Genomic DNA, 49,679 nt, shown 5'->3' with positions numbered 1-49,679 from the left:
CTAGGCGCACCTGATCACGCATGCGCCAGTAACCGCCCCGCGCGGCCCGCCGGCGGCGGCTACGACCACGGACCCGACCGCAGTCGAGGCGGCGACAGCGCGTAACCTGACAAGGTGGACCTTATTCCCGAGAAGCCCTCGATCGAGGGGTTGGAACAGAAGTGGAGTGCCCACTGGCAGGACCAGGGCACCTTTACCTTCGATCGGGCGAAAACGCGTGAGCAGATCTTCGCCATCGATACGCCTCCGCCGACGATCAGCGGGTCTCTTCATCTGGGGACGGCATTCGGCTATATCCAGGTCGACTCGATCGCCCGCTTTCACCGCATGCGGGGGCGCGAGGTCTTCTATCCGATGGGGTGGGACGACAACGGTCTGCCAACTGAGCGTCGGGTCCAGAACCACTACGGTGTTCGGTGCGATCCCGCGGTTCCCTACGACCCCGATCTGGTGGTGACCGAGGGCTCGAAGGGCCAGCGGCCGATCTCGCGGAAGAACTTCGTCGAACTGTGCCACCGGCTGACCACCGAGTTCGAGGACGACTTCGAACAGCAATGGCGGTTGATGGGCCTCTCAGTCGACTGGAACCTGAGCTACGCCACCATCGACGCGCGATCGCGTCGGGTGGCGCAGCGTGGCTTTCTCCGCAATCTGGCGCGCGGCGAGGCATATGCAGCTGACGCGCCCACACTGTGGGACATCGACTTCCAAACCGCGGTCGCCCAGGCCGAGCTGGAAGAGCGAACACTTCCGGCCGAGTACCACCGCATCCGGTTCGCCCGGGTCGACGGCGGTCCGCCGGTGGAAATCGAGACGACCCGGCCCGAACTGCTGCCGTCTTGTGTCGCCTTGGTCGCCAACCCCAACGACGAGCGATACCAGGAACTGTTCGGCACCGAGGTCAGTACGCCGGTGTTCGGGGTGCGGGTGCCGATCATCGCGCACCGCCTGGCCCAACCCGAAAAGGGCTCAGGAATCGCGATGATCTGCACGTTCGGTGACACCACCGACGTGATGTGGTGGCGCGAGCTCGATCTGCCCACCCGCACGGTTATCCGCCGTGACGGTCGATTCCAACAGGAGCTCCCGGCCTGGCTGGACGGGCCCGCCGAGCAGGCGTGGTCACATTTGGCGGGGTTGTACCCGCAACAGGCGCGCAAGCGCATCGTCGAGCTGCTGGTCGATTCCGGCGACCTGGTCGGCGAGCCGACTCCCATCACCCACGAGGTCAAGTTCTTTGAGAAGGGCGACCGGCCGCTCGAGATCGTCGCCAGCCGGCAGTGGTACATCCGTAACGGGGCACGCAGCCAAGACCTGCGCGAGGCACTCATCGACAGCGGCCGCGAGATCACCTGGCATCCCGACTTCATGCGGATCCGGTATGAGCACTGGGTCAACGGTCTCAACACCGATTGGCTGATCAGCCGCCAGCGCTACTTCGGCGTGCCGTTCCCGGTCTGGTATCCCGTGCTCGAGGATGGTGAGATCGGCTGGGACGCGCCGATCCTCGCCGAGGAGGCCGCGCTGCCCGTCGACCCCTCGACGGACACGCCGGCCGGTTTCGACGAGTCCCAGCGCGGCAAACCGGGGGGATTCATCGCCGACCCGGACGTGATGGACACGTGGGCGACCTCGTCGTTGACGCCGCAGATCGCCGGCGGCTGGGGCGACGACGAGGACCTGTTCGCCAGAGTCTTCCCGATGGATCTCCGGCCACAGGGGCCGGAGATCATCCGGACCTGGCTCTTCTCCACCCTGTTGCGCTCCAAGCTGGAACACGGCGTGCTGCCGTGGCGGCACACGAGCATCAACGGCTGGATCCTGGATCCTGACCGCAAGAAGATGTCCAAGTCCAAGGACAACGTCCTCACCCCGATGCCACTGGTGCACCTGTACGGCGCGGACGGTCTGCGCTATTGGGCGTGTTCCAGCGCTCCTGGCACGGACACCGCGGCCGAGCAGGCACAGATGAAGGTCGGCCGACGGCTGGCCTTGAAGATTCTCAACGCCAGCAAGTTCGTGCTCGGGCTCGACCCGAAACCGGATTTGTCGCCGGCCGACGTCACCGAACCGATCGACTGCGCCATGTTGGCCCAGCTGTCGGACGTCATCGTCGAGGCGACGACACACTTCGAGGCGTACAACTACCACCGGGCGCTGTCCGTGACCGAAGGGTTCTTCTGGGGCTTCTGCGACGACTACCTGGAGCTGGTGAAGCAACGCGCCTACGGCGACGGCACCGAGGCCGGCTCTGCCAGGGCCGCGCTGGCCCTCGCGCAGTCCGTCCTGCTGCGGCTCCTCGCGCCGTTCCTGCCGTTCGTCGCCGAGGAAGTCTGGTCCTGGTGGCGGCCGGGTTCGGTGCACCGCGCGCCGTGGCCGACCCCAGAGGAACTCGGCGATGCCCCGGCGAGCGGCAATCCCGCGGCGCTCGGGGCCGTCGGGGCCGTCCTGGTCGATGTGCGCAAGACAAAGTCCGAGAATCGACGCTCGCAACGCAGCGAGGTTGCCCGGTTGGTGCTCTCCGACGCCGCGGACCAGCTGGACCTGGTACGGATCGGCGAGCAGGACCTGCGGCGGGCGGGCAGCATCGCCGACCTGGTACTGCGGGAGTCACCTACCCGCGAGGTGACCGTCGAGCTGGCCCCCGCCGAATGATCCGCCGCCCCGCTCGACGGCCGGACCGGGAAACCGGGCGCCGTCAGCGGGGCGAGTCGGCGTCGCTGACCAGCGCCGAGTGCGTGCGCCGAAGCACTGAGCCTTCCGGTCGGACTCCACGCCGACGACTTCCACCACTCCCCCGTCCACGAGGCGACGTGGTCGGCGCCGCGCCTCGGCCAGCGACCACACCGGCCGCTGCTCGTCGCTCTCGCGCGGCTTGCGCGTACCGAGGGCCCGGCCGGTCTGCTCCGCGAACGCCTTCGCCAGCAGCAGGTTCAGCGTTCGCAGGGTGGTACGGGAGTAGCCGCATCCTTCCAGCTCCCGGTAGGCCTGCTCGACCATCCGGGCGCTGAGCCGGGAGGCTCTCGCACCCCGCCCACATACGGGTAGAGCAGGCTGAGCAGCCACCGGTAGCCGTAGCCGGTGTTGGGTTCAAGTTCCAGTTCCCGGGCCGGCACCCAGCCCTCGCAGATGTTCTGCACGCTGTCACTGAGCCGCGGTTTCGGATGCTCGGCGTCGCGCTGACGGCGCAGCCGGCCGTACTCCGCCGCCTTCGCGGTGGCGAAGCCGGTCCGCCGTGCCAAGCCAACCGGGAGAGGCAACCCGCAGACGTCGATATCACTCGATCAGGGATGACCGGAACCGGGCAGGCCAAGCTGCCTCGCGCGGCGTAGACACAACGACACCGGGCCGAAAGCCGGCACACCGATGATCTCGGCGGTAGTCCGGTCAGCCGGTTGGTCCGCTCACGTACGGTTCCACGGCGCAGCCATTCGGCCGGCCCGGCCTCGGGATCAGACGGATTACGCGGCGTACGGGGCAACGGCCGGGTCGACAATCGCGGGCTGAAGGTCCTCACTACCTGCTGGTACCGTGCGCACCGTGAACGAAGAGTCGACCCAGGGTCCCGGGCCGCACCGGCAGGACGGTTCCGCGCCGGCGGACAGCGCACCAACGGAGGCATGGAACGTCAATACCGGCCAGCAAGCGCAATGGAACTCGCCCGCGTCCGGTCCGCCGGTGTCGCCGGCGAGCGCGCTGCCACCGTGGGACACGCCGGCGGCGCACCCGCAGAGCAGCCCCCCGACGCCGTGGGATCAATCCGAGCCGAACGCGGGCGGCTGGTCCACCGCGCCCGAGTCGGTGACACCGCAGTCCGGCGCGGCCTGGTCGCCGGAGCCGCAGTCGGGTTCCGGCTGGGGCGCGCCGACGGCCGGTGGCGACTCCTTCCCGCAATATGTGCCGCGCATCTCGCCGAGCCCGCCGAAACAGCGCAAACCGGTCGTCCCGGTGCTGATCGGTGTCGTGGTCGCCGCCATCGTGGCCGGCACCGGAGGTTACTTCCTCGGCGCCTCGGCCGGCGGCGGAAACTCCACACCGGGCCCGGCGGCCACGTCGGCCGCTCCCCCGCTCTTCGAGTCGGCGCAGTCAGCGGCGAACAAGAGCCTGCTCGACGGCTCCCTGGCCGGCCTTGCCGAACCTTGGCTGTCCACCGCGATGAGCGACTGCGTGGTCAGCGGCGGCCCGGGCCAGCCGGCCCTGAGTCCCAGCGAAGACCGGCATGTCGCCTGCCGGTACGGCTCGGCCTGGGTACATTTCGTGGCGTACAAGAGCGAAGCCCTGCGAAACGAAGCTCGCACCTACCGGCTACAGCTGAACCTCAACTCCGACGAGATCGCACCGGGGGTACACGACCCGGGCAGGGCGACCGGCGGCGTCACCGGGGCAGTGGGCAAAATGATCGAGTACGCGTTCCGGCGTGAGAACGGCCGTTCGCTCTGCGGCCTGGACTGGGAGCGGGACGCTGATTCCGTCGCCGCCCTGATCATCGAGGCGGATTGTGAGCGGGATCTCGGCGGGAAATGGGAGCCGCTGCGGGACCTGTGGCAGCGCCACAGCTGACCGTCGAGCCGGTCCGATAGCCTTGCCCCGGTGACACGACTGACAGCCGCCTTCGATGCCGGTCGCCGCTGGTGGACACGCCGGATGCCATCCGCCGGGTTCGCCGACGGCATGCCTTCGCCGTCCCGCCGCGCCATGCTCACCCACGGCGGGGCGCTGGTCCTCGGTGCCGGGGTCGCCGGCGTCGCAGCGGACCGGTTGAGCACGACCGTGATGTCACCGGGGCACCGGGCCGACTCGACGTTCGACGCCCGGGCGCACGGCGCGGCCGGCGACGGCCGGACCGACGACACCGCGGCCCTGCAGAGCGCCATTGACGCGGCGGGTGCCGCCGGGGGCATCGTTTTCATCCCCGCCGGTGTCTATCTGACGCGCGGCCTGGTGCTGCGCTCGAGAGTGCACCTGCGCGGCGCGGGCGGCGACGCCACGACGATCCGGCTGCAGGCCGGGGCCAACGGTGCGATCCTCGAATCGGCCGGTTTCAGCAAACTCACCGGCACCGGCGACGCCGGCGGCATCAATTCCTTCAGCGTGCGCGATCTCACCCTCGACGGCAACAAGGACCAGAACCCGGCCGGCGGCTACGGGCTGCGTCTCTACGGGTACCAGTACGAGCTGTCCGAGGTCATAATTTTCAACTGCCGGCAGGACGGGCTCTACAGCGAGTGGAGCGCGGCGGGCGGCCTGCCGTTTCCGTCGCATCAGATGGAGGCGCGGGTTACCGCGGTCCGCTCGCACAACAATGACGGTGACGGGATCAACTTCAACGGACCGCACGACTCGATGTTCGTCAACTGCCTGGCCTTCGAGAACCAGGCTATTGGATTCCGGATGGCCGGGGAGAGCCACGGCAGTTCGATGGTGAACTGTCACGGCTGGGGAGCCCGGCAGCCGGTTTCGTTCCACCTGGCCGCGCTCTCCCTGGGCTGCGTGAACTGTTACGCCGACGTGAACGGCGGCGTGGGCGTACGGATCGCCCGCCATGACTGTCGCTGGGTCGGTGGATTCGTGCTCGGCGCCAACAATCCCGGCCCCCGCCGCGAGATCGGCGTGCAGTTCGTGCCCGGTCCGACGGACGGCGAGCCGAGTGGGTGTGTGGTGGACACCAAAATCACCAACTGCGCGACGGCCGCGATCGACTTCGGCGCCGACGGGGGCCGGTCCAACATCCGCGCGTCGCTCTCCCAGCCGGGCGTGAACATCGACGGCAAGCACGTCGATGGGACGGGGGCCGGGTGGATCGGCAATCCGCATCGCACCAGTCGCATCGATATCGTCGACGGCGTCGCCGACGCCGGAAGGAATCTCGTCGTCAGCCCGGCTTTCGAGATGCGTGCGCAGGAGGTTCCCGCGCCCCCGGCCGACGCCTCGGTACGGGTCTTCGCCCGGACCGTCGGAGGTGCGACCCAACTGTGCGCCCAGTTCCCCAACGGGGCGGTCAAGGTTCTCGCGACCGAATTCTGATGAGCAACCGGGACAAAGACTCCGAGATCCTCGCGCCTCGGCATCAGATCGCGGTCCTCGAACGGCACCTGGACGGTGACAAGGTCCGCTTTACCCGGGCCGATCGGGCGCGGCTCGCCGCCCCGTTGCACCGGCTGGTGCTGCGCCTGGCCCGGGAGAACGGCACCTGGCTCGGTGGCCTGCTCCACGAATACGCTCATGCCGCGTGAGCTGCGCGGATGAGGATTTCGGCACCCGCAGCCTTCCCGCCGAACATATCGTTGAACACGATTTGTGCGCCGCCCGTCGAGGCGTCGAGTTGACAAAGGCCGACGTGAGCGGCCTTAATGATCCGGCCATTGGCGGTGCGGCAAACGGGGGAAGGCATGCGGACAGACGGGCTTTGCGCTGCGGGTGATGCGACGTGACGCTCTTCGACCAGACAGCGCGGCTGCCCCGGCTGCCCCTGCTGGCCGACCGCTCGGTGGCGATGGTGCACGAATGGTTCGGCGCCACCGGCGGCTCCGAGGCCGTGTTCCTGGCCATCGCCGACCTGCTGCCGCACGCCGAGCGCCTGGTGCTCTGGGCCGACGATGGCGTCGATACCGACCGGCTGCGACTGAGCCAGTCGTGGATGTCGCGCACCCCATTGACCAAGAGCAAGGCCCTGGCACTGCCGGCGATGCCGCTGGTCTGGCGGACACTGACGAACGAGAAGTTCGACGTGGTCATCTCGTCAAGCCACGCCTTCGCGCACACGGTCAAGCTGGGCAACCCGGACGAGACCCGGCACCTGAGCTACATCCACTCGCCCGCGCGCTACGTGTGGAGCCCCGACTTCGACGGCCGCGGCTCGCACCCGGCGCTCAAGGTGCCCCGCCGCATGCTGCAGAAGGCGGACGTCAAGCTCAGCAAGCACGTGCACGCGTACGCCGCGAACTCGCGCGAGGTGCAGGGCCGGATCAACCGGTTCTGGAACCGCGAGGCAGTGGTGATCAACCCGCCGGTCGACGTGGACTACTTCGCCGCGGCATCGCCGCAGGAGCAGTACCAGTCGCGCGACTATCTGCTCGGCGTGGGGCGCTGGATCCCGTACAAAAACTTCGATCTGATGATTGAGATCGCCGACGCGGCGGACCTGCCGCTCGTGATCGCCGGTTCCGGGCCGGAGGAGCAGCGCCTGCGTCAGCTGGCGGCCGCCGCTCGCGTGCCGGTCACCTTCGAGGTCCGGCCGCCGCGCGAGCGCCTGCGCCAGCTGTACTGGGGCGCCCGGGCGCTACTGTTCCCGGCGCACGAGGACTTCGGGATCATCCCGGTCGAGGCCCAGGCGTGCGGCACGCCGGTGCTCGGCCTGGCCCGGGGCGGCCTGCTCGAGACGGTCGTCGACGGCCAGACCGGCTTCCTGGTCGACAGCCGCGAGCCGGGGCCGTACGCGGCCGCCGTCCGCCGGCTCGGCGAGCTGTCGCCGTGGCCGATCCAGCAGCACGCGAACAACTTCTCGGCGAATCGCTTCGCCGCGAACATGACGCAATGGATCGAGTGGGCGACCGGCTGACCGCGCGTCGTACGACGAACGCCGGCGGGCTGGGCCCGCCGGCGTTCGCGGTTCCGGCAGCTACTGCTCGGCCGGCTGGGAACGCCAGTAGGCGAGCGTGTCGGCCAAGGTCTGTTCGATCGGGATCTCGGGGGTCCAGCCGGTGTCCTGCCGGATCTTGGTGGCGTCGCCGCGGAGATCGGGGACGTCGGCCGGCCGCATGCGCGCCGGGTCCTGCTCGGTGCGGATCCGTGCGCCCGAGGCCCGCAGCAGCAGGTCCAGGATCTCCTGCCCCGACCGGGACGTACCGGAGCAGACGTTGTAGACCTTGCCGACCGTGCCCTTGGCCGCCAGCAGGATGTAGGCGCGCACGACGTCCCGGACATCGGTGAAGTCCCGCTTGGAGCTCAGGTTGCCTACCCGCAGCACCTCTCCGCCGTCGCGTTCGAGCTCGGCGATCTGCTTGGTGAGGTCGGCGACGAGATAGCCCGGCTGCTGCCCCGGCCCGATGTGATTGAACGGACGGGCGATGACCGACTCGACGCCGAGCTTCGCGTACATCGAGACCAGATTCTCCTGGCCCACCTTGGCCACCGCGTACGGGCTCGGCAAGTCCAGCGGCGTGGTCTCGGCCAGCGGCAGCCGCGCGGCGTCGGTCATCCCGTAGATCTGACCGCTGCTGACGACCACGATGCGGGGCTTGATCCGCAGGGCGAGGCAGGCCTGGAACAGGTTGATCTGCATCGCCAGGGTGGACGTCACCGCCTCCACCGGCTCCTTGAACGACAGCGCCGGTGAGGCGAAGGCGGCCAGGTGGAAGATGGTGTCCGGCCGCAGCTCGTCCAGCAGCCCGACCACCGCGTCGTAATCCGTCAGGTCGGTTTGCCGTGTGCGGGCGTCGGCGCCGCCCGACAGGGAGGTCCCGTAGGCTTCGACCGCACCCTGCCGGAGCGCCTCCATCAGGTGGGCGCCGGCGAACCCGGTGGCGCCCGTCACCAGAGCCGTCATCGTCGCGCACCGACCTCGCTGATCACGGCCAGGAGCCGCCGCGCGCTCTCCTCCCAGTTCGAGGCCTTCGCGCGTACCAGCCCTCGGCGGCGCAGCTCGTCGGCCAGGGCCGGGTCACCGAGGACCTTCTCCATGTGCTGCGCCAGGGAATCGACGTCGTGGGCGTCGACCAGCAGGCCCGCGTCGCCGACGACCTCGGGCAGGGACGAGTTGTTCGCCACGATCACCGGGGTGTCACAGGCCATCGCCTCCAGGGGCGGCATCCCATACCCCTCGTACAGCGACGGGTACACGAACACCGAGGCGCCGCTGTACAGCGCAGGCAGATCCTCGTCCGGGACGTATCCGGTGGTGATGATGTCCAGGTGCTGCAGCTCGTCGAGCCGGTTCTGGATGCTCTCGTCGAGCCAGCCCTTGCCGCCGGCCAGCACCAGGGAATAGGACGCGCGCACGTGCTCCGGCAGCTTCGCGTAAGCGTCCAGGATGCTGCGGATGTTCTTTCGCGGCTCGAGCGTCCCCGTGTACAGGATGTACGGCTTGGCGATGTGGTACTTCCCGGCCACCGCTCCGATCTCGCTCGCGGGGCGGGGGTAGAAGACGCTGTGGTCGATGGCCGGGCTGACGATCGAGATCTTGGCCGGATCGGTCCCGTAGTACTCCACGATCTCTCTCTTGGAGTTCTCCGAGATCGTGACGATGTGCTGAGATTTCTCGATCGTTTGCGGGACGTACCGGGTGAGGTACCGACGATTCCGAGCGGCCACGTGTTCGGGGTGCAGAACGAACGAAAGGTCGTAGATCACCGTGATCGCGGGGCTGCCGAGCGGCAGCGGGTGGCGTACGAAGTCGGGGAAGATGAACAGGTCGGGCCGGCTGCCCACCATGATGTCGATGGGCGGAGCCGTCAGCTTCCGGACGACCGCGTTGTACGCCTTGAGGTGCATGTATCGGATGAAGCGGTAACCAACGCGCGACGTCTCGGGGATCGGCCTGGTGTCTGTTCCACGCCCCAGGAACCCGAACGCGTAGATGGTGTACTGGTTCTCCTCGTCGAGCCGGAAGAGGGCTTCGAGAAGATACTTCGTGTATTGACCCACGCCGGTGCGCTGCCGGAAGAGGGGCGTGCCCTCGACGAACACTCTCAACGGCGTCACTGAACGGCCTCCAGGTAGATCTGATGGGTCGCCTCCGCGGTCGCCCGCCACGAGAACATCGGCAGGCGCGCGTATCCCCGGGCCGCCATCTCGGTCGCGAGTTCCGGCCTTGCCAGCAGGTCGGCGATCTTCTGCGCCAGGTCTCCGGCCGAATGCGGGTCGAAATACAGGGCCGCGTCCCCGTATACCTCAGGCAGGCAGGTCGCGGTCGAGGAGAGCACCGGCAGCCCCTGCGCCATCGCCTCGAGCCCCTGCAACCCGAATCCCTCGGACAGCGACGGGTACACGTACATCGCGGAATTCTGGTACAGCCATTTGAGCTGGCCGTCGCTGATGAAGCCGGGCATGACGATCCGGTCGGCCACGTTCAGCGACGCGGCCAGCGCGAGCAGGTCGTCCTTGTACTCGGCAGCCTTGCCGGCCAGCACCAGCTTCACGTCCGGGCGGCTGCGCGCCACCAGAGCCAGCGACTCGATGAGCAGTCGGACATTCTTGTACGGGAAATAGTTGCCGACATACAGGATGAGCGAGTCCGACGCCGACAGGCCGTCGACACTCTCCTCCTTGGCCTCGGCCAGGTGGATCGAGTCGGCGGCGATCCAGACCGCCGAGACCTTGGCCGGATCGACCTGGAAGCGCTGGATCAGCTGATCCCGGACGTATCCGGTGTCTGTGACGATGTGCGTGGCGCTGGCCAGCTGCATCAGGAAGATCCGGCGGAACGGGTAACGCTTGAGCTTGCCGGCGAGGCGCTTCGGCAGCGATCCCCGGCTGGTGTCGAAATCGAGCAAGGTCAGGTCGTGGATCGTGACCACCTTGGTGCCGCGGTAGAGGGCGGCCGCGTTGGGAGTCACGAAATGCACGACGTCCGGGGCCAGGTCGCGCAGGACCCTGGGCAGCGTGGCCTGCTCGGCCGGCGAGTACGGGTCGATGTTGCACTCGACCCGCCGGAAGTTGCTCTCCTGCGGCTTCCACCTCGTCCAGTCGTCCTGGCGCATCAGAACCACGTACTCGTTGGACCGGTCGATCGCCTCCAGCCCTTCCAGCAGGGCGTGGGTGTACCGGCCGATGCCGGTCCAGGACAGCATTCGCCCGTCGATGACAATTCTCATGCGGTCTTCGAACCCACCGATCCGCGGTCGAGGACGGTGGTGTCCGCGAGGGACCGGTTGAGGATCACCGTCTCGGCCAGGTCGTCCGAGGTGTCGGCCACGGCCGGCCGCTCCCGCATCAGCCGCGCTCCGGCGATCAGCAGGCCGACGACCACCCAGGTCCGCAACAGCGACAACGACTGGAAGGCGTTGGCCTCGAAGGCCATGCCCACCAGGGCGAACGCGTAGGGACTCGACAGGTGGTCGAGCCGGGTCCGCGCGACCCCCCACATAGCCTTGAGTACCAGCCAGACCAGGGGCAGCGCCAGCAGAACGCCGACCACTCCCAGCTCGCTGAGGAAGGTCAGGTAGTCGTTGTTCACCGGCTGCAACGCGTTCGCCTCGGCCACCGAGGTGGAGGCGGAGCCGTCGTGCAGCAGCAGGCGCGCGTTGTTGAAGCCGACTCCGGTGAACGGATGGTGGATGAAGATCTTGATGGTCTGCGGCCAGAGGTCGTACCGGGTCTGGGCCGAGGGGTCGTTGACGTCCAGGGCATGGCCGGTGAACGAGCCGACCACGTCCGGCTTCGTCGGCGCGGTGGGGGCGGTGGGGGCGGGGCTGGCCGGGGTGGAGGGGGACGACGGGTTCGGCGCGGCCGTCGTCGCGGCGGATTCCGCTGTCTTGTTGTCGTGCGCGGAGCTGGCCAGCAGGAGCAGCCCGGCGACGAGCAGGACCGCGAACACACCGTTCCGGGCCACGTACAGCAGGGGGCGCCAGGACCGGCCGACGACGAAGATCGCGAAGACAGCCAGGGCCAGACCCAGCATCGCGCCCCGCGACAGCGTGAGCAGGAAGAGGCCGAGGGCAAGCACCAGCAGGATCTGCTCGAAGGCCGAGGCCTTTCGGGTGCGCCAGTAGCGGGTCAGAAGGATGCCGAGCGGCAGGAACATCCAGTGACCGAGGTACAGCGGCTCGAGCGCGAACGACTGCACCCGGGGGAACGGGTACGCGCCGGTGGTGCTGTTGTACTGCGGCAGGAGTTGCGTCCACGACTGCGAGAGACCGTAGACGTCGCCGAGGAACTGGAAGTAGCCGAGCACGATCGTCACGGCGAGCACCCAAAGCACGACGTTTTCGAACATTTTGAGCTCGCGCTCGCGGACGTACTGCGCCAGCAGCCAGCCCCGCCCGAGCGCGAAGCAGAAGACCAGCGACGCGATGACCGCGACCTTGAAGTTGAAGGCGGTCAGGGCCGCCACGCCGGTGGCGACCGCCAGCAGGCCGAAAGCCAGGGTCAGGCCGACGCTCGGCCAGGCCCCGCCGTTCCTGCGGATCCGGTCCCAGGCCATGACGAGACCGCGCTGCAGCAAGAGAAGGAACGCGAGCAGCTCTTGTGGCGCGAGCCCGCGGCTGTCCACGAGGGCGAAGTAGGGAGGATGCGCCACGATGTGCGGCACCCGATCCCAGGCCATGATCACTGCGGTCAGCACGAGGCCGGCCACGAACAGCGCGTCGGAAATGATCGCCGACCGGCTGCGCCCCGAGGTGGGAACCGCGGAGCGCAGCTCTCGCGCCATTGATTTCAACACTGCAGTCCCAATCTTGACTTGGCCGGAGCCGTGGCGATCATCGCGCCACAGCTCCGGTCCGACGCTGAGGCAGCGCAGCCCGCAGCATTTCCCGATCTCGCTCGGTGAATCCGCGCAAGGCATACAGGGCGACCACATATACAAGCGTGTAGACAGGCACGAGCCAAACGCTCCGATAGAGCAGCATGCCGGCCGCCATGACCAGGCTGGCCACTATCGGACGCCACAGAACGCGCCAGTAAGGGAGCGCGAAGATGTGGCGGTTGATCAATGTCGCACCGATCACCAGGACGGCCAACTGCGTGGCAACGCTGGTGATCGCCGCTCCGACCAAGCCGAACATCGGAATGAGGAGCAGATTGACGGCAACGTTGAAAATCACGCTGAACAACGCGATGTACGTGTTGAGCTGCGGCCGGCTGCTGGCGTGAAAGACATTGGCGGTGATGTGCGCGATGAACGCGGGAATGAGGGTGAAGCTCATCACCTGCAGGACAACGATGCTGTCCGGGTATTTGCTGCCGTAGAACATGGTGATGATCGGCCCGGCCAGCAACGACAGCCCGACCGCGAGCGGGAAGCACAGATAGCTGAAATACCTGACCGCCGTCATGGTCAGGGTCTGTACCGCCGCCGTGTCGGTGTGGAGACGGGCCGAGGTTGCCGGCAGCAGCACACCGGCGAAGATGGCCGGCACGATCAGGAAGAGCTCGAAGATCCGGTAGCCGGCATTGTATTGCCCGACCGCGTCGGTCGTTTCGAACAGTCCCAGGATAACGGTGTCCACCCGATAGCTGATGGCCACGAGAACCGTCAGCGTCACGAACGGCAGAGACAGCTTGAAGAGATCGATGATCTCCTGATTGTTGTCGGGCCGCCGGAAACGGAAGAGCTTCCGCCGACTGTTGATCCAATACATGTACAACGCATTGACAACAGTCAGAGCCGACGTCATCGCGACCATGGCCACGATGCCGTAGCCCATCGCCAGCAGCAGCGCCCCCAGCGAGGTGGTCAGAACGGCGATGCCGATCCGGCCGTAGGCGTCGTACTGCATGATCTCGTGTCCGCGGAAGATCGAGGACATGCTGGTGGTGTACGCGGTCGTGATCAGCGTCAGGGCGCTAAGGATGTACATCCAGGTGAGGTCGGCCGGCACCGGCGTCACGATCACGAACGCGATGATGGCCAGGGCCGTCACGATGCCCACCGCGACCTTGATGACCAGCATCCCGGAGCCGATGCGATTGATCTCCTGCGGATTGGCCGCGATCAATTTGACGCCGAGCAGGCTGAAGCCGAAGTCCGTGAAGTTCGCGGCGATCGCCAGGACCGACAGGACGAGAGCCTGTTTACCGTATTCCGTGGCCCCGAGTGTCCGAGCCACCAGAACCAACTGAATGAGCAACGTCGCCCGGGCAACGACCTCGGCCACGTACAACGCAGTCGCGTTCTTCAGGATTCTCCGGGTTTGGCTCATGCGGTCACGCGGTTGAGGGGGGCGTCAACGGCGGACATCGACCTCACCGAACTAGGCTCGTCGACGGCAGGAACTGCCGCGGGACGCGGGCGCCCTCGATCTGCAGGTCGTTCTCGACCATCATCTGCACGAGCTCGGGGAACGAGACCTCGGGCTCCCAGCCCAGAACCTTCTTCGCCTTGGTTGCGTCGCCATGCAGCAGGTCGACCTCGGCCGGGCGCATGAAGCGGGGGTCCTGCTTGACGTAGGGCTTCCAGTCCTCGATGCCGACCGCCGCGAAGGCTAGATCGAGGAACTCCTGGATCGAGTGGGTCTCGCCGGTAGCCAGGACGTAGTCGCCCGGCTCGTCCTGCTGCAGCATCGCCCACATGCCCCGGACGTAGTCGCCGGCGAAGCCCCAGTCCCGCTTCGAGTCGAGGTTGCCGAGCGAGATGGAGTCCTGCAGCCCCAGCTTGATCCGGGCCACTGCGCTGGTGATCTTCCGGGTCACGAACTCGTGGCCACGCCGCGGGGACTCGTGGTTGAACAGGATGCCGCACGAGGCGTGCAGGTTGTACGACTCGCGGTAGTTGACCGTCATGTGGTGCGCGTAGGCCTTGGCCACGCCGTACGGGCTGCGCGGGTGGAACGGGGTCAGCTCGGTCTGCGGGGTCTCCCGGACCTTACCGAACAGCTCGCTGGTCGACGCCTGGTAATAGCGGATCCGGCCCTTGCCCTCGTCGACGATACGGATCGCGTCGAGCAGGCGCAGCGCGCCGAGACCGGTGATGTTTCCGGTGTGTTCCGGCTGCTTGAACGAGAACGCCACGAACGAAATGGCAGCGAGGTTGTAGACCTCGTCCGGCTGGCAGTAGTTGACCGCCTCGACCAATGACGTCATGTCGCCCAGGTCGCCTTCGAGCAGCTCAACGGCCGGCAGCAAATGCTCGACCATTTCCCGCTTGGGGTTGTTCTGCCCGCGGATCAATCCGAATACCTGATATCCCTTGCCGATCAGGAGCTCCGCTAGGTAGAGCCCGTCCTGGCCCGTGACGCCGGTAATCAGGGCCCGCTTCTGTGCTGCTGCCATCCCCGTTGCTTCTCCGTCCGATCGGTCAATTCCTGTAACCCGAGCCCGCCAATCGCACGCAAGGCGCGGTCATGCTACGCGAAGACTCTTCACCCTTCCACCCCCCGTACCCGCGGGCAGTCGTGCCGGTTTGCGCAAGTGTTCGGACTGTGACGGAACGCGTCCGGAGCTGCCCCGGTCATGCCGATCGTCGGTTTTGCGCATTTGGCTGATTCAGATGACGGCTTTCCGAAATGAGGAATCCGACGCCTGCGGCCCGCCGGCGAATTGTCCGAATCTGTGCCGCCGGAGGCTCGCGACCTCGGGCGGAGACCGGCCGTCCGCCCGCCCGCCGCGGCGACCCGATACACCGTGGAGTGACAGTCCTCACAAACCCGGCCGGCCAGAAAAGGAGTCGGCTGGGTTGATCAACCCGGCCGGCTCGGCAGACTTCTCAGCCGGGAAGCTGAGTGCCCGCCTGCTCGGCGGTGAGGTACTCGGCGGCCCACGTCAGCCGGTCCGCGTCGATCTTGCGTGGGCTGCGGCGGCCCGGTGCAGGGCGACCGACAGGTCCTCGGCCGAGGTGAAGGAGAACTGGCCGGGGTCGACGCGGCCGGGCAGGGCGGGTGGTGACCTCCGGGAGGAGCCAAACGTTGCCGTCCGGGTCGGCGAACGTCGCCCGGGAGCGGTAGGTGCCGCGGTCGGGGCGAGGTCGGGCTGCGGGCCGTCCGGGGTCATCTGGTAGAGCTCGCCGACCGCCACGCCGGCCGCCAGCAGCTCGTTGCGGATGGCCTCGATGTCGTCGGTGACGACCCGGTAGTTCTTGGCCGAGCCCGGCGTCGCGCCCGGCCGGGCCACGCCCTCGGAGTCAGCTGGACCACGTCGGGCGGCGTGCGGTCGAGACGCCAGCCGAGCCGGCCGTAGAACTCGGTGGCGCGGTCGACGTCCGTCACCGGGATGACCACTACGTCGAGCTTCATGTCAGTCATGCCTGCGACTCTCGCGCCATCCCCACCGGGGTCGCACTCGTGACCGACCCTGGACACTCCACCGGCCGGGACCCTGGGGGTACCGGCCGGTGTTCCGAACTCAGCCCTACTTCGCCTCGGCGCCAAGCTTCTGGATCATGGCGGTGTCGTCCTTGCGGACCGCGTCGAACAGGGCCTTGGCCTTGGTCGTGTCGGGCAGGACCACGCTCTGGTTGCCGATCCTGCCGGTGCCCTTGGTGGGGCTCGTGTAGAAGTTCAGGTTGCCGCTGCGCAGGTGGCGCAGCTGCATGGCCATGTCGATGAGGTTGAGGCCCTTGTCGACGCTGACCGTGTTGGTGGTGGCGTTGAGGAAGGCGTTGAGCTTGGCGGGGCTGGACAGCATGCCGCCGGAAGCGGCCTTGTCGAGGATCGCCTTGATCACCTGCTGCTGGTGGCGGATGCGGGCGAAGTCGCCGTCCTTGAACGAGTACCGCTCGCGGGCGTAGTCGAGCGCGGCGGCGCCGTCCATCAGCTGCGGGCCCTTGTCGAAGTGGCGCACACCCCCGGGGCCGCTCAGCGCGTGGGTCGAGGTGAATGACGTCTCGACATCGATGTTGACGCCGCCGAGCGCGTCCACGACCTCTTTGAAGCCGGCGAAGTCGATCAGGGCGACGTGGTCGATGCGGACGCCCGTATACCCCTCGACCGTCTGCACCACCAGCGGAACGCCACCCCAGGCATACGATGCGTTGATCTTCGAGTCGGTGTTGCCGTGCTGGCCGTTGGCCGACCGGGGGATGTGCACCCAGGTGTCGCGCGGGATGGAGATGAGCTGGGCGGCCGACTGGTCCTTGTTCAGATGCAGGACGATGAGCGTGTCGCTGCGCGAGCCGCCGGTGTTGTTCGGGTCGCGGGTGTCGCTGCCCAGCAGCAGGAAGTTGACCGCGCCCTTGGCGGTCGCATCCTTCTGCGGGCGGCTGGCCTCGGGGACCTGGGCGAAAGCGTCGACCCGGCTGACGTTGCCCTCGACGTTGTGCACGTAGATCCCGGCGGCGACAAGGCCGATGCCGATCAGGATCAGCGGCACGAGCACGAAGCCCAAGATAATCTTGGCCCGGCGGGTCATCCGCTTCCTCGGCCTCTTCGGCGCGGCGTGCGTGGCCGGCGTGTCGTTGGGGTCGCGATCCCTAACCAGGCCGATGATTTCGGTGGCGTCGCGGTCTTGCATCGGCTGTCTGGTCGGCATGGATGAGATCGTACTGAGCCTTGCAACCCCCCATGGCCTCATGCCCTGGCTACGGGGGCTGCGCCCGCCGGCTGTGATGAATTTCATTTCTTCGATGCCGGTGATCCGACGCCGGGGTGCTAGGCAATTGTCCGGTTTCAAATTCCGGCCAAACCTTCGGTCGGCATCAAAAGGAATGAATCCGGCACCCGGGAGCCGGTGGTTTGGGTCGGCAACAGGCCTTAGCATTCCGGCTCGATCGGGGTAGCGTGAGCCGCCTTCATGGCACGGGGGATGCACGAAATGGTACAGACGACTCCTTCACCCCGGCAGGCTGCCGGAGCCGGGCCGGCACGGGCCGGCGCCTTCGACTGGTGGGCGGCGAGCGGCGAGACGCCGCTGGTCGCCATACCGACGCCCCGGCGCAGCCCGGAGGAGCCGCCGACCGAGCGCCTGGTGGAGGGCGGCGCGCGGTCCACGGTCGTGCTGCCCTATATCCCGTCGGCGAGCGCCGCTCGCACCCGGCCGCTGCGCGCCTGGATGCTGGTCCTGCCGATCGACTTGGCGGCGCTGCTCGCCCCGATCGCCGCGGACCAGAAATTCTGGAAGGCCTCCGTGGCTATGGCTTTCGTCACGGTGGGCGCCTTCGCCGTGGGCGGACTGTACCGCGCCCGCCGGCACGTGAGTGTGCTGGACGAACTGCCGCAGCTGTACTTCCGGTTCCTGGCCGCCACGGCCGCGGTCGCCATCGTGGTCGCCACGCGGCATAACTCGATCGACTACGTCGGCGGCTTCCTGCGGCTGGCCGCCGTGTCCGCCGTCCTGCTGCTGCCCGCCCGGGTGATCAGCCGGATGACCGTGCTGACTGCGCGGCGCCGCCGGTGGGTCGAGCACGGGGCGATCATCTTGGGCGGCGGCCCGGTCGCGATCGAGCTGGCCCGGTTGCTGCGCCGCTATCCCCAGTACGGCCTGCGGTTCGCCGGCTTCGTCGACGTGCCGACCACGGCACACGTCAAGCGGGAGAGCACCCCGCTGGTCGGCCACCTCGAGGACCTCGAGGAACTGGTCCGCTACACCGAGTGTGACGTGGTCATCATCGCGGACATCGACTGCGCGGAAAGCCAGCTGCTACGCGCGGTCCGGGCATCCGGCCTCGCCGACACCGACCTTTGGATGGTGCCGAGGCTGCGCGAGTTCCCCGGCTCGGTCGGCTCACCCGACCACATCGGCGCCATTCCGGTCGTACCGCTGCGCCGGCCCACGCTGTCCGGTCCGAAGTGGATGGTCAAGCGCACCTCCGACGTCATCTTCGCGTCGATCGCGCTGCTGCTGCTGAGCCCCATCCTGTCTTTCTGCGCGGTGGGCACCTACCTCGAGGGCGGCAAGGACATCATCTTCCGCCAGCAGCGGATCGGACGGTACGGCAAGCCGTTCAGCCTGATGAAGTTCCGCTCGATGCGCCCGGTGGACGAGACCGAGTCGCAGACCAACTGGAACATCGGCCACGACCCGCGGGTCGGCCCCTTCGGCCGGTTCATGCGGCGCACCTCACTCGACGAGCTGCCGCAGTTGTGGAACATCCTGCGCGGTGACATGACCGTGGTCGGGCCGCGGCCCGAGCGGCCATACTTCGTCGACCGGTTCTCCGTCGACTACCCCGAGTACGCGATGCGGCACCGGGTGCCGGTCGGCCTCACCGGGCTGGCCCAGGTGAGTGGCCTTCGCGGGGACACGCCGATCTCCGACCGTGCCCGGTTCGACAACTACTACATCGAGAACTGGTCGCTCTGGCTCGATGCGAAGGTGATCCTGCGCACGGTGGCCGAGGTCTTCCGCGGCGGCGGGCGCTGACCTCCGCAATATCCCGATCGGATGGGGCTGTACGTCGGGTACGCGGATGGCCCCCGGCGGCGGCCGGGCAGGGGAGCTGATGGCCGAACCGGTGATCATCGACTGCGATCCCGGGGCACGACGACGCGCCGGCGTTGCTGCCGGCGGCCGGTGACCCTCGGCTGCGGCTCTCGGCGTCACCACCGTCGCCGGCTGCTCAACACGTCGGCCCAGATGGGTAACGCCCTGGGCATCGCCGTGCCGCTCGGCGTCTCCGCCCTTCCCCTCTCCGGACCCGCGCTCGGCTACCTGTTCGTCGCGGTGGTCGGGCTGCTCTGGGCGATCACGGTCGGGCGGCCGGCCGGGACGCGCCGCGCGGAGTGAGACAACGGCTGTCTGGCTATTCCCGTCCTACTGGTCGGACGTCGGCTTCGGCCGCCCGCGCAGGCGTCGCTAGGTCGCTGACATCGAAGTCAATGTGCAGGTGGCGCGCCTACGCTCGGCGCGCGGTCGAGGCGGCCCGGAGGTACGTTGATCGCAGCCGAGCGTCAACCGCGACGTCGACGGAGGTCCGCTGATGGTCGACAGCATGGTCCGCGCGATGACATGGAACCTCTGGTGGCGGTTCGGGCCGCACTGGCACGACCGGCAGCCGGGCATCCGTGCGACGCTGGAACGGTGTCGTCCCGATGTCGTGGCACTTCAGGAGGTCTGGGCCGGCGACGGGACGACCCAGGCGCACGAGCTGGCGGCGCGGCTGCGAATGCACGCGGTGTTCGGTTCGCCGTCCTACCCTCCGGCCCCGACGGACCCGGGCATGGCCGACTGGTCCGAGTTCGACCTCGGGATCGCGGTGCTGAGCCGGTGGCCGATCCTCGACCACGAGGCGGTGGCGATGCCGGCCCGGCACCGCACTTGGGACCCGGTGACACTGACCGTCCGTGTCGATCACCCGGCCGGGCCGCTGCCCATCGTCGCGGCCTGCCTGGACTACGGCGTTCCGTACACCGACGATCGCATCGCCCAGGGAACCTTCGTTGCCGATCTGGCTACCGACCCGCGCTTCGACGGACCCTGTCCGGTCTTGCTGATGGGCGATCTGAACGCGGCGGTCGACTCTCCGGTGCTGCGGCGGGCGGGGGATGTGCTGACCGATGCCTGGAGCGCCGGCCAGGGATCGGCTGACGCGGTCACCTTGCCCTCGACTCATCCGTCCGCACCGCTGGAGGCCGGACCACAGATGGTCGACCAGCGCATCGACCACATCTTTTTTCGTCCTGGCCGCGAGGACCAGCAGGTGCTGGTCGAGGGCGTGCGGCTGGCCGGCGAACCGATCGCCGGCATCCACCCCTCAGACCACCGGGCCGTGGTCGCCGACCTGCGCTGGCGAGGCTGAAACGGTCTGCATCTGCTGACCCGACCGGGCGACGAACTGCTCGACGCCACCGGGGTTCAGATAGACCGGTCCAGGTGCCGCCGACGGCCGGCTCGACGCTCGGGAACACGTCGTCGAGCCCACACGACGACGAGACCGCCGGGCGCCACGACGCAGGGTGGGACCGGCTGAACGCAGAACTGACACCGTCGGCCGGCGACGCTGACATTTCGTTACCTGAGGTTGCCGACCGGCAGCCGATCCAGACGGTGGGTGACCCTCGGAGCGGAACCCGGGCCGGCGGGCTCGGCCAAGTGGTCCAGCGTCGGTTAACAACACCGCAAAACTCACCGGGCATGATGGGTTACCTGCCGTGTTCGGTGCTCGGCGGTCGGGGATGACCGGCCGCACAACGGGCTGCTTCCCGTGGGGATGGGGAACATGCCTGGTGGATACCTGTGGGGACAGGGATACATGCCGCGCACCGGCGATCCTGCATGCAGAGAACGCAGCAGCACCGCCGGTTCCCGCCCAACCAGGGCGCGGAACCGGCGCACCGGCCTCAACGGACCGGCCTCAGGACGCTCGCCTGGAGGTTCCCCGGCCGGTTCCGGCCCAGTGGATCCCGTGGCGCCAGCAGCGTTGATCGCGGCCTGAGCCTGCGGGGTCCTCGGTGACCCACTCGAGCAGGCCGGCCTGATCGTGGCCAGACCGCTGGCCGGCGACGACACCACGATCACCATGACGGCGCTGCACCGGCGGCAGACCCGCGTGCTGCCCGCGGTCCTCCAGGTCCTCGAGCACCTGCGCCAACTGGCCCGCGAGCCGCTACCGGCCCGTACGGCCTGAGCCGGTCCATCCCGGACAGGACCACATCGATTAACAAATCGATGTCAGGAAATACGGTGAGGCGAGCGCGTTTTTTCGGGCAGCCCAAATCGCATCGGGTGATGAACACGTCCGGCGTCCGAAATGTGGACCGAGGGCAGCTTCAAATCGCGCCGAAGCTCTCGGCCGAGAGCGGCGCTGCTCGTGCGACGAGGCGCCCGGAGGAGGTGACCTACGTCCGGAATCGATCCTTTGCCATGTATCCCCCACCCAGGTATTCGAGCGCCGGTACCTGCCAGGGTCATTGCGTTCTCGGGTTGCTGCTGGTGACGGCGGTGAGGTCGTGGGGCGGCGGTCGGCGCGTCGGGTGGCGCGGGCGATGTTGGTTTCCGTTGGCGTGGTGGTAGCCGATCGAGGTGTTACGCAGGGTGGCCATGACGGCGGGTCCGTTGCCGGTCCGGGCTTGATGCGTGTCCTCACGGAAGGTGACGTCCCTGACATGGTGCAGGGCTTCGATTAGCTATTCGCCTGACTGGAGGTGACATCGCAGCGACCCGGCGAAAGCAGGTGATCGGTCGCCGTGGTTGCGCGAGAATGCGTCCGTGTCGCAAGCAATGCTGCAAACCAGCCGTATCCGGCTCGTCCCGCTGTCCGACGAGCACCTGAAACACGAGATCGAACTCGACTCTGATCCCGAGGTCATGCGGTACCTGGGGAACGGATGCGCTCGTACCCGCGAGGAGGTCGAGGTCCTGCACCGCGGGCGGCTGGCGACCGGGAGCCGGGTTCCGGGACTGGGTTTCTGGGCCGGTTTCGTCGGCGGGGAGTTCGTCGGCTGGTGGATCCTGCAGCCCCCCGAGCGCGCCGATCAAGGCCCAGTTGAGGGCCAGGCCGAACTGGGCTACCGGCTCCTGCGGCGCCACTGGCGCAAGGGCCTGGCCAGCGAGGCAGCGCGCGAGTTGATCCGGTACGGGTTCGAAGACCTCGGACTGACGCGAATCTTCGCCGAGACAATGGCAGTCAACGCCGCCTCCCGCGCGACGATGAAAGCGGTCGGCATGCACCACGTACGGACATTCCACATGCAGTGGGAAGAACCGCTTGCCGGTAGTGAACTCGGTGAAGTCGAGTACGCGATCACACGGCGGCAATGGCTTGCCCACCGAGCGACCGAAGCCCCGGGCACCGACATAAGGCAACGCAACTGAGTCGATGTGACCGCCGCGTCGACCGGGGCGCTGACCCAGGGCTATTGCGCGTCCGGTGAATGACTGCATGGGCTGGGGTTGTGCGAGCTGAGTGGCCTTTGTGGAGGCGGTTGGGGCGGGTGAGGTCGCTTAGGTGATCATGGGAGTTCTCACGCTTCCAGGACACTTCGAGGACCTCACCCGCGATGTCAGCATGCCCGATCCAGGTATTGTCCGCAGTCACTACCCGCGCCGACACGCCCGTTCGCCCGGTGACCGACGGTGAACGAGCGAGCTTGTTGGCGGCGGTGATGGCGGTGCCGGACCCGCGCAGCCCGCGGGGGCTGCGTTATCCGCTCGCGGGGCTGCTGGTTGTCGCGGTGTGCGCTGTGGTGGCTGGCGCGTCGAGTATGGCGGCGATCGCCGACTGGCTGCACGACCTGGACGACATCGCCTGTGCCCGGCTCGGCTTCATGCGTGGGGTGCCGGCCGCGACCACGGTGTGGCGGCTGCTGATCCGGCTGGACGCCGATCTGCTTGCCACGGTCCTGGCCGGCTGGTTACGCAGCCGCGCCGTGCCGGCCGGGCCCCGCCGGCCGCGGTATCGGCAGGTCATCGCGGTCGACGGCAAGACCGTGCGGGGTGCCCGCCGGCCTGATGGCAGCCAGGTCCATCTGCTGTCCGCGTTGGACACCAGCACCGGGATCGTCCTGGCCCAGGTCACGGTGGACGCGAAATCCAATGAGATCCCCGCGTTCACGCCGCTGCTGGACGCTGTCGAACGACTCCTCGGCAGTCTGCACGGGCTGATCTTCGTCGCGGACGCGTTGCACACCCAGGTCGGGCACGCCAGCGAGATCGCGCGCCGTGGTGCTCACCTGCTGATCCCGGCGAAGGGCAACCAGCCGAGGCTGTTCGCCCAGCTCAAAACACTGCCATGGGCGCAGGTCCCGATCGGCCACCAGACCCGTGATGCCGGTCACGGCCGCCGCGAGACCCGCACGGTCAAGGCCATCACCCTGCACACGCCCGGCGGGATCGGCTTCCCGCACGCGCAGCAGGCCGTCCGGATCACCCGGACCGTACCGCCATTGCCAGTGGCAAGACCACCCGCGAGACCGCCTACTTGACCATCTCGCTGTCCGCCACCGACGCCCGGCCCGCGGATCTGCAGGAATGGATCCGCCGCGAGTGGCTGATCGAAAACCAGCTGCATCACGTCCGGGACGTGACGTTCCGTGAAGATTCACATCAAGCGCGGATCGGCAACGGGCCCGCCGTCATGGCAACCCTGCGTAACACCTCGATCGGCTACCACCGGGCCAGCGGCGACACCAACATCGCCCGCGCCACCCGACGCGCCAACCGCCGTCCTCACGATCTGATCACTGCCGTGATCGGCGGCAACCCGAGAACGCAAATGACCCTGCGGTACCTGCATCCCCACCCGGCGCGACCTATCGACACCGACAATACGTAGGAGCAAAATCCTGTCCAGCAACTGAATGAATGATGAACCCACGGCAAACGGCGAAGAATTCGCCGGCAACGGCGACGGTTTGCACCATACCCGGACAAGCGGGTATCGCGAATTGATAGCAGTTCGCTTACCGACATGTTTCAGCTTAAAGAATGCGCAGGTCAGGCGCGACCATCAGGGGCACGAGAATTTCGTGGACCACCGTCCGCATTGGACCCGAATCGACGATAGGGCGAACCCGATCAGGGTCGCGAAGCTGACCGTTCAGCCGAGGCGATCTGCAATGGAGGGCCGCCGCGGCCGTATCCCCGAGCGGCGTGAGCGTGTGACGAACGAAGCGGCGGGAGCGTGCGGCAGAGGTAGCCGACGTAGAGCGCCGCGCGAGGATGTGGGCTCTCGGTGGCGTGTTGGACAACGGCCAGAAGGTAGAGTCTGGTGCCGGTCAGCGTCACCGTCTCGAAAAAATCCGTAGCGATGATTGCGTGGGCCTGCGCGCAGGAACGTCGCGCAGGTGTCGCTCGTGCCCTGGGTGCCGGGTCGATGGCCGCCTGCCTTCCTGGGCCGAGAGATCTTCGCGTGCCGACCGGTCCCGCACAGCACCGTGCGGTCATCGACCGGTCCCGCACAGCACCGTGCGGTCATCGACCGGTCGACGGCCAGGCCCCGAGCGGCGCAGGAGGTCAGCACGGTTCAGCTTGAGCTCCCGCTGCCGGAGGTCCGGGTGCGGGGATCTTCATCGACTACTTCACGGGGCAGGGGCTGGCCATCGAGCCGTGGGAGTTCAACGGCCGCTCCGAATACACCCGCTCATCGCGGTGGGCATCCCGGCCGGCGGGCTTTCCGCGGCGCCGAGGGCAAGAAGACCGAGGCGCAGACCACAGTGTACGGCGGCACCGCGGGCGCGGCCGGGTCCCGAACGGGCAACGGCGCGGCGGCCGGGTTCGACCGGCAGATCTGGCAGCTCGCCTGGCGCCAGGCTGAGGCGCGACTCGATCATCTTCAGATTGAGGTTGCCTGCCGGTCGGCGCGGCGGCCGTCAGGAGGCAGCGACGTCCGACTCCCACGTGACCGCCAGGGTCTTGTGGACGCCGCTGATCCTGAGTACCTGGTAAACGATGCCGACCGCGTTCACCACCCGGAACCCTCGATCGAGCCCGTCGGCGGCAGCGCGCCCCCGCAGCAACGCACGAACGCCCGCGGCGGACAGGAACGTGACCCGTCGCAGATCCACGACGACCACCGACACTCCGTCCTGTTGCACGGCGTTCACGAGCAGCCCGGCGAATACCGCGCCGGTGTCCTCGTCGAGCTCGCCCACGACCATCAATCGGGACACACCGGCTTCGTCGACACGTCTGGCCACGGCGAACGGCGTCCCCATCCGGCCCTCCTGAAGCATTTCATTGCCACGTTGCAACGACATAGGAGTTAGCTGCCACCTGCATGATCAAACGTCGATACTCGGAAGGGTGAGGTTCAGCCCGCAAGCCTCACCGGGACAACCTCGCCCAGACGGCCTTCCGATCGGGGGCGGGCAACGCACCGCCCCGCTTGGGCAAGCCGTTCACCAGCAACAACCCGGCTCGTGTCGGCGGATCGGCCGAGGCCGGCCAGGGCAACACCGGCAGGGCGTCACAGACGTCGCGAACGTGCCATGATCAGACGCCCGCGCCCAGAATGAGCCGGCGCCGCCTTCAACCTGCCGCGCCGCGCGTCGCAGCCGCTCAACCGCGAACTCGGCCGGTTCAGGCTGCGGGCCGCCGAGCTCGTACCTCCGCTCGACCCGGCGCTGGGAGGCTTCGGCGAAAGCGCCGCCGACAGTGCCGCCGTCGCTCGCCTGGCTCTCGAGCCCCTCGCCGCCGCGGGGTAGGCCGAGCGCGCGACTCCTGCTGGATCATCGGCGACACGCCGCGCGACCTGGCGTGTACCCGCGCTCTCGGGCTGCGCTCCGCGCTGGTGGCAACCGGCCGATACAGGTTCGAGTCCTTCGGCGCTCGACCCCGACCTCGTACGCGTGAACCTGGATAAGAACCCCATCTCCGATGGGGCTTGGGGAAATAGCAGGGAGGCGCCCCCGGTTGCCCCGGTCATGGCACGGTCTCTCACGGAGGAGTTGATCGGTATCCGACGCGGCCTTGGCCGGGCCTGCTGACGGCCACTTCGCCGAGGTCGAGTTCGGCTTGGACACGCTCCGACTCACTGCAACGGCCCAGCTCGCCGACCTCGAACAGATCACGCCGTGGCCCGACCGGACGGCGGGGTACGTCGGCTCACCGCACGGTCTCGTCCAACGGCTGCGCGACAACGAACAGGAGTGACATGGTGCGCTTTCTACGCCTGGTCCTGACCGCTCTGACCCAGCCCTGGTCGCCTTGGTCCTACCCGTACGAGAGCGGCGTGATCTCCGCGATGAGCATGTTCGGCGTGGTGGTCGCGGTGCCCGCCGATCGGTTCGACGTGCCGTCGGAAGCCGGTGCGCCACCACGTCCGCTGACCGCCGCCGAACGGCAGGCGTGGCAGATCCTCACCGCCCACCTGCTGGCCGATCATCCGGAACGCTTCGGCCCACCGTCATCCTGAGGTCACGTAGGTGGGTCGCTCACGCCACGCTGACCGCTTCGACCACCGAGTCGACGCCGAAGCCGAGCGTCAAATTCCGTACAACGGAACCGACGACGTCCACCGCCCGGCAGTGCGGCTGCAGGGCGCTCCCCCGTGAAGTCGCGCCGGGTGGCTGGCGCTGTACGAGCCGCCCGCCAGGAACACCGAGCAACCGACGCCGTCGTCATGCCTACATCAACCCTCGAGATACTCTTCCAATCCGATAGGATTAGTTCATAGACTGAAGCATGACCACCACTCAGAACGTCAATCAGGTCGACCTCGCCGCCGTCGGCGCGCTGGTTCGGACCATCCAGAGCCGCCCCGAAGCGGCGCAGACCAAGTGGGCTGCCTCTGTTCGCTGGACCGGCGCGTTCGCGTCCGAGGCGCAGGTACGCCACTTCGAGCCGATCTCGTCGGACGAGCCGGTGACGCTCGGCGGCGCAGACGCCGCACCGAACCCGGTCGAGCAGCTTCTCGGCGCCTTCGGCAACTGCCTCGCCGTCGGCTACGCGGCCAACGCGGCACTCGCCGGCATCGTGATCCGGGACCTGCGCATCGACCTCGACGGCGACCTGGATCTGCACACGTTCCTCGGTCTCGCCGACGGGCACGCGGGCTTCTCGGCCATCCGCGCCACCGTGCACCTGGACGCCGACGCCGACGCGGACGCGGTTGCCGAACTGCACAGCAAGGTGGCCGCCACCTCACCGGTCGGGCACACCCTCAGCGCCACGATCCCCGTCGAAATCAAGGCCGCGTAGCCCATGGCCGCCCTGCGGCGGCCGTCTTCCGCTCGATGAGCTCACCTCACGCGCTCAGCGGCCGGCCCGCCGCGAGGTCGAACAGCTCAGCGACCCATGTTTGCGGGCCGCGTCGGGCGTCATCGCCGCGGCCCGATCCATTCGGCGGCGGCGGGCTGGACACGGCAAGCGAGGGCTCCGTCGTCGGCGAGACGGCGTGACGGTGAACGCCGGGGGGCGATGTTCCGCGAGCGACGTCGCTGCGGTCGCGACGCCGCCGCGCACCAGCGCCACCGTGACCGCGGCGACCGCTGTCCGGCGGCGGTTGCGGCGCTCGCTGCGCCCGGCATCGCATACCGCCAGATGACCGCTCCGATGGCGGCCCGGGTCGGGCTGGTCCGCCACGGCCTGGACAGCACCGAGGCCGCCGACGCCAGGCTGCTGCCCGAACTGTCGCTGGTCAAAGCGGCCATCGGGCGCTCGGCCATCGCCGCCACGCAGACCGTGCTCGGCTACCCCGGCCTCTCCCATTACCCGCTGGAACGGCACCTGCGCGATGCCGCTCTGCCAGGTCATCGGCCACCGACCGTCACCACCTCCACCTACGCCGATCCTGGCCGACACAGGCCGGCCGTCGGCAAGTTCTTCACAGCCATGACAGTGCCGACCAGACCGCGGCAGCGAACTCGTTTTCCCGCCGCCAATCCCCACCGGTCGGGCGAGTACGACCCACTCGGCGTAAGGGGTCAGCTGCTCGGTCGCCCTCACCGGATCGCCGACGATCGGACGCCGACGACGGTAGCGCCGGGCCGCGGCCGCCTTTGCTGCGCCGCGAGCTCACCCAGCGCCGCCAGACCGGAAGCCATCTGGCCCGGCGAGATCCCGATGGCAGCCCAGCCGTCACCGCATTCGGCCGCACGTCGCAGGGCTTTGCGCCCATTGCCCGCGATCACCACCGGCGCATCGGCGACTCCGGCGCCAACGCCACACCGTCAGCCAGGTGGTCGGCTCGCCCCGGACAAGGCCGAGCAGCACCCGCAGGGCCGCATCGGCACGACGACCGAACCGTGCGTTCAGCCGATTCCTGGCGGCGGCGTACCGGTCCATGGTCTGCCCAGCGGTAGTCCAGCCACGGCCGCGTCTTCAAGACGGGTAGCTGCCCTGCGCCTTTGGCGACTGACCATTGATCGGCCCGGGTCCGGACCTGATGGAGGACGAATCCGGGGACGACCGACGGCGCCGCCGGTCAGGGCCCCCGCGACCAGGTACCAGAGCCGAGGGTCGGCCCGCCCCCGGCGCAGGGCGGCCAGGTAGCCGCCGCGGCAAGGCGCCGGCGTCCAGGCCGAAGACGCGGCCGACGCGCGCCATCGGCCGGTCGCCGGTGACGTGGTGGCCGAAGACGACCGGCTTGGCCGGCGTTGTCGGCGGCGCCCGGCGGGTCGCGTTGGCGCAGGTTCAGTAGTGGATGGGGCCGACCAGGCCGCCGCCGACCGTGACGGCGTCGCCGGTGATGGCGACGCTGCGCGGCGAGGCAAGGAACGTCACCACGTCGGCGACCTCCTCGGCGGTCACCTCGCGGCCGATCGCGGTTCGCTCGGCCCGGCGCCGTTCGGCCTCCTCGACGGTGACGCCCCACTGCTCAGCGGCGGCCGCGATCAGCGCGGGAGTGCGCTCGGTGACCGTGGCGCCCGGATGCACGACCGTGACGTTGATGCCGTGCCGACCGAGCTCGTCGGCCAGGTTCTTGGTGAGCGCGACCACGCCGATGTTGCGGGCGGTCGCGACGAAGTCGCCGCTGAGCCGGGCGGCCAGGCCGGAGATGTTGATGATCCGACCCCAGCCCTGGGCGATCAGGTCGGGCGCCACTGCCCGGGCGGTGCGCAGATAGCCCAGCACCTTGACGTTGACCGCGTCGAGGAACTGCTGGTCGGTGGTCCGCGACGGCGTGATCGGGCCGCCCTGGCCGCCGCCGGGCACCGCCGCGTTGTTGACCAGGATGTCGATGCCACCGAGCTGCTCGCGGACCCGCTGCACGCCGGCCCGCACGGACGCGTCGTCGCCGGTGTCGAGCTGCGCGGTGACGATCCGCCCGGGATGGCCGGCCGCCGCCAGCTCGGCGGCGGCCTTGGCCAGTCGTTCCCCGTCGCGCGCGGCGAGCGCCACGTCGGCGCCCTCGGCGAGCAGCGACCGCGCGATGCGCAGTCCGATCCCGCGGCTACCCCCGGTCACCAGGGCCCTCTTGCCGGCGAGTTGCAGATCCATCGACACCCTCCTCAGCTCCACCTAACCCTATCGCCTATAGGTTAAGTAGGTTTATGAGAGTGTCAACGATCTGCGCTTGCTCACCTCTGTCGGCCGCAGCCGGACCTCGCCGACGACCAAGTCTCAGTAGGTCGCGACACCCCTGAATTCGCAGTACGAGCGCCCCGCGCCCGGCGCCAGCAAATCGTCGGTGACATGGCAGCCGCGTTCGACGGGTTCGCGGTTGCTTGCAAATACGTCGACGAACCGCTTGACGCTCCCGGCTTTCTCCCCCACCCGTACCAGCGCACCGCCACCACGATCACCTCCGACGGGAACCGGAACCTCTGGAACGCTGAAGAGGGAGCAGACCAGGAACGGGGAACGGGCTGCGGACCTCACCGATTAACGGTGCCTGATCCTCTGGCCGGTCGGCACGTGCTGGTCATGCCGCGGCGGCGCGGGGCAGGCAAGATCCACCCATCGCGAGCTGGAACGAGCCCGCGATCAGCCCGGCGGTCCGATGACACGGTTGCTCTTGCGGCGCAAGCCGAGCCTCCGGTGACGACGAAGCAAGCGAAATATCAGCTGTTAGGAGGCCATATACCGGTCTTGTGACCGTTATTACCAACCCGGCCCAGGTGGAAGAACCGGTGCGCCAGACAACTTGTCGCTGTTGTGGTTGAGACTCGCACCGTAACCCCGCCCGAAGACGATCTCTCCCCGGGAGAGCTGCTCCCAGCAGGGCGGCGCTTCCGGATTGTTCTCGTGCTCGGTTTCCTCACCGCGCTCGGCCCGCTCACCATTGACATGTACCTGCCCGCGCTACCCACCATCACCGACGACTTCGGCGCCACCGCGGCCGCCGTTCAGCTCACCCTGACCGGCACGCTGCTTGGCTTGGCCCTCGGACAGATCCTGGTCGGCCCGCTGTCCGACGCGGTAGGCCGCCGGGCGCCGCTGCTCGCCGGGGTGGGCGCCCACCTGATCGCCTCGGTCTTGTGCGTGGTCGCACCGAACCTGGTGATCCTCGGCTCGCTGCGGGTGTTGCAGGGCCTCGGCGCAGCTGCGGCCACGGTGGTGGCGATGGCGATCGTCCGGGACCTGTTCAGCGGGTACGCCGCGGCGAAGCTGTTCTCCCGGCTCATGCTCGTGGTCGGCGTCGCGCCGATCCTTGCCCCGACCATCGGCGGGCAAACGTTGCAGTTCACCTCGTGGCGCGGCGTGTTTGTCGTACTCACCGTTGTCGCCGCCGCGATCATGGCGGCCACCGCGGTCGTGCTGCCCGAGACACTGCCCGCCGAACGTCGCCGCAATGGCGGGGTCGCCGGCACCGTCCGCGACTATGGCCGGCTGCTCACCGACCGGATCTACGTAGGGCTGATCCTGGTCGTCGGTCTGGCGATGGCCGCACTGATCGCTTATGTGAGCGGCTCGTCTTATGTTCTGCAAGACGGCTTCGGCCTGAGTAAACAACAGTTCGCGTACGTCTTCGCCGGCGGCGCGATCGGCCTGATCGGCGCCACACAGCTCAACGTGCGACTGCTACGCCGCTGGACACCGCAGCAGATCCTGGCCGGCTCCCTGCTGGCCGGCCTCGGCTTCGGGCTGATTCTGCTGATCCTGGCCGTAACCGAGGTCGGTGGCCTGGCCGGCATCCTGATCCCGCTCTGGCTGGTCCTGGCCATGGTCGGTCTGGCCATGCCCAACGCTCCCGCCCTGGCCCTGTCCCGCCACGGCGAGACGGCAGGCACCGCGGCTGCTCTGCTCGGGGCGGTCCAGTTCGGGGTAGGTGCCCTGGCCGCACCCCTGGTCGGCGTCCTCGGCGTCGGCGCGGTCGCCATGGCCATCGTCGTCTTCGGCGGCATGCTCGCCGCCACCCTCGTCTGCTTCCTCGTAGTCCGGCCGCACCGACTCCCGACGGAGCAGACGGAGGCGGCCCTCGCCGTCGCTCATTAGCGACTTAAGGCGACCCGACGAACTAGAGACCTTTTGTGGTCAGGGTATGGCTGGTGTTGGTGGCGCTTCCGGGGCGTCTACCGCGAGGGCGTTTGAGGGAACCACCGGCAGATCCATTTGCAACTCGGGCGGGGCCGTGCCGTGAGGTGATTGCATTGATTGCCACGGCGGTAACCAATCGTCGATCGACAACGCGGAACCTATCGCTGCACGACGTTGGATGGATTCCGGGGCCGTCTGAGCGATGGCCCAGGCCTGGGTGCGCCTGCCGCGAACCTCCGACGACTGCGGCAACCTGCACCGTCTGCGCCATGGAGAGCCTGGCAAGATCCCGCCGGGATCGTGCTCTCTCATTGTCGGGGTCCGAGCCTTCGGCGATGATCATCCGATTTGCGGCGCGATCGAAGGCGTCCAGGAGTGGGTTCACCAAATGCCCGAAGATCCCCTTGGCTCGTTCTTGGTCGACCAGGGCAAGGGCGCCGACCAGATCAGTCCGCGGGGAGCCGTCCGGGGTTTCGAGCGTGCCACTTTCCCAAAAGCGTTCTAGCTACAGGTTTTCGTCGTTGCTTTCCTGGTTCAGAGGGAAATTGATTCATCGAGGGCGATAACGGAAAGGTGCGCCTGAGCTACAAGGATGCGTGTGTGTTTACGTCATATCGACGGCAGAGCGGGGTGCACGTTTCTGATGAGCAAGGATAGCTTGAATGGTCGTCCCGCATCCGTACCCGGGAAACGGCTGGAGAAGGTCTTGCGACGCCGGGCCGGCCGTCATCCGTTCCTCAGCGAGCCGTCCGCGGCGACCGACACCGACCCCAGGTTGGCCGCTTGGCCGCATTCGGGATCCGAGACGACATGCCGGACCTCGACCTGGGTATCGGCCCGTAGCAGCACGGTGCCGTCCCGGGCGGTGATGGTGATACTCACCTGCCGGGGACCCGGCTGGTCGGCGGCCAGTCGCACGACGGCGGGCCGGGGATGCGCCGGATCGAGAAGTAGACAGGGCGTCCCGGTGGCGCACAGCTTCCCCGCTTGAGGGTGGGCGTCGACGAACGCCCCGGCATCCACGGTGATGCCGTCGGCTATCCGATAGTCCGGGCAGGCGTGTTGGGAGCAGCCCGCGAACAGCAGCGCGCACAGAGCCATCGCCGATCGCTTCATGGCGATCGGACGTCGCTGCCGGCGGACTGGTTCCGGGCGCTTGATGACAGCGCCGTGACAGCGGCGCGTGCGACGGTGACTGGGTGGCGGCGGCCCGCCGTCGGCGCGGGTGGAAGAGGAGGTTGCGACATGCACGACGGTAAGTCTGATCCGGACGCCGCGGCTTGGCGACCGTTCGCGCCGCTGAGCCGGCGGGCGCTGCTGGGGCTCACCGCCGCCGCGAGCTTCGTCACGGCCCTGGATGCCCGCCCGGCGCGCGCGGCGTCGGGTGGTGCACTGTCCGAACGGCAACGCGGCGCGATCCTCGCCGTCGCCCGTGCGCTCGCCGTCTTTCCGGTGGCGTTCCCGGTCTGTCGCGGGGTGCGGCCGGCGACCGTACGGGAAATGCCGTCGCGGATTCTCGGCCTGAAGGACCGGCTGGCGCACCCGCGGCTGGCGCTCGTCGCCCGGGGTGCCGACGCCCTGGACGCCGCGGGAGTGACGGGCCAGCAGCCCGCCGGCACCATTGCCCTTCTGAGCGCGCGGGCCGGCCACGCCGATGCCGCGCTGACGGCGGTCACCGCGGCGGCGGCGGCCACCCTCGCGGACCCGTTCGACGCCGACGCCGACGGGTTCGCCGCGAACTGGCTCGGCATTCTGGCCCGGATGAGGGACGCCGACACGCTGACGGTCGCCCTGGCACGCCGGGATCTCGCGTGACCACGCCGACCCCACCCACGACGACCGAACGGCGGCTCGACCGATGAGCTTCGCACCGCACCTGCACCGCGCGCTGGATCAGGCCCGCCAGACGATCTGGGACGGGCACCGGCAGGACCCCAATTTCACCGGCTGTGGCATCGGATATCGCCGCCGGGCCGGCGTGATCACCGACGAACCGGTGGTCGTCGCCATGGTCGTGGACAAGATTCCGGCCGCCGCGTTGTCCCGCCGCCGCCTGCTGCCCACCGAGGTCGTCGTCGACGGCGTCGCCTACGGGGTGGACGTGGTGGAGGCCGGCCCGGTGTACGCCAGCGGCCTGACCACGACGGGACCGATCACCCAGCGGCTCAGCCCGCCGCAGCCGGGAGTCGGCGTCTCCAACGTCCAGGCCGATAAGTCGCTCGACGGCACTCTCGGCTGCTTCGTGACCGACACGACCGACAATACTGTCGGTTTCCTGTCCGCCGCCCACATTCTCGGCCGGATGAACGCGGGGAGTGCTGGAGAGAACGTCGTCCAGCCGGCGACCGTGGACGGCGGCACCGACCCGGACGACGTGGTGGCCAAGACGAAGCGCTACATCTCGTTGACGGAGCTTCAGCCCAACACGCTGGACGTCGGTCTGGCGCAGTTGACCGACAAGTCGGCGTACAAGGATGCCTTCGTCTTTGATCTGATGGACCCGATCAGCGGCACCCATCAGGCCGTCGGTATGTGCGTGGCGTCGGACAACAGCGGCAATTCGTTCCTGTGCCGGATGGACCACGCGCTCACCGCGCTGAAGGTGGTACCCACGGCGTGGCCTCATCCGGACGCCGCGGTGGCACCGGCGATCGACATGAACATCGAGAAGGTCGGCCGGACCAGCGGTTACACCTCGACCAAGATCGCTGCGATCGGCGTCAGCCTGAACGCCCGGATGCCCGACGGCGCCACGTATCCGTTCTCCGACATGATCTGGACTCAGTTCCTGCACATCGCCGGCGACTCTGGCGCGGTGGCCTGCCAGGGCGGCGACGGCAACACCTTCGTGCTGCCGCCCAGCGCGGGATCGAACTGCCCGCTGGCGGCAACGGTGGAGCGGTACTACGGCCTCCCCACGCTGGCCGCGAACAACACCCTCACCAACCGGGTCCAGTCCCAGTTCCTGGCCCAGAGCCTGACCGGCAATCTGCTGATCGGCATGGTCTACATGAACATGCAGACGGTCATCGACCGGTTGGCCTCGCACACCGGCCCGGCCTACAACCAGGCCGCCGCGCAGGCCGTCGTGCAGCAGTACTACAACAAGTACCGTCCGGTGGCCGCCGCCGCGATGGTCGATCCGTCGTCCTTCGTTGTGACGCGCGACCTGGTCTACGACTCCGCATATCTGATCCAGATGCTGAACGCGGCGCCGGCCGACGGCGGGCAGGGCCTGTTCACGCCGGAGGAGTACCAGCCGTTCGGCACCGCCGTACTGATGGGGTTCAGCTTCTGGGAAAACAACTACACGTACCAGCAAATCATCGACTTCATGAACCAGCCGGACGTGTACAACACGATCTTCGACCAGTTCGCGGCCGCGCCCACCCTGCACATGCCGTGATCCGGGCGCCTGCCCAGCCGGGCTGGGCAGGCACTGACGGGATCAGTTACGGAAGGACGAGACACCGTTGGGCACACCCCACCCGGTCGGACCGTCGTAGCCGGCCTCGGCGTGGCAGAGGTAGTCCGGGACGCAGGTACCCGCGGGATTGTTGGTCCCGGCCGTGATGTCGGTGAACCCGCCCGGATGCCGGTACAGGTAGGAGACCGGGAACGTGTCGGCGGCCGGCGTACCGGCCAGGGCGTACACGCTCGCGATGATGGGGGACGACGCGCTCGTCCCCCCGAACGGGTTCCACCCGGACCCGAAGCCCTGCTCCTCGGTTTTGTAGGTGTCGTACACGGCGACCCCCGGATCGGGATCGGCGATCGCCGACACGTCGCCGACCGTCCGGCGCGGACAGACGAAATCCTTCTGCCAGCTTGGCTTGTCCACCCATGACGAGCAGCCCGAACCCGTGCCGACCCAGGCGATCTCCGCCCATCCACGCGAGTTCGCCGCCGGGAAGAGTGTCGTACCGGCCACGGCCGTCACGTTCGGTTCCACGGCGGGGTAGCTGACACCGTATCCGCTGTCGCCGGTCGAGGCGGTGATGACGACACCGGTGTGGTTGTAGTAATGGTTGTTGAGGTTGCTGAAGTTTCCCTCATTCGCGCCGTAGCTGTTCGACACGAACTTCGCACCCTCGGCCACTGCCTCATCGACCCCGGCGCCCAGATCGTCGTCGTCGTTGGAATCCGCCTCGACCAGCAGAATGTGGCATCGTGGGCAGATGGCGGAGACCATATCCACGTCGAGTGAGATCTCCGACGACCAACCGGAGTCCGCGTCGGGGTAATTGACGGTCCCACCGCGCTGATTGATCTTGCGGAAACAACCGTTCGCGGTGGTGCACGCCGACAGGCCGTATCTCGCCCGATAGACGGCGAGATCCGATTCGGCATTCGGGTCGTCGTACGCGTCCACGATGGCGACCGTGGCACCGGAACCCGCCGACGCCGACGAGGCGGTCAGGTTGTACGCGCGTTGCAAATCGGCGGGACCGTAGCCGTCGGTCGGCGGTGGGTCCACAGCGGGGGCGAATGCGGTGGCGGTGGACTTGGTGGTCCGGACCAGCGCCAGGCATTCGGCGCGTCCCTTGTGGGCCGTCGCCGAGCAGGGGCGGCGATATTTGCTGAGCGCGGCTCGCGCGTCGGCCTGCGACGCGGTCGCGGACCAGGCGGTCCCGGGCGGCGCGACAACGATGCCGGTCACCAGCCCGGAAATGGCTAGACAGGCCAGCAACCGAGTAGGTCGTAACACCGGACCACTACTCCTTTCAATGGTTGAGCATGCCGGGCCGAAAATGCGGGGCATCGCATCGGCTCGGGTGTGCGGTACATTCTCGTATCGAGCGCTGTCACGGTGCTGTCGCCGGGTTTTGGCTGGTGTGAAGTCCATCTAATAACGGGGGCTCCATGGAAGTCGATCTTTTCCTCACCCGGGTCGCCGCGCGAGTGACGGCGCTGGTTTATGGAATGCCCCATTCGGTAAGGTTTCCGGTCGCCGGCCTGGCCGCCCGGCCGGGCAAGGGCATCCGGGCCGCGATGCTGGCCACCTGCGCCGAGTGCGGCGTCGTCGCCGATCCCTGGCGGCTGGTCCGGCTCGGCGCGGTGGTCGAGTTGCTGCACCTGGCCTCCCTGCTGCACGACGACCTGGTGGATCAGGCGACGACCCGCCGCGGTGCGCCCGCCGCGCACACCGTGGCCGGCGCCGACCTGGCCATGCTCGCCGGCACCGCCTCCTTCGCGCTGGCCGGCGCCGAGGTGGCCGCGCTTGGCGGAGACCTGCACGTCCTCGTGGCCCGGGCGGTCACCGAGCTGGCGTACGGCGAGATGCTCGACGTGGAGCGCGCCTACGACGTCCGTCTGTCCATGGTGGACTATCTTGAGCTCGCCGAGCGTAAGACCGGCGAGCTGTTCCGGCTCTCCTGCCTGCTCGGCGCTGCCGAGGCCGGAGTGGAGCCCGCGATTGCCCGGTCCCTGGCCGAGTTCGGCGCCCGGCTCGGCGTGGCCTTCCAGATCCTCGACGACTGCCTGGATCTGCGTACGGACACCGGCAAGCCGACCGGGACCGACCACCTCCTCGGCCTATTCGGCGCCCCGGCGCTGTTCGCGTTGCGCGACGATTCCGGCGGCGAGCTCGCCACGCTGCTGCTGTCGCCGTCGCTGCGCCCGTCCGACCTGCCCGCAGTCCGCCGGCTGATCGAGGCCCGCGGTGGGTTCACCGCCGCCGCCGAGCTGGCGCGCACGTGTCACGACGAGGCCCTCGCCACCCTCGACGAGCTCGACCCCGCGACGCGCGACCGGCTGACCGACACGGTGACCGCCGTCTGGCGGGAGCTCGCCCGCCCATGACCGACCGCGTGGACGTACTGATCGTCGGAGCCGGTCCGGCCGGGGCGGCCGCCGCGACCCGCCTCGGCCGGACGGGCCTCCGAGTGCGGCTGGTGGACCGCGGAGACACCCGGCCCCGGCACGACATGCTCCTGACCGCCGCGGCCGCACGCGGGCTGCGCCTGATCTCGGACGACGAACCGGGCGCCCGACCCATCTCCTCGGTCGACGTCCACTTCGGCGATACCGCCGCCCGGCCCATCCGGGAGGCCGAGGTCGCGGTGGTGGACTCCGGGCTGCTGCACGCCTGGCTGCGGCAGCGGGCCGAGGACGCGGGGGGTGACGCCGGTGACCGGCTCGGTGACCAGGATCCGCCCCTGCCGCGACGGCTACGAGGCGCTGCTGGACGACCGGCGGCTGGTCGCGCGGCACGTCATCCTGGCTTCCGGCGGGACGCGGCGCGACCGCCCAGAGCCGGGCGTCGTCTGCGCCCGGCGCTTCACGGGGGCCGCGCCCGGCACGCGTACGGCATTGGTCGTCGCACCGCCCTCGGCCACCCGGGCCGACGAGCTGCCCACCACGATCTGGGTCCTGCCCGGCGAACGCGACGACGTCACTGTGGGCGTGGCGGCTGCGGGCGGCGCCGACCCTGCGACGCTGCTCGACCAGGCCGCGGTCACGCTGGGCAAGCTGGACTCCGGCCTGGCCGGGCTCGCACCCGCGGGCCCGGCGACGTCCGGCGCGTTGCACAGCTGGTTCACGCCGGCCGCCGTGCACGAGGCCGACTGCCTGCTCGTCGGCGACGCGGCCGGCCTGGCCAACCCCTTCACCGGGGAGGGCCTCGGATATGCGGTACACAGCGGCCTGCTCGCCGCCGAAGCGATCGCGGGCCGCCCGGACGACCCGGTGGAGGCCCGGCGGGAGTACGCGAACCGGATCGCGGCGGCCGCCGTCGGCTACTTCGAGGCCGCCCGACACGCGGCGCGCCGCTATCACCTCGTCTGGCGGATGCTCTCCGACAGCGCGGGCAACGACCATCCGCTGATCGCCAAAGCGCGCCGGGCCATCCTGCTGCCCCGCGCGACCGGACCAGCTCCGGCCCGCGCCGCCGTGCTGGGCCCGTCCACCGCCTTCCTCGTCGCCTGCGACGGAGTGGCGCTCTCCGCGATCCGCGAGCGGTGGCCCTTCCTGGCCCGCCTGGTGGCCTCCGGCGAGGGCCTGGTGCAGCGCGAGCTCCGCCTGGCCACGCTGCTGTTGGCCGGCCTGTCGGCCGAGGGTGCACAGCCCGGCCGCGAGAACGCCGCGGTGGGCGCGGCGGTGGAACTCGCGGGCCTGAGCGCGCTCGCCTTCGTCGGCAACGCGCCCCCGCCGGGCGGCCGCCCCGGCGTCCCGTGGGGCCTCGCCGCCACGGTGCTGACCGCGGACTTCCTCCTCGCCGAGGCATCGCGGCTGGTCGCCGACGCGGCGCCGCGGCTGGCGCGCCCGTTTGCCGAATGGCTGGGCGACCTGACCGCACTGCGTGCCGACCGGCTGGCCGGCGATACCGGCGTCCCGGCGACGGCCGTATTCGGGGCCCTCTTCGAGTTCCCAGCCCGGGTGGGCGCCTGGCTCGGCGAGTGCTCGGACGGCATCGTGTCGGCGATGCGGGACATCGGCGAACTGTGCGGCGCCGCCTTCCTGTACGGCGAGGACCTGCTGGCGCTGCGTGGCGAGCCGACCCGTCTGGAGACATCGTGGCCCGCGATGCTCGCCGCCCGGATGTCCGCCGTGCCGGACCTGCTGCCCGGTCGGGGCCTCGAAGCGGGGGCGGTGGACGAGTCCGCCCGGGTGGCGGCCATCGCGGCGCTCACGGCCGCCGGGCGGTCCGCGCTCGAAGCGGTCACCGATCGCCTGGCCGCGGTGCCGGGAGCGTTGGCCACCCGGGTGGTGCAGGACTTCGCCGCGACCGTAGCGGCACCGATCAATGCTGGTAACGGGGATGATGATGGACGGGGTAGCTGAGAGCAGAACGGAATATCGGATACTCGGCCCGGTAGAGGCGATCGTCGCCGGCCGACGCGTGGTACTCAAGGGGAACACGACCATCACCCTGCTGGCTGGGCTCCTCTACTCGGCCGGCCAAGTGGTCTCGTGGGAACGACTCGTCGAATGGGTATGGGCCGCCGACTTGCCCGAACATCCGCGGGCCGCGCTGCACAACGCCGTCGCCCGGCTGCGACGTGCCCTCGGCACCGAGAGCATCGAGACGACGGACTGGGGATATCGGTTTCAGGTCGACTCCGCCGAGCTGGACCTACTGCGCTTCGACCGCCTGACCGCGCTCGCCGCACGCCTGGAGTCGGTCGACCGCACCGCTGAGGCCATCGCGGCGCTGGACGAGGCATTCGCCCTCTGGCGGACACCGTTGCTGGGCAACGTAGAGTCCGCCACCCTGCGCAGTGCGGTGGAGCCGCGGCTGGTCGACCGGTACCTCGCAACCGTCGAGGCCCGCGCCGCCCTGCGACTGCGGACCGGCCGGCACAACGGCCTCGCCGACGAGTTGGCAGAGGTGGTACGCCAGCACCCGTTCCGGGAAACGCTTGTCTGCTGGCTGATGATCGCTCTCGTCCGGACCGGACGGCAGACCGAGGCGCTGGCCGCCTACGAGGCGTTGTCCCGGAGCCTGGCCGACGAGCTCGGCATCGCGCCGCTCGCCCCGCTGACCGGCCTCCGCGACCAGATTCTGCGCGGCGAACCGGTCACCGACCGCCTCCTTCTCGGGTCAGATCACGGCGCCGGCCAGCCGGGGAAACCAAACCCGCTTGCGAGTACGCGTGTGGGCGAACCGAAATCCCCGAGGCGAGGGGACCTGAACGATCACACGACCTAATCACTGTCGTGACCAGCAGTTGCCCGACAACGCAATGAAAAGCCGGCCGGCCGGCCGACGCCGAACAGTTGTGGCGCGGCGCCCTGAGCGGCCCTCTCGCCCGGTTCGCCAGGTTCGCCCGGTTCCGCCTCGCGGGTCTGCTGAGCGCCTGGGCCGCCCGGGTAACGTCGAGCAGATCTGGCGGGAGGCGGCCGAGTCGGGCGACACCCTGGCACGTATCCACCTCGCCGTCCTGACGGAGCAGCGGGGCGACTGGTGGACCTGCTCGACCGGCAGGGCCGCACGGCCGAGGCCGCCGAGGTCTGCCGGCAGGCCCTCGCCGCCGGCGACACCACGGCCGCCGCACGGCTCACCGGCCTGCTGCGCTGAGCCGCGAGAAGGCGCGAGAGAGTTACGCCGCAGATCATCGGCGGTTGATGGCGCTGGCGTAGGTGTTTCCAGGCCGCTTCCTGTCGTTTGGACTCGATCTCGGTCCAATGCGTTCCAGAAACGAGCCGCTCAGTCCGTCTCCAGGCCGTCCCAGATTCACCAACGGCGACCGACAACCACCAACGTCACCGTGGTTCCCCAGCTCAGCGCCCAAGGCCCTTGATCACGACGAGGGAACGAAATCCCTGGTGCAATAGTTGGTGAACAACCGGATCACCTCAAAGTTGGTGGCAATCCTCGTCAAAACGGCTCTCTGCCGCCCACCAGCTGCTCTGCGGCCTTGCTGAGCTGCTCGGCGATTCGCGCCAGGATCGGCAATCCTAGACAGCCGGACCATCAGTGATCCCTGAAATGGATCTGCCGAGTAGGTCTCCGGCAGTCGACGCACGAGATTGAGCCGGTACCACGCGTCATGTCGCCGAGCGTGCTCGCGACACGGGCTGGCCGTCACGCTGCGTATGCCCGGCACGGGCTGACGGGCACGCGGTCATGCCAAAGATCATTTCGCGCAATTCATGCGAATAACTCGGTATGGCACTTCAAGCCGGGGCATGGGTCAGGTGGTCCGAGCGGTGTTGCGCGTCGACGGGGTTGCGTTGGCAGGGCGAGTCGCCTATAACTATATCGACGAGAATTCTGCCAACATCTAGGGTGCGAAGCGTGGATTCCTCCTTGTCGGCTACCTGGCAGGTCGAGGGAGATCGCTGGACTTGCGCGCTCGTCGGCGAGATTGATATGCAGAGCGTCTTAGATCTCGACAAAGAGCTCAAGTGGTTTCTTCGGCAGCCAGATTTTCCTGCCGAACTGTCGTTCGACCTCAAGGATGTAACTTTTATCGACAGCGCATCCCTTACCTATCTAGGGGCGTTCTACAGGCGCTACGCCCAAGCTCTGAACGGCAGGGCTATACCCGTGGTCAGGCTTCTCAACGTGCGTCCGTTCCTCCTCCGGGTTCTTGTCATAAGCGGGATGGACACGCTCTTCCATCTAGAACCATAGCGATTCCTATGTTGTCAGAGGTGCGGCCATGGCGGTGCGACTGAAGGTGGCGGATGGGACGTCTGCTGCCGTGCCCGCATCGGTGGCTCTTCTTGCCGCTCCTTCGCCTCCAGGACCATCGCACTACGCGGCGGCGCCGGCGTCGTCGGTGCCCATTCTCACGATCGTTGTAGCTGTGCTGGGCATCCTCGGCACACTTGCGGCCACATGGTTGACGAACTACTTCAATAGCAAGCGCGACGAAAGGCAATGGAGATGGCAGAAGCAACTTCAAGACGAGCGGATTGACCGGGACCGGCAGCAGGAAGCCCTACGGTGGCAGCGTGAGCGCGAGGAGCGTAGGGAGCAATGGGATCGGGAAGACTCAAGGCGTTGGAATAGCGAGCTGGTTACCGTCTACTCCGAACTTGTTTCGAGCCTCATTCAATGGACTCAAACCGCCAAAGTGCTACTGTCGGCTGACTACGATCTGGACGGTGCGCTGATAGTCGAACGCTCCGTGCTCGACGAACTCGAAAGCCTGCGCGCCTCGGTTCTTGCTGCGACGCGGCGAGTCGAGTTGTGGGCCACTGAAGGTGTCCGGGACGCGGCATGGCTGGCCGTCGCCATGTGCGGTCAATTCGGCAGGGCGGCAGGCATGGCACTCGGCCGGAGTAGCCCCGATTTTGACATTTCCCAAGCTCTGGGTCCCCCATTCGATGCGGTCGAGGGTGCGCTTCAGAAAATCCAGCGCGCCATAAGGGTTGATCTTAGAATTGCCACAGATGGCGACGAAAATCCGGCGACCAGTACGCAGTGAACTGATCTCAACAAGATCCGGATAGGAATTGTATTCGTAGTGGGTGAGGTGGAGTGCAGCGGCGACGATATCGCCGATTCGGCGAGGGCTGACGATGGCGTGACGCAGCACACTGCCCCGGTCGCTTTGACGGTCGGGGTCTTGACGAGCCGGCGCAGGTCGTCGAGGTTGCCGGCGAGCCGGTCCATCGAGTCAATGAGCCGCCCTTCGTGGGCAGCACCGGAACCGCATCAGTCGCCGGCGATCCGCCTCTGCTGGGCCTCGACGAAGGCGGCCCACCGCGGATCTTGCACGCTGCTGGCCGGCCGGTAGTAGTCCGCCGCCGAGGAGCGGGTCAGCAGCACCGCCGCCGTCAGCACGAGGACCATCAGCGCCAGCCCCAGCACGGCGCTCACACTGGGATACCAATGCGGCACCAGGTCGTAGAAGAGCCCGTCGACAGCGGAGGCATGCGCGCCCGGTGCCGCCAGCGGAACGTCGCCGGCGCTGAGACCCAGGAGCAGGAGCACAGCGATGGCGCCGAGGACGCACCACGCGACCCATCGCGCCCAGACCAGCGGCCGCCGCACCACCAGTGCCAGCGCCGACGTGATCAGGACCGTCGCGGTGCCGACGACCAGGCTGTACTCGAGGGCCGCGCGCACCAGGTGCACAGCGACTCCCCCATCGGGCTCTGCCATCAGGTACCGGATGCCGGCCGGCCCCAGATGGCGCCACGCCAGCATCGCAATGACCACGATGGCCCCGGCCAGCACGGCGCACCCGGCGAGCAGCACCGAGGCCCGGTGCACGTGCGTGGGCGGATTCACGGCGACAACATAGTTGATGTTCAGTGATTGGTGCAGCAGGCTGGCGGGTTGGGGAGCTCGAACGGCGCGATCGGCCCATCCGGCGCCGACGTGGCCATCAGCACAAGCCGCCCAACGCGCGGTACTGCGGCCGCACGAAGTCACGGGTGCCGATCTGGCCGACTGGTGAGGGCGTCTATCCAGCTGCCGCGGCAAAGTTGCCGACCGCCCGGGGCGCTGTGCAGCTCGAAGGGCAGCAGCGCGAGGTGGATCTCCCGCTGCGGGTCACCGCCAGCACCTGACAGTCCCCAGGTCAGCCAGTGTGCCTATCTGGTCCGGTCAGCCGGTGACGGCTGCTAGGCGCAGGTAGCTGTATACCGTCTCGCGGCTGATGCCGACCTCCCTGGCCGATGCGCACTTCTTCTCGCCGGTGACGACGCGCCCGTGCAGCTGCTATGCCTGCTCGGCATTGAGCGTGGGCTTGCGGCCGGTGTACACGCCGCGCTGCTTGGCCGCGGCGATGCCCACGCGCTGCCGTCCGAGGATCAGGGCGCGCTCGAACTCGGCAAAGGCGTCCATGACGCTCAGCAGCAGGGTGGCCATTGGCGAATCCTCGCCGGTAAACGTCAGGCTCTCCTTGACGAACTCGACCCGTACGCCCTTGCCGGTCAGCGTGCGCACAAGCCGGCGCAGGTCGTCGAGGTTGCGGGCGAGCGGGCCATCGAGTGCACGATGACGGTGTCGCCATCGCGGATGAACGCGATTAGCTGGTCGAGCTTCGGCCAGGTGGTGTCCTTGCCGAACGCCTGGCGCGACTACGGGACCTCACCGCGCAGGCCATCGTCGACCGCACGCGCCGAAACAACACCGCACGAACCTCAAAACGGTGGGTTTTCGGTGGGTGATCTCGATCCAAGAAAGACGGTGACCTACGTTTCCGCAGGTCACCGGCTTGTTTTTGTTGGGCTGACAGTGTCCTGGCTGACAGCTGTCGGGCTGACAGGATTTGAACCTGCGACCCCTTGACCCCCAGTAGTCCGGTGGCCCAGCGGCGTGCCAGAGCATGTTTTCCCTGATCGCCGCAAGCATAAATCAGCCGAGTAAAGGAGTCCGACGACGGCGCTCTCCCGGGGACCGACTCGGCTTCATAGCGCTTACTTAATCCGTTGCGAGGTCATCAGCTCGGCGATCCGGTCCGTGGCCTGCAGACGCCGGGCGGCGTTGGCCCGGGTGCAATAGCGCATCAGCGTGGCCGGGTCATGACCGAGCCGCTCGGCGACCTCGTGGACGCCGTAGCCGGCATCCAGCAGACTCGACGCGATCAGATGCCGAATCTGATGCGGGCCGATCGCCCGCACCTTCGCGGCCAGGGAAAGCTGATTGGACCGGCCAGTGTGGCCGCCCGCAACCACCTTCCGGTCAGCACCGACCGGCCGGGCGGCTGTCGCGATGCGACCGAAGCTCGGTACGAACGGACATTGAAGTAAATCTTAACGAACGGTTAGGGTTACGTGTCGCCTACATAAGACAGTCTTCAATGAAGGCCATCACGTGGAGATTCGCCGGAAACGGGGGCCTTTCCATGGGTACGCGTCTCGGCTTCGTTCTTACTGCGCTTTTTTCCGCATTCGTGCTGTTCGGCACTTCGGCCGTCGATTCGGCCACCGCGAATGGTCGCACGCCGGTTCGCGCGCCCGTTCATGACCACGCCCAGGCCCAACTCGACGACCATGGCGACGAGCGGGCGCACATGGCCGAAGATCTGGCCGGGACGCCGATGACGGTCATCGAGCAGCAGACCGCCGCCAATGCGGCACGGATCCAGAAGGTGACCGGCGTACGCCCCGGAACGGCGCGGCTCAAGGCTTCCGTGGCCGCTGATCCCGGATTGTCGGGATCGTGGAGTCCGGTGGTCAGCACGCCTGTCGTCCCGGTGTTCGATGCGGTGCTGCCGAACGGCAAGGTGCTGATCTGGGACTCGGTCGGCGACAACGCGGCGGAGTCCTATCCCGTTCACGACTTCACCCGCGCGATGGTCTGGAATCCCGCGGACGATTCGTACAAACGGGTCGACCTCCAGGGCTCGAACATCTTTTGTGCGGGATTTGCGCATCTCGCCGACGGCAACATTCTGGTCGCCGGCGGAAATGCCGACGCCGCGCTCGACGGAACGGTCCAGACCCACGTCTTCGATTGGCAGACCGAAACGTGGACGCGCGGCAATGACATGGCCGCCGCGAGGTGGTATCCGTCCGTCGCGGAAACGGCGAACGGCGAGGAAGTCATCGTCGGCGGTGGTCCCGCGACCGCGGAGGTCTACCAGGCAAATGGGACCATCCGGGCATTGACCGGGTTCACCAAGTACGGCGGGCGGGCCTACCCGTTCATGGGTTCCCGGCCGGACACGCAGTTGGGTCTTTTCGGGCCGTATACCGCCGCCTACACGGTCAACACGTCGGGCAACGGCGTCATCACGGCCACGGGTACGCGGGACGCGATCCACCGGGACTACGGCAGCTTCGCCACGTACGACATCGGTAAGTCGGTCGTCGTCGGGGGCGGCACCATCACCGAGGGCGGGGTCCCGAAGGTACCGACCCGCACCGCCGTCATCGTGAACAACAGCGCCGGGCTGACGCCGGCCTTCGCGGCGACCGGCTCGCTGTCCACCGGCCGGCGGCAGCTGAACGCGACCCTGCTCGCCGACGGCTCGGTACTGGCGACCGGCGGCCTGACCAGCTCGGCGACCTCGAGCCTGGTCGACCTCAACAACGCGGCGACGTCGGCCGAGCGCTGGGACCCGGCGACCGGCCAGTGGACCGTGCTGGCGAGCGCGACCCGTATCCGGCAGTACCACTCGACGGCCCTGCTCCTGCCGGACGGCCGGGTCATGACGGGCGGCGGCGGAGTGTGCGGCGTCTGCATGACGGTCGGGTATCTCGAGAAGAACATCGAGTACTTCACCCCGCCGTACCTCTACGCGAAGGACGGCAGCGGCGGACCGGCGGCGCGCCCGGCCATCTCGACGGCGCCGGCCACGGTCGGGATCGGCGGAAGCTTCGCGGTCACGTCCCCGGAGGCGGCTGACATCCGGAAGGTCGCGCTGGTCGGCCTGGCCGACGTGACCCACGGGGTCAACCAGGGCCAGCGCTACGTGCCGCTGAAGTTCACGGCCTCCGGCACCACCTTGACGGTCACGGGCCCGCAGAACGGGGGCGTCGCCCCGCCCGGCTACTACATGCTGTTCATCCTCGACGCCGCCGGCGTCCCGTCAATCGCGAAGATCATCCAGGTCGCCAAGGGCCCGAACCCGCTGGCGAGCCCGGTCAAGAACAGCACGGGCCGCTGCGTCGACGTGCCGTCGTCCGCGTTGGCCATCAAGACCTACCTGCAGGCGTACACCTGCAATGCCACGAAGGCGCAGGCCCTGACCCGCCTGCCGGACGACAAGTCGCAGCGAGTCCTCGGCAACTGCCTGGACGTGCCGTCGCGCAACTTCGTCGCGGGACAGCGAATCTGGACCTACACGTGCAACAACACCCCCGCCCAGACATGGCAGTTCGGCACCGACGCAACGATTCGCCCGGCCGCCAGCACGGGGCTCTGCCTGGCCGCCGCCTCGTCGGCCAACAACGCCGCCATCCAACTGGCGACCTGTAGCGGGGCTGCCCTCCAAAAGTGGACGTGGTAGCGCGGGATCTGGCGGTTCTGGCGGACGCGGGACGACTGTCACTGCCGCCATCACCGGCGCGGACCATTCTGGAGATGCCGGCCGAGGCTCCAAGCGCACGCCGGACTGCGGTGGGAACCGCCGGCGCCCCCGCTAGGAGGTGGTGACCCGGTAGATGACGCCCGCCAGGTCGTCGCTCACATAGAGGGCTTGGTCGGGACCCTGGACTGCCATGACCGGGCGGCCCCAGCGGGAGCCGTCCGCACTCTGGAAGCCGGTAAGCAGTGTCCGCTGGGGGCCTAGGGTGCCGTCCTTCCAGGTGAAGAAGGACACCTCCGGCGGGCGGGGTGGCTTGCGGTTCCAGGAGCCGTGAACGCCCACCAGGGCGCCGGGGCCGTAACCGCCGGGCAGGCCGGATGAGGTCACGAAGCTCATGCCGAGCGGGGCCGAATGGGCGCCCATACCCTGCTCGACCGGGGGCAAGGTGGCGCAGTCCAGCCTCGTACCATCCGGATTTGTCTGGATGTCCCGGACGAAGGGGCGGTTGGTGTAGCTCAGCGGGGAGTCCTTCTTGCCGGGCTGGAGGTCGGGGTCGGGGTTGCAGTACGGCCAGCCGAGGTCGCGGCCCTGGGTTAGGCGGGCCAAGGGCTCCAGAGGCTGGTCGTTCACGTACCACTGCATGACCTTGCCCCGGTCGTCGCCGGCGTACGGATAGCCGATGTTGTCGCGGTTGTTGACGGCCGTCCAGACTCCGCCGTCGGGATCGATCGCCAGGCCGGTGCCGTTGCGAACGCCTCGGGCGAAGGTCGACGCCTTCCCGCCGCCGGGCGGGACGCGCAGAATCGAGGCCCGCTCCGGGTCGGCGTCGCGGTCGTCGGCTGAGATGTTGCCGGTCGAGCCGACCGAGATGTAGAGGGCGCCGTCCTTGCCGACCGCCACGCTTTTGAGGGCGTGGGCGTAGGCGCCGCCCAGCTCGGGGCTCTTCTTGTCGGGGAGGCCATCGACCACGACCCTGCTGCCCGACACCGCGCCGTTGCGGTACGTGAAGGAGTCGAGCTGGTCGCTCTCGGCCACGTACAACGTGGTGCCGCTGAACGCCAGGCCGTGCGGCTGATCGAGGCCGCCGACCAACGTGCTCTGCGACGCGACGGAGCCGCCGGGGATCAGCGCGACGACGTCGCCGAACTTCGGCCGGGAGACCAGCAGCCGGCGGTCGGGGGTCCAGGCCAGCAGGCGGGCGCCGGGCAGCCGCGCCCACACGCTGATCGTCCAGCCGGGCGGCGCCATCAGGGTCCTCGTCCGGTCGAAGGGAGCCGCGGCGGTGCCGGCCGGCGTGCGCACGTCCGCCGGCACCAAGGCCGGCACGTCGACCGTGCCCGAGGACGGCGGCAGCGTCGCACGCGGCGGCTCGGACGCGCCCGAGGACGGTGACGAGCACGCCGCCATCGTGAGCGCCAGACCACCGGCCACCATGGCGTGCAACGGGGCTCTTTTCACCACTGCATTTCTACCTACGGTTGCACCGCTCGCCAAGCCGCGCCGGCCTTGATACGCCATCACCGGCTTCAGCCGGCTCATCGAGCACCACTCGGGCATGATCCTTGGGCACCACCAAGATCGGCCAATCTCGAATGGGACGTTCGTCGATGAGCAAGATCGGTCGCCTGGTGAGTGGCGGGTGAACCGGGCGGCATCGGCCAGCAGCGGCGTGAACCGTTGCACCCACCGGAAGATGATCAGCCCTCAGGTCATCGAGCTGATCGTGGCGGTCCGCAAAGACCCCGTCCAGCGGGGCCGCCAAGCGATACCAGCCCACCGGCCGGCCACCCGGCCCCCACCGAAAAAGAAGAACCCCTGAACCCACAACCGTGGGTTCAGGGGTTTCCGATGTCTTGAGACATCACACGGTCGGGCTGACAGGATTTGAACCTGCGACCCCTTGACCCCCAGCTGGGTCAGAGTCAAGTGGTGACCAGTACAAGCGTTCCAAAGTCCTGGTAGGAGCGGCGGTGTTGATCGGTCTGGTGTGGCTTCTGGCGGTGTGGGTGACAAGATCGTCTCCCAGATTTCTCCCAAGCGGAGGGGTCGCCTACCTGAGCGGGCATCCCGTCGCGCAGGCAACGCCCGGCCGGGCCGCGCCTGCCCGGGCAAGGTGGAGCACCCCACGTCTGACCGACCTTGCCCGGGCAGGCGCGGTCTGGCTGCCTCCCGGTGTGCGATGGAGACCCGCCGGGCTTGGCATCCCAGAGCCGCCGGGTCCAGGGCGGGTAGCTCGGCCGCCGGAGGCATAGTCCGGGTGCAGGGTCGGAGATCCTGCCCGCCGGAGGCTGGCATTCGGGTGCACGCGAGCAGGATATCCACACTCAGGGACCGGGCATCTCGGACGAAGAATGAGAGGGGGCGTCCTGCCACGAAGGAGGAGAACGATGGATGTTTTATCCTGGATTATACTCATCGTCCTCGCGTGCGTGGGAACGTGGACTTGGTACTGGGTTATCAAAGCAGCCGTCCGGAACGGCACGGTCGAGGCTCATTTCGCGATCCACGGGCGGCCGCCAGCCCCTGTCCGGCAGGCCGTTGCCCCGGTCATCCCTCCGGAGCCCCCTCGAATGAACGGCTACGTGGCCAAGAACTGTGGGGCCACCACCGACCACAACCCGCATAAGATCGCGACCATCGATGGCGGCCGGATGTGTCCCGGCTATCCCGCTCAGACCCCCTGACTGCAGCCAGAGAGTTTGGGCAAGGCCGGCCATCGAGGCAGTAGGCCGCTCCTCGCGAGACCGCAAGCCCCGGCATCTCGTCACGCGGGATATCGGGGCTTCTTCGTGCTCCGCCGTGCCGCCCATCTCACCTGCCGGGCCGCGCCGTGAGCGAAGCGGCAAGGCGCGGACGGCCGGCGAAGTGGCCCGCGCGCGGCCCGAAGGGCCGCCTTGAAGATGTAGAGGAAGTTCTCAC

The 49,679-nt window shown here is 68.3% G+C and carries 44 protein-coding genes and 3 pseudogenes; 26 read left to right on the top strand and 21 right to left on the bottom strand.

What is annotated here, in order from left to right; translation table 11 throughout:
* Positions 1–123: 123 nt before the first annotated feature.
* Positions 124–2,655, top strand: coding sequence for a valine--tRNA ligase (valS, locus tag ODJ79_RS42405; RefSeq protein ID WP_263029387.1), 2,532 nt, complete (start codon positions 124–126; stop codon positions 2,653–2,655).
* Between the two features lie 278 nt (positions 2,656–2,933).
* Here valS and ODJ79_RS42400 read toward each other — a convergent pair whose 3' ends face one another.
* Positions 2,934–3,242, bottom strand: coding sequence for a hypothetical protein (locus ODJ79_RS42400; RefSeq protein ID WP_263029385.1), 309 nt, complete (start codon positions 3,240–3,242; stop codon positions 2,934–2,936).
* A 298-nt stretch (positions 3,243–3,540) separates the two neighbouring features.
* On the opposite strand from ODJ79_RS42400, the gene ODJ79_RS42395 reads away from it, so the two are divergent.
* The 4 genes from ODJ79_RS42395 to ODJ79_RS42380 all read left to right on the top strand — a co-directional run bounded on the left by ODJ79_RS42395 (position 3,541) and on the right by ODJ79_RS42380 (position 7,558).
* Positions 3,541–4,560 carry a hypothetical protein gene (locus ODJ79_RS42395; protein ID WP_263029384.1) on the top strand — a complete coding sequence of 340 codons (1,020 nt, stop codon included), beginning with the start codon at positions 3,541–3,543 and terminating at the stop codon, positions 4,558–4,560.
* A 30-nt stretch (positions 4,561–4,590) separates the two neighbouring features.
* Positions 4,591–6,024, top strand: a complete 1,434-nt coding sequence (locus tag ODJ79_RS42390) for a right-handed parallel beta-helix repeat-containing protein (RefSeq protein WP_263029383.1) — start codon at positions 4,591–4,593, stop codon at positions 6,022–6,024.
* Complete coding sequence (locus ODJ79_RS42385; RefSeq protein ID WP_263029382.1) at positions 6,024–6,233, top strand: hypothetical protein; 210 nt, start codon at positions 6,024–6,026, stop codon at positions 6,231–6,233. The genes ODJ79_RS42390 and ODJ79_RS42385 overlap by 1 nt, the downstream gene beginning before the upstream one ends.
* Before the next feature lie 194 nt (positions 6,234–6,427).
* Positions 6,428–7,558: a glycosyltransferase gene (locus ODJ79_RS42380; RefSeq protein ID WP_263029381.1), complete on the top strand. Its 1,131-nt coding sequence runs from the start codon at positions 6,428–6,430 to the stop codon at positions 7,556–7,558.
* 60 nt (positions 7,559–7,618) lie between these two features.
* Here ODJ79_RS42380 and ODJ79_RS42375 read toward each other — a convergent pair whose 3' ends face one another.
* The 9 genes and pseudogenes from ODJ79_RS42375 to ODJ79_RS42340 all read right to left on the bottom strand — a co-directional run bounded on the left by ODJ79_RS42375 (position 7,619) and on the right by ODJ79_RS42340 (position 17,001).
* Positions 7,619–8,545, bottom strand: a complete 927-nt coding sequence (locus ODJ79_RS42375) for a GDP-mannose 4,6-dehydratase (protein ID WP_263029380.1) — start codon at positions 8,543–8,545, stop codon at positions 7,619–7,621.
* On the bottom strand, positions 8,542–9,699 hold the full coding sequence (locus tag ODJ79_RS42370) for a glycosyltransferase family 4 protein (protein WP_263029379.1): 1,158 nt from the start codon (positions 9,697–9,699) through the stop codon (positions 8,542–8,544). Before ODJ79_RS42370 ends, ODJ79_RS42375 begins: the two co-directional genes overlap by 4 nt.
* Complete coding sequence (locus tag ODJ79_RS42365) at positions 9,696–10,811, bottom strand: glycosyltransferase family 4 protein (RefSeq protein WP_263029378.1); 1,116 nt, start codon at positions 10,809–10,811, stop codon at positions 9,696–9,698. The genes ODJ79_RS42370 and ODJ79_RS42365 overlap by 4 nt, the downstream gene beginning before the upstream one ends.
* Positions 10,808–12,367: an O-antigen ligase family protein gene (locus tag ODJ79_RS42360; RefSeq protein ID WP_263029377.1), complete on the bottom strand. Its 1,560-nt coding sequence runs from the start codon at positions 12,365–12,367 to the stop codon at positions 10,808–10,810. Before ODJ79_RS42360 ends, ODJ79_RS42365 begins: the two co-directional genes overlap by 4 nt.
* Positions 12,368–12,416: 49 nt before the next feature.
* Entirely contained in the window at positions 12,417–13,859 is a 1,443-nt protein-coding gene (locus ODJ79_RS42355; RefSeq protein ID WP_263029376.1) for a flippase, read from the bottom strand.
* Positions 13,860–13,902: 43 nt separating this feature from the next.
* Positions 13,903–14,928, bottom strand: coding sequence for a GDP-mannose 4,6-dehydratase (gmd, locus tag ODJ79_RS42350; protein WP_263029375.1), 1,026 nt, complete (start codon positions 14,926–14,928; stop codon positions 13,903–13,905).
* Positions 14,929–15,417: 489 nt separating this feature from the next.
* Complete coding sequence (locus tag ODJ79_RS42345) at positions 15,418–15,765, bottom strand: hypothetical protein (protein ID WP_263029374.1); 348 nt, start codon at positions 15,763–15,765, stop codon at positions 15,418–15,420.
* A 62-nt stretch (positions 15,766–15,827) separates the two neighbouring features.
* Positions 15,828–15,887: pseudogene (locus tag ODJ79_RS47365) on the bottom strand (VOC family protein); the annotation flags it as partial.
* 115 nt (positions 15,888–16,002) lie between these two features.
* Positions 16,003–17,001, bottom strand: coding sequence for an LCP family protein (locus ODJ79_RS42340; protein WP_263029386.1), 999 nt, complete (start codon positions 16,999–17,001; stop codon positions 16,003–16,005).
* A gap of 639 nt (positions 17,002–17,640) precedes the next feature.
* Between ODJ79_RS42340 and ODJ79_RS42335 the strand changes: the two genes are divergently transcribed.
* From ODJ79_RS42335 to ODJ79_RS42300, 7 genes are all read left to right on the top strand, one after another.
* Positions 17,641–18,951 (top strand): sugar transferase, encoded by a 1,311-nt coding sequence (locus ODJ79_RS42335; protein WP_411267432.1) that lies wholly within the window; start codon positions 17,641–17,643, stop codon positions 18,949–18,951.
* A gap of 213 nt (positions 18,952–19,164) precedes the next feature.
* Positions 19,165–19,314: a hypothetical protein gene (locus ODJ79_RS42330; protein ID WP_263029372.1), complete on the top strand. Its 150-nt coding sequence runs from the start codon at positions 19,165–19,167 to the stop codon at positions 19,312–19,314.
* Positions 19,315–19,507: 193 nt separating this feature from the next.
* Entirely contained in the window at positions 19,508–20,326 is an 819-nt protein-coding gene (locus ODJ79_RS42325; protein WP_263029371.1) for an endonuclease/exonuclease/phosphatase family protein, read from the top strand.
* A gap of 681 nt (positions 20,327–21,007) precedes the next feature.
* Positions 21,008–21,154 (top strand): hypothetical protein, encoded by a 147-nt coding sequence (locus ODJ79_RS42320; protein WP_263029370.1) that lies wholly within the window; start codon positions 21,008–21,010, stop codon positions 21,152–21,154.
* A 593-nt stretch (positions 21,155–21,747) separates the two neighbouring features.
* Positions 21,748–22,341, top strand: a complete 594-nt coding sequence (locus ODJ79_RS42310; RefSeq protein WP_411267431.1) for a GNAT family N-acetyltransferase — start codon at positions 21,748–21,750, stop codon at positions 22,339–22,341.
* A 275-nt stretch (positions 22,342–22,616) separates the two neighbouring features.
* Entirely contained in the window at positions 22,617–23,450 is an 834-nt protein-coding gene (locus tag ODJ79_RS42305; protein WP_263029368.1) for an ISAs1 family transposase, read from the top strand.
* Entirely contained in the window at positions 23,447–23,800 is a 354-nt protein-coding gene (locus ODJ79_RS42300; protein WP_263029367.1) for a transposase, read from the top strand. The genes ODJ79_RS42305 and ODJ79_RS42300 overlap by 4 nt, the downstream gene beginning before the upstream one ends.
* Before the next feature lie 1,036 nt (positions 23,801–24,836).
* Here ODJ79_RS42300 and ODJ79_RS42295 read toward each other — a convergent pair.
* The gene (locus ODJ79_RS42295; RefSeq protein WP_263029366.1) at positions 24,837–25,181 is read right to left on the bottom strand and encodes an STAS domain-containing protein; all 345 of its coding nucleotides are present in this window, start codon (positions 25,179–25,181) and stop codon (positions 24,837–24,839) included.
* 296 nt (positions 25,182–25,477) lie between these two features.
* Here ODJ79_RS42295 and ODJ79_RS47360 point away from each other — a divergent pair, with 296 nt between their 5' ends.
* The 4 genes from ODJ79_RS47360 (at position 25,478) to ODJ79_RS42280 (ending at position 27,165) form a co-directional block, all read left to right on the top strand.
* Positions 25,478–25,828, top strand: coding sequence for an HAD hydrolase-like protein (locus tag ODJ79_RS47360; protein WP_411267430.1), 351 nt, complete (start codon positions 25,478–25,480; stop codon positions 25,826–25,828).
* A 107-nt stretch (positions 25,829–25,935) separates the two neighbouring features.
* The gene (locus ODJ79_RS42290) at positions 25,936–26,118 is read left to right on the top strand and encodes a hypothetical protein (RefSeq protein WP_263029365.1); all 183 of its coding nucleotides are present in this window, start codon (positions 25,936–25,938) and stop codon (positions 26,116–26,118) included.
* 4 nt (positions 26,119–26,122) lie between these two features.
* Positions 26,123–26,380: a hypothetical protein gene (locus tag ODJ79_RS42285; protein ID WP_263029364.1), complete on the top strand. Its 258-nt coding sequence runs from the start codon at positions 26,123–26,125 to the stop codon at positions 26,378–26,380.
* A gap of 269 nt (positions 26,381–26,649) precedes the next feature.
* Positions 26,650–27,165, top strand: coding sequence for an OsmC family protein (locus ODJ79_RS42280; RefSeq protein ID WP_263029363.1), 516 nt, complete (start codon positions 26,650–26,652; stop codon positions 27,163–27,165).
* 54 nt (positions 27,166–27,219) lie between these two features.
* Here the strand turns inward: ODJ79_RS42280 and ODJ79_RS42275 are convergent, their stop codons facing one another.
* From ODJ79_RS42275 to ODJ79_RS42270, 3 genes are all read right to left on the bottom strand, one after another.
* Positions 27,220–27,720 carry a hypothetical protein gene (locus tag ODJ79_RS42275; protein WP_263029362.1) on the bottom strand — a complete coding sequence of 167 codons (501 nt, stop codon included), beginning with the start codon at positions 27,718–27,720 and terminating at the stop codon, positions 27,220–27,222.
* Between the two features lie 188 nt (positions 27,721–27,908).
* The gene (locus ODJ79_RS47355) at positions 27,909–28,097 is read right to left on the bottom strand and encodes a hypothetical protein (protein ID WP_411267429.1); all 189 of its coding nucleotides are present in this window, start codon (positions 28,095–28,097) and stop codon (positions 27,909–27,911) included.
* 502 nt (positions 28,098–28,599) lie between these two features.
* Complete coding sequence (locus ODJ79_RS42270; protein WP_263029361.1) at positions 28,600–29,406, bottom strand: SDR family NAD(P)-dependent oxidoreductase; 807 nt, start codon at positions 29,404–29,406, stop codon at positions 28,600–28,602.
* Positions 29,407–30,063: 657 nt separating this feature from the next.
* Between ODJ79_RS42270 and ODJ79_RS42265 the strand changes: the two genes are divergently transcribed.
* A complete protein-coding gene (locus ODJ79_RS42265) occupies positions 30,064–31,344 on the top strand; it encodes a multidrug effflux MFS transporter (RefSeq protein ID WP_263029360.1) in 1,281 nt (426 codons plus the stop codon).
* A 768-nt stretch (positions 31,345–32,112) separates the two neighbouring features.
* Here the strand turns inward: ODJ79_RS42265 and ODJ79_RS42260 are convergent.
* The gene (locus tag ODJ79_RS42260; protein WP_263029359.1) at positions 32,113–32,487 is read right to left on the bottom strand and encodes a hypothetical protein; all 375 of its coding nucleotides are present in this window, start codon (positions 32,485–32,487) and stop codon (positions 32,113–32,115) included.
* Positions 32,488–32,631: 144 nt separating this feature from the next.
* Here ODJ79_RS42260 and ODJ79_RS42255 point away from each other — a divergent pair, with 144 nt between their 5' ends.
* Both ODJ79_RS42255 and ODJ79_RS42250 read left to right on the top strand, forming a co-directional pair.
* On the top strand, positions 32,632–33,201 hold the full coding sequence (locus ODJ79_RS42255) for a hypothetical protein (RefSeq protein ID WP_263029358.1): 570 nt from the start codon (positions 32,632–32,634) through the stop codon (positions 33,199–33,201).
* A 43-nt stretch (positions 33,202–33,244) separates the two neighbouring features.
* A complete protein-coding gene (locus tag ODJ79_RS42250) occupies positions 33,245–34,792 on the top strand; it encodes a hypothetical protein (RefSeq protein WP_263029357.1) in 1,548 nt (515 codons plus the stop codon).
* Positions 34,793–34,834: 42 nt separating this feature from the next.
* Here ODJ79_RS42250 and ODJ79_RS42245 read toward each other — a convergent pair whose 3' ends face one another.
* Positions 34,835–36,046 carry a S8 family serine peptidase gene (locus tag ODJ79_RS42245; protein WP_263029356.1) on the bottom strand — a complete coding sequence of 404 codons (1,212 nt, stop codon included), beginning with the start codon at positions 36,044–36,046 and terminating at the stop codon, positions 34,835–34,837.
* 203 nt (positions 36,047–36,249) lie between these two features.
* Between ODJ79_RS42245 and ODJ79_RS42240 the strand changes: the two genes are divergently transcribed.
* The 6 genes and pseudogenes from ODJ79_RS42240 (at position 36,250) to ODJ79_RS42220 (ending at position 42,263) form a co-directional block, all read left to right on the top strand.
* The gene (locus ODJ79_RS42240; protein WP_263029355.1) at positions 36,250–37,188 is read left to right on the top strand and encodes a polyprenyl synthetase family protein; all 939 of its coding nucleotides are present in this window, start codon (positions 36,250–36,252) and stop codon (positions 37,186–37,188) included.
* A pseudogene (locus ODJ79_RS47350) lies at positions 37,185–37,325 on the top strand (FAD-dependent monooxygenase); the annotation flags it as partial. The gene ODJ79_RS42240 and the pseudogene ODJ79_RS47350, both read left to right, overlap by 4 nt.
* A 181-nt stretch (positions 37,326–37,506) precedes the next feature.
* On the top strand, positions 37,507–39,168 hold the full coding sequence (locus ODJ79_RS42235; protein ID WP_263029354.1) for a hypothetical protein: 1,662 nt from the start codon (positions 37,507–37,509) through the stop codon (positions 39,166–39,168).
* A 58-nt stretch (positions 39,169–39,226) separates the two neighbouring features.
* Entirely contained in the window at positions 39,227–40,036 is an 810-nt protein-coding gene (locus ODJ79_RS42230; RefSeq protein ID WP_263029353.1) for an AfsR/SARP family transcriptional regulator, read from the top strand.
* A 1,089-nt stretch (positions 40,037–41,125) separates the two neighbouring features.
* The gene (locus ODJ79_RS42225; protein WP_263029352.1) at positions 41,126–41,464 is read left to right on the top strand and encodes an STAS domain-containing protein; all 339 of its coding nucleotides are present in this window, start codon (positions 41,126–41,128) and stop codon (positions 41,462–41,464) included.
* A gap of 28 nt (positions 41,465–41,492) precedes the next feature.
* A complete protein-coding gene (locus tag ODJ79_RS42220; protein WP_263029351.1) occupies positions 41,493–42,263 on the top strand; it encodes a hypothetical protein in 771 nt (256 codons plus the stop codon).
* A 230-nt stretch (positions 42,264–42,493) separates the two neighbouring features.
* Here ODJ79_RS42220 and ODJ79_RS42215 read toward each other — a convergent pair whose 3' ends face one another.
* From ODJ79_RS42215 to ODJ79_RS42200, 4 genes and pseudogenes are all read right to left on the bottom strand, one after another.
* The gene (locus tag ODJ79_RS42215; RefSeq protein ID WP_263029350.1) at positions 42,494–43,072 is read right to left on the bottom strand and encodes a hypothetical protein; all 579 of its coding nucleotides are present in this window, start codon (positions 43,070–43,072) and stop codon (positions 42,494–42,496) included.
* 318 nt (positions 43,073–43,390) lie between these two features.
* Positions 43,391–43,860 (bottom strand): annotated as a pseudogene (locus ODJ79_RS47065) (recombinase family protein); the annotation flags it as partial.
* Between the two features lie 345 nt (positions 43,861–44,205).
* Positions 44,206–44,463 carry a tyrosine-type recombinase/integrase gene (locus tag ODJ79_RS42205; protein WP_263029348.1) on the bottom strand — a complete coding sequence of 86 codons (258 nt, stop codon included), beginning with the start codon at positions 44,461–44,463 and terminating at the stop codon, positions 44,206–44,208.
* Between the two features lie 122 nt (positions 44,464–44,585).
* Positions 44,586–44,801 carry a hypothetical protein gene (locus tag ODJ79_RS42200; RefSeq protein WP_263029347.1) on the bottom strand — a complete coding sequence of 72 codons (216 nt, stop codon included), beginning with the start codon at positions 44,799–44,801 and terminating at the stop codon, positions 44,586–44,588.
* Between ODJ79_RS42200 and ODJ79_RS42195 the strand changes: the two genes are divergently transcribed.
* Positions 44,802–46,742 carry a galactose oxidase-like domain-containing protein gene (locus ODJ79_RS42195; protein WP_263029346.1) on the top strand — a complete coding sequence of 647 codons (1,941 nt, stop codon included), beginning with the start codon at positions 44,802–44,804 and terminating at the stop codon, positions 46,740–46,742.
* Positions 46,743–46,874: 132 nt separating this feature from the next.
* Here the strand turns inward: ODJ79_RS42195 and ODJ79_RS42190 are convergent, their stop codons facing one another.
* Positions 46,875–48,218, bottom strand: coding sequence for a PQQ-dependent sugar dehydrogenase (locus ODJ79_RS42190; RefSeq protein ID WP_263029345.1), 1,344 nt, complete (start codon positions 48,216–48,218; stop codon positions 46,875–46,877).
* Between the last annotated feature and the right edge of the window lie 1,461 nt (positions 48,219–49,679).

The organism is Actinoplanes sp. KI2 (assembly GCF_025630775.1).
Lineage (GTDB): Bacteria > Actinomycetota > Actinomycetes > Mycobacteriales > Micromonosporaceae > Actinoplanes.
This window is presented reverse-complemented; position numbering and strand designations above follow the sequence as displayed.

Excerpts from the sequence above, each read along its gene's own strand:
- ODJ79_RS42385 (WP_263029382.1), top strand. The coding sequence starts at position 6,024 with ATGAGCAACCGGGACAAAGACTCCGAGATCCTCGCGCCTCGGCATCAG.
- ODJ79_RS42375 (WP_263029380.1), bottom strand. The coding sequence starts at position 8,545 with ATGACGGCTCTGGTGACGGGCGCCACCGGGTTCGCCGGCGCCCACCTG.
- ODJ79_RS42365 (WP_263029378.1), bottom strand. The coding sequence starts at position 10,811 with ATGAGAATTGTCATCGACGGGCGAATGCTGTCCTGGACCGGCATCGGC.
- ODJ79_RS42360 (WP_263029377.1), bottom strand. The coding sequence starts at position 12,367 with ATGGCGCGAGAGCTGCGCTCCGCGGTTCCCACCTCGGGGCGCAGCCGG.
- ODJ79_RS42355 (WP_263029376.1), bottom strand. The coding sequence starts at position 13,859 with ATGAGCCAAACCCGGAGAATCCTGAAGAACGCGACTGCGTTGTACGTG.
- gmd (WP_263029375.1), bottom strand. The coding sequence starts at position 14,928 with ATGGCAGCAGCACAGAAGCGGGCCCTGATTACCGGCGTCACGGGCCAG.
- ODJ79_RS42340 (WP_263029386.1), bottom strand. The coding sequence starts at position 17,001 with ATGACCCGCCGGGCCAAGATTATCTTGGGCTTCGTGCTCGTGCCGCTG.
- ODJ79_RS42335 (WP_411267432.1), top strand. The coding sequence starts at position 17,641 with ATGCTGGTCCTGCCGATCGACTTGGCGGCGCTGCTCGCCCCGATCGCC.
- ODJ79_RS42330 (WP_263029372.1), top strand. The coding sequence starts at position 19,165 with ATGGGTAACGCCCTGGGCATCGCCGTGCCGCTCGGCGTCTCCGCCCTT.
- ODJ79_RS42325 (WP_263029371.1), top strand. The coding sequence starts at position 19,508 with ATGGTCGACAGCATGGTCCGCGCGATGACATGGAACCTCTGGTGGCGG.
- ODJ79_RS42310 (WP_411267431.1), top strand. The coding sequence starts at position 21,748 with ATGCTGCAAACCAGCCGTATCCGGCTCGTCCCGCTGTCCGACGAGCAC.
- ODJ79_RS42295 (WP_263029366.1), bottom strand. The coding sequence starts at position 25,181 with ATGGGGACGCCGTTCGCCGTGGCCAGACGTGTCGACGAAGCCGGTGTG.
- ODJ79_RS47360 (WP_411267430.1), top strand. The coding sequence starts at position 25,478 with ATGAGCCGGCGCCGCCTTCAACCTGCCGCGCCGCGCGTCGCAGCCGCT.
- ODJ79_RS42280 (WP_263029363.1), top strand. The coding sequence starts at position 26,650 with ATGACCACCACTCAGAACGTCAATCAGGTCGACCTCGCCGCCGTCGGC.
- ODJ79_RS42275 (WP_263029362.1), bottom strand. The coding sequence starts at position 27,720 with ATGACCTGGCAGAGCGGCATCGCGCAGGTGCCGTTCCAGCGGGTAATG.
- ODJ79_RS42270 (WP_263029361.1), bottom strand. The coding sequence starts at position 29,406 with ATGGATCTGCAACTCGCCGGCAAGAGGGCCCTGGTGACCGGGGGTAGC.
- ODJ79_RS42260 (WP_263029359.1), bottom strand. The coding sequence starts at position 32,487 with ATGGCTCTGTGCGCGCTGCTGTTCGCGGGCTGCTCCCAACACGCCTGC.
- ODJ79_RS42255 (WP_263029358.1), top strand. The coding sequence starts at position 32,632 with ATGCACGACGGTAAGTCTGATCCGGACGCCGCGGCTTGGCGACCGTTC.
- ODJ79_RS42250 (WP_263029357.1), top strand. The coding sequence starts at position 33,245 with ATGAGCTTCGCACCGCACCTGCACCGCGCGCTGGATCAGGCCCGCCAG.
- ODJ79_RS42240 (WP_263029355.1), top strand. The coding sequence starts at position 36,250 with ATGGAAGTCGATCTTTTCCTCACCCGGGTCGCCGCGCGAGTGACGGCG.
- ODJ79_RS42220 (WP_263029351.1), top strand. The coding sequence starts at position 41,493 with ATGGCGGTGCGACTGAAGGTGGCGGATGGGACGTCTGCTGCCGTGCCC.
- ODJ79_RS42195 (WP_263029346.1), top strand. The coding sequence starts at position 44,802 with ATGGCCGAAGATCTGGCCGGGACGCCGATGACGGTCATCGAGCAGCAG.